Genomic DNA, 57671 nt, shown 5'->3' with positions numbered 1-57671 from the left:
TAAATAGACTAATAACGAGTGCCCCTAAAATTGCACCGATATATATTGTATTTCGCTGTCTAATCCATTTATGAAAATAAGACAGTACAATTAGTACAATTGCAACAGGATAAATCATCATCAATACTGGTAATGTTACATCAATAAGCTGTGTTAACCCTAAATTTGATACAACTAAACTAAATACACATACCATTGTTACAATCATTCTATGTGATAATTTTGGGAATAATTTTGTAAAAAATCCCGCACACGCTGATGTAAGTCCAACTGAAGTTGTTAAACAAGCCAGTGTAATAACAAGGCCTAATAGTATTTTGCCACTCGTTCCATATAACTCATTTACAACTTTCGTTAAAATAAGACCTCCATTATCAGAAACGCCAAGTGATGTACTTGTCGAACCAAGATAAGCAAGAGATAAATAAATTAACGTTAAACCGAATACAGCAATAATTCCAGAAGTAATCGTTGTTTTTGCAATTTGATTACTTTCTGTTACCCCTTTTGAACGTATAACTTGCACCACAACAATTCCAAATACAAGTGCACTAATAGCATCCATCGTTAAATAGCCTTGAATAAATCCACCAAAAAATGCATGATCTTTATATACATCTAATGGTGCAGTTGGTTCCCCAATCGGATCAATAATCGCTTTACCAACAATAACAGCAACAATAAGCACCAATAGTGGCGTAAGAAATCTTCCAAACCAATCAATCAATTTCGATGGATTCAAAGATAAATACCAAGTTGCACCAAAGAAAACGGCTGTATAAAGAAATAAAATATACCACTCTGATACAAGGCCTTCTGTTAGAAAGGGCTTCATTCCCATTTCAAAGGAAACGGCCCCTGTGCGAGGAATTGCAAAAAATGGCCCAATTGCCAAATAACTAACTAGCGGAAAAATAAAAGCAAATATAGGGTGCACTCTAGCGGATAACGCTTTCAAGTCCCCCCCTACAAAAGCTACAGCGGTTACTGCTAATAGAGGAAGACCGACTCCTGTCACTAGGAATCCAATTGTAGCAACCCAAACATTTTCTCCAGCTTGTTGACCTAACACGGGTGGAAAAATTAAATTTCCTGCCCCTAAAAATAGTGCGAATAACATTAAGCCAATCGCTACTGTATCTCCTGACCTTAATCTTCCCTTCATCTCTTTCATTTGCATAGCATCTTTTATTGTTTTTCTCTCACAAATATGCTACGCATCCTCCTCTCTGCTCGTGATGATACTAAACTTTCCCTCTTTATAGAACAATATCTTTCTGTAATTTCTCCACTTTTCCTTTTTATTACTCCCATTTATAAAGTGAGACTTTAATCAGTGAGTTTTTTTCATCCTCACTAATTATGAACTCTCACCAATCGGACTGTTACTGCTCTAAAACAGTAGGATAATTTTTGATTTTTTAGAATTTTTTAACCATTATGACGTTATAAAAAAGAAATAAGTCAGACCTCTTTATATTAACCACACATATAGTAACATATTTAGTCGAAAAATAGAAATATATTTTTATAAAGAATTTTAAAAATAATATATACAACTTTTTTATTCATTCTTCCACAAAAGGATTTAGCAAACGAGGTCCCTTTTCCACTTATTTCATAAAACAATTATGCAAAATAAATATATATTCTCCAAAACATTTTTCCATCAAAAAGAAAAGTTGAGAAAGCTCCACCTTCCCTTCGTTTAGAGGAGAGACCTTCTCAGTTAAGGTAATCAAACAACTATCTGTAGTACTATTCAATGATCTCGACTTCATGTGGATTATTCATTTTCTCTACATATACAACACGAAATCCGTAATCTTCTAGGTTTTTTAATAAAGGATTTAGTTCTTCTGCCTGAAATTCTTCACCAAGTGTAAACATAATTCTACGGACTAATAATGCATTATTATCAAATGTCATTAAACTTTGAATGCCACTATATTTTTTTAAGACGGTAGATAGTTTCTGAATTGCACCGTTATAGTCTTGTGTTCCTATCATGATAGAATATTTACTAGAATGAATTCCCCAAGCATCTTCTAACAGTTCAAATACTTTTTTATGCGTTAAAATTCCTAGGAATGTTCCTTTTTCATCAATCACTGATAAAAATGGCAACTTCTTAATTGAAAAAAATACTTGAAAGAAAGAAGAATCTTCTTTTACATATCCGTCTTTATCGTTTAATAATTCTGATAATTTGTTTTCTAACGATCCTTCGTATTCTAAAATATCGACTTTATATATATTTCCTAAAAATTTTTCCTTCTTTTCATCTAAAACCGGGACACAACGATAGCCTGTTTTATTTAAGTGATCTAACGCTTCACCTATTGTAAATGAAATCGTACAGTATAAAACCTCTTTTTTCGGTACATAATTTCCTTTTATTCTCATAAAAAGCCTCCTTATGCTAAAATACTTTCTGTGTCATAACTATATTATATTTTTAGAAAAAAAGGAATTATTTATTTTATTTTTCTGAAAATCACTCACATTTCTGTCATAATTTCTTCATAAAATCAATTATCAATCTTTTACATGTTGGTCCTACCTCCTTTACTTCTCTCTGAATCTTACTGCCTAAAAATAGCAGGATAAGCTTATAGATTATACCCATATGTAAAGAAAAAGATATTGTAACTTCTTCAAAAAAGCGCTAAAATAACAATAAGAATTTTCTGAATTTTCAAAGAGTAGGTGAATTTTATGACTTCTTTAGTCCGATCTTACATGTTTCGCTTTTTGATTGGATTTCTTATCGTTCTTATGATAAGTCCGCTCCCCACGTTATTATTAACTCATGAAAGTTCTTATTTTAAAAGCTTATTTATGATTTTTTATCATTTTGTCCATTTCCCTTCGATTTCTATCCCTATGATTGACTGGATGCATGAATCCATTCTTTTTTCACCTCAGCTAATTATGAATGCAGAAACTACATTGTATACTTCAGAGCACTCTACACATTTGTTTCCTTACATATGGAAAGTGTATTTTTTCTCACTGACGCACTTTATATTTACGTTAGCAATCGGTTTTTCAATTAGTTTCATAATAGGTTATACCTTTTTAAAAATTCCAAAATCGATTAAAAAATATGCCTCATTATTATACTGGATACCTTATTCGTTGAGCGTTGTTATATTACAATGTATAGTGATTTTATTTTCACTCTACATGGCAAAATATATAACAATCCCTTTCTTCTCTTCTATACTAATTGTTCTTAGTACAGCTATGATTATTGTTATGCAAGCAATAAAAAAATGGATTCCTTTTTTAAGTCATGCAGAAACACATGAAATTCACACCTCTTCCTTTCTTATAAATACATTATTTACCGCTCTTATTTCTAATCATAAATCAATTTTAAGCTCTATTATTGTTTCATTTTGTTTCATGGAGTGTATTTTTCATACAAATGGTTTATTACAATTTATGATTCAATTTGGAGGAGCTTCACCAACTATAGTCGCAATTTGTCTGCTCCTTCTTTATATTCCGTATATGATTCTTTCTTTTCTCCAATCTCTTTGGAGAACAAAGGATACAAAACATACAACATCCCCTGTAACTAGAACAATGTTAAAATAAAGTGAAACTTTAATCAGCGGGGATTTTCTTCATCACCTACTGATTATGTCCCCTCACTAATCGGACTGTTATAGCCCTAAAATAGCGGAATAAAATGAAACAATCAAGTTCCATCTACAAACAGCGAAAACAGCTCCTTTCTCCTTCCATTTTCAAACATGCAAATGGAAGGTTATTCTCTATAAATCAGGATAAAATAACAAGAAATGATTAACGGTTAGCAAAACATGTCAATTTTTACGTATTTTCTTTGACTATTATTTTCGTTTCGATTTATTATAAAAGTATAACATACTTGCAGGAGGTGACATCTTTATTCCATTTCGGAGTAAGGAACACACTTGGACATATTAAATATTTTTCTCATTATTTTACTTATTCTCATCTCAGGCTTTTTCGTTGCCTCTGAATTCGCAGTTGTAAAAGTACGAAAAAGCCGAATTGATCAACTTGCAAACGAAGGAAATAAACAAGCCTTAGCTGCTAGAAGCGTTGTTTCAAATTTAGATGTATATTTATCAGCCTGTCAGCTTGGCATCACGATCACTTCTTTAGGACTTGGTTGGCTTGGTGAACCAACTGTAGAGCATTTACTGCATCCTGTATTTGAAAAAATAAATATTACTGGTCCAATGGCTAATACACTATCTTTTATTATGGCCTTTAGTATTATCACCTTTTTTCATGTTGTATTGGGTGAACTTGTACCAAAATCTTTCGCTATTCAAAAAGCCGAAACAATTACTTTAATGTTTGCTAAACCACTTATTTGGTTTGACAAAATTATGTACCCTTTCATTTGGCTATTAAATCGTACAGCCTTATTTTTCACAAAACTATTTGGCTTACAACCGGCAAAAGAAAATGAACTTGCTCATTCTGAAGAAGAATTACGACTTATTTTAGGCGAAAGCTTTAAAAGTGGAGAAATTAATCAAACGGAATATAAATATGTAAATAATATTTTTGAATTTGATGATCGTGTTGCAAAAGAAATCATGGTTCCACGAACAGAAATGGTTTGTCTCTCTACTGAAAATACATTAGAAGAAAATATGGAGACCGTTGCCTCCGAGAAGTATACACGCTATCCAATTATTGAAAAAGATAAAGATGATATCATCGGAATGATTAATACAAAAGAAATTTTCCATGATCAAACAAAGGGGATTCATAAGCCTTTAGAATCCTATATCCATCCTGTGTTAACAGTCTTTGAAACGGTTCCAATCCGCAAAACATTAATTCATCTTCAAAAAAATCGTGTGCAAATGGCCATTGTAATGGATGAATATGGTGGAACAGCTGGATTGTTAACGATGGAAGATATTATTGAAGAGATTATTGGAGAAATACAAGATGAATTTGATGATGATGAATCACCAATGATTGAGAAAAGAACCCCTAAACTCACTGTTTTAGATGGAAAAGTTCTCATTTCTGAAGTGAATGACATGTTTGGCTTACATATTGATGATAGCGATTTGGATACAATCGGTGGTTGGTTGCTTTCTCAAGCAGTTGATTTAAATATTGAACCTGGATATTCAGTTGGATATGATGGATTTCAATTTAAAGCTTTAGATCTTGACGGCCATCAAATTAAAAAAATTGCTGTACATAAATTAGATACTATAAAGGAGCAGTAAAGTGACTGTTATATTAACTCTTTGTATCATTGCATGTTTCATCATTTCATTTATTGCGTTTATCTATCCGATTATTCCAGGCATACTTGCTTTATGGGCTGGATATTTTATTTATTATTTTGGGATAAATGGTGGTGAGTTAACCACTTCCTTTTGGGCCATTCAAATTGTATTTACGATTATCATTTTCATTGCTGACTTTATTGCTAATGGATATTTCTTAAAAAAATACGGAAGCACGAAGTGGGGCGAACGTGTTGGCATGGTGTCTATCATCGTAGGTTCTTTTTTCTTCCCGCCGTTTGGTCTTATTATCATCCCATTTCTATCGGTATTTATAACGGAACTAATCCATAAAAAGACGCCAAAGGAAGCTTTCATGGTTGGAATTGCAACCGTTATTGGTTTTTTAAGTAGTACAGTAGCAAAAGCTATTTTACAAATCATTATGATCATCATATTCATTTGTTATATTCTTTTCTAACCATCTCTTTTTAGAGATGGTTTTTTATACGCAACACCAACGTAGCTATTTTCATATCTTTTCTGTTATTTTTTAATTAAAAAAGCTTCCCCATAAATAGAGGAAGCTCTACTATATAAATCAGACAAACTTATTTCTTTTCTTTTGAATCTGAAGATTGTGTATCTCCACTCGTTTCCTTATCTTTCTTTTCATCTTGTTGTGTTGTTGTTTCCTCATCTTTCTTTTTTTCTTCCCCATTACTACAACCTACCATAAATAAAGAGCTCGCAAGTGCCATAGCAGTTAAAGATTTAACCCATTTATTCATTTGCTTATCCTCCTTTTGATAGAATATGTACAATCTCATATTACTTCCTATTTTTAAAGCTAATATTAGAAAACAGTAAATATATAGTAAATGTTTGTAAATTTTAAAATAAAAAAGCGAATATTTTTTCTTTTGAAATACTTTCCTCTATAATGAAGGTATTATAAGCAAAGAAAGGTGGATACAGATGGAACTTGGATTATCTGGTAAAACAGCATTGGTTGTAGCTTCTAGTCAAGGCTTAGGAAGAGCAATTAGTACAGCGCTTGTAAAAGAAGGAACAAATGTTATGTTGCTCAGCCGTAATAAAGAAAGTTTAATCTCATTGCAAAAAGAATTAACTGCTCTTAACAGAGGAAAAGTTATGTATACAGTTTGTGATATTACAAACAAAGAAAATATTAAAGAAGCGGTAAAGTATACAGGAGACACTTTTGGCACAATTGATATTTTAGTCAACAATGCTGGTGGTCCTAAACCTGGTACATTTGAGCAACTAACCGATGAGGACTGGTACCATTCATTTGAGCTAAACTTATTAAGCTATGTACGCATGATTCGTGAAGTTCTTCCATATATGAAAGAACGTGGTGGAAAAATTATTAATATCGCATCTTCTTCTATAAAAGAACCGATTCCTGGATTATTGTTGTCAAATACGTTCCGTACTGGTATTACAGGGCTGTCAAAAACTTTAGCCGCAGAACTTGCTCCCTATCATATTTTAATGAATACAATTGCCCCAGGTCGTATTGCTACCGATCGCGTTGCTTCTTTAGATGAAATCGCTGCTGAAAAGCGCGGCATGACAGTGGAAGAAGTTCAAAAACAGTATGAATCTATTATTCCTCTCGGAAGATATGGTCAACCTGTAGAATTTGCTACGTTTGCTACATTCCTTGTCTCTGAGGCAAATTCATATATGACAGGACAATCTTTTCTCGTTGATGGTGGCATGGTGAAAAGTTTATAAGATGGAAGGGGTTTTATTGCAAAAAGACGGTGTGAGCCGTCTTTTTATGCAAACTTCTCATTCATAAATACCTGCCCAATACTATACTCTTGCTTCACTACATATTGCCAAACACAATATGCGTAACGATTCATTTTCACAAAGCATTTTTCTAAAAAAGCACGAAACTCAGGATTAGCAACCTCTACAGCTACTTGCGCAAAACATAATGCTAATTTTTTCAAATGCAAAATATATGAAATCGCAATTCCTATATCTCCTGTACTAATCCTTTCTATCTCTATATGATTTTGGATACGCGGAGATATTAATTGCTCACAAATCATCTGCTGCACATTCTCTCCTTCTTGAAAATTCACCTGTTCATTATACGCTTGTAACATATACGGTAAATGTTGCTGAAGTATATCTTTTAATTCTTCATCTTGGATTTCATTCATGTACTCTCCCATATTATATATAAGGGAATAGCTATAACTCATTAGCTCCTCTATACAATTCATTGAATCGCTCCCTTCGCTTTTATATACTATAAATATGGCGCAAAAACATTCGCTATTCTTGCTATAAACCAATCCCAACTACTAATTTTCTCAAAATCCTTCTCATGAAGACGTTTTGAGCTATGAAAGTCTTCATCAAGTTTCCTCTTTACTTTATCAACAACAGCTTGATCATATATAAAACATTCCGACTCCGTATTGAGATAAAAACTTCGATTATCAAAGTTAGCTGTCCCGACATCAACACTCATATCATCAACAATTGTCACTTTTCCATGAAAAAAACCATTTTGATACTGATAAATTTCTGCTCCCTCATCAAATATCTTCTTTAAATATGGATAGGCAGCTTGTTTAAGAAACAGAGCATCGCTTTTTAAAGGAACGAGAATCTTCACTTTCACTCCTCGATTTAATGCTTCTTGTAACCCTTTCATCATTTCCTTACTCGGAATAAAATACGGGGTTGCAATTACTAATGATTTCTTAGCACGTCCAATAAATGTACCATATTCATTCCATAACCCTTTTCCATCTGAAAATACATATTGATATGGTGCGTTACTTTCTATTTTCGGTCCTTTATATAAAGAAAGCTCTTCACCAGTATCAGCTTGCCAGTCTTTTGCAAACTGTTTCTCCATATCAACTGCCCCATCTCCTTCAATACGCATCTGATAATCACGCCAATTTCCAAACTTAGGGTTTTGACCGAGATATTCCTTTCCTATATTAAATCCTCCAATATAAGCTACCTTTCCATCTATCGCAACAATACGCCGATGATTTCGTTGATGGAGAGTGAAAAAGAAATGTTTAAATGTAGGTCTTTTACTAAAAGTAAATTTGACCCCTTTTTTTCGCAAGTGTTCGATTACTTTTTTCTTCATTTTATAGCCACCAATACGATCTACCGACAGCTTCACATCTACACCATTTTCAGCTTTTCTCTCTAACAGATGTAAAAATTTTTGACTTATTTTATCTTTGCCCACAATATAAAAGTGAATATATACATACTTTTCTGCACGCTCTATATCATCAAATAATTTTTGATATAAATCATTTCCATTTGTATATACTTGGAAATTACCGTAATGTATGTTTGATATTTTATGTTCAGTAATCATTTTTTTCCCCATTTCTACATCGATATTCATCCATACACCTATGAGACATAATATAAAAAATATAAAGTGCTTCACGGATAAAGTCCTTTCTTCATAAAATGAAACTTGAATCATGAGTGATTATGAGCCCTCACCAATCGGACTGTTACAGACAGGAAGGCTTCTACCTATTTTCCTTGCTTCTCTCTGAATCTTGAGGCAGAGTCTTACTGCCCTAAAAGAGCGGGATAAACTTTTCTACTTATATCTTTCCTTTTTAAGCTCATTAACATACAACAAAAAAATCTTTTCCTATATGATATATGTCCCTGTCAAATAAATAAAAAATGACATATTGTATGTTGTACCTTAAAATAAAGGAGGAAGTAACAATGGGTTTTGCATGTGGTAATGGCTTTGCGTTACTAGTCGTATTATTTATCCTCTTAATTATCGTCGGCGCTGCTTGTTTCTGCTAATGAGCACCTCACGATACGCAGATGAAAAAACTATAAAAGCGGGCACCTAAAATAGGTGTCCGCTTTTCATTTCGTACATATATGTGTTATAAGTTTAATAATGTCGCAATTTTTTTACTCTCAGCTTTGCGAATATGACGCTGATTTGCACGTAAAACAGCAATTTCATACAGTTTTTTCTCCGCCTCTGTCTCTGGAATCACGCGAGGGACAGGAACCGGCTTATTCTCTTTTCCAAGTGCAACAAATGTAACAAATGATGTTGCCGCGATACGCTGATTACCCGAAATTAAATCTTCCGCTACAACTTTCACAAACACTTCCATCGAGGTGCGCCCTGTCCAAATAACAAATGATTCATAACTTACACAATCTGTAGAACGGACTGGATGTAAAAAATCTACCCAATCCATTGATGCGGTTACACATTCCATCCTTGAATGCCTTGTTGCTGAAATGGATGCAATCATATCCATTTCAGCTAATATTTTACCTCCAAACAACGTATTATGATCATTTAAATCCGTTGGAAATACCCGGCTCGTTTTAAAAACTCTTGATTCATTCACTGTTTTTCCCTTTACTTCTTCCATTTCCTTCACCTCTTTAATCATTGGTTTACATAAAAATAGTAATCTTTTTATTTTTTCTAATATGATAGATATTACACTAGGTGAACTACATATTATATATTAACAATTTTTAGAACTTTATGTCTATTAAAAAAGAACCGATTGTTATCAATCGGCTCCTCTAAATACATATTGTTCTTTTGGCTGTTCCACTTTATTCCACTTCGTTACCTCTAATACTGGAATATTCGCACGGAATGGTTGATAAAATTCAGTTGAAATTGTTCCCTCAACTTGAATCCAATCATCATTTTTCCATTCTACTCCTTCTGGCTTTTTAACTAACATACCATACACACCGGAATCAGCAACACAATGAATAATTCCAAATCGGAATAAGAAATATTGTTCTTTCTTTGAAGAATCATCACGGAACACAAATCCTTTAAATGAAAGGGTCTTATCTGTAAATTCACCTGGATAATTATAAATTGTTTCCATTCCTTTTAAGAAATCCTCATCCTTTAAAGTAATATGATTTTTTGTAACATATTCTTTTTTCCCTTTCTCCATGACACCACGATATCCTTCTTTTCCGTAGTAAATGCTCGTATCAGGCTTTAAAAATTGCCTTGTCATAAATGGATCTTTACTATCAGCTTGTACAACAGGAAAATGAAATCCTTTCGTTTTAACAATATCTGAATCTAATGTTGCAATTGGAAAAAAGAGCCCTGAAATAATAGGAAAACAAAATAATGTATATGAAAACATTCGTTTCCACCATGTATTTTCATCTTTCGAATGGTCATGTCCGCAGTGGCTATGATTACAACTACAATCATGCTGTTGTTTTTCTTTTTGATGTTCTTTTTGAAACGTAACCATAATTTGCACAAATGTTAAAAAACCAAAAATAATAGCTGCTGTTGTAGATAAATATGCGTACTTCATATTAATATACTTTGTTATATTACCTGAAATATGAAGCTGTGCAATTAAAATTGTAAATCCAAGTAAAATATACGCTCGAAACATAAACTACCACCCCATCGCATAAATGAGTAGTGAGCTTGCATAAACGACAAGTGTAACTGTAGCTATCACAACAATTACAAATTTTGTTTTAAATGTCGCAAGCATCATAAACATATTTTTAATATCTACCATCGGTCCATAAACGAGGAACGCGACAAGTGATGCTGTTGAAAATGTACTTTGGAACGAAGATGCAATAAAAGCATCGGCTTCTGAACAAAGCGATAAAATATACGCTAACCCCATCATAACAGCCGATGAAGAAAATGGCCCTTGTCCAATCGCTAGTAACGTTGATGTTTGTACAAACGTTTGAACTGCAGCAGCAATGAGCGCCCCAATGACTAAATATTTTCCCATTGAGAAAAATTCTTCAACAGCATGTGTACATACATCCCACATTTTCTTACGTAAAGGGCGCTTATGATTGATTTCCGGAAAATGATTATCGCGTAGCTGATGGTTTTTAAACATAAATGATAATATAAGCCCAACAATAATCGCTACTACAATTGCGACAATGGAACGATACCATACCATTTGCATATTACTTCCAAATGCAACATATGTTGCAAATAATACAACTGGGTTAATAATCGGCCCTGTTAACATAAATGCAATTCCAGCATATGGGGGAACACCTTTTCCAATTAAACGTCTTACAATGGGAACAATCCCGCATTCACATCCTGGAAACATCATGCCAAGAAAAGTCGCTAAAAGGACTGATAAAAATCGGTTTTTCGGCATCCATTTTGCTACCATGTCCTCTGTTACAAACATTTGAATAAGTCCTGAAATAAATACACCAATTAGCACAAATGGTAGTGCTTCAATTAAAATTGAGATAAAAATTGTATTCATTTGCAGGAATGCTTTTGGTAATTGAAACAATTCCATGATGTATTTCCTCCACTTTTTCATTAACAATATGTAATTTTAACCCTTATTCATAAACCAAACAACCTTTATACAATTTCGAAATTTATGAAAATATATTTTTTTATATAGACAGCTAGAGCGTGATAATAACGAAAAAAGCTGTTCTAGCTTCATTTTCATACTAAGCTAGAACAGCTTTCTTGACTATTAAAAATAACGTTTCTTCCAAAAAATAAAGGCTAAACTGCAAGATAATACCGTACAAATAATCATAACAATTAGAAAACCATTCGGATTATTTTCAAGCGGAATCGCTACATTCATTCCAAAAAAACTTGAAACCATTGTTGGCAAAGATAAAATAATTGTAATGGAAGTTAATAATTTCATCACACTGTTCAAGTTATTTGAAATCACGGAACTAAATGTATTCATCATCCCACTCAAAATATTGCTATATATTTCAGCCATTTCAATAGCCTGTTTATTCTCAATTAATACATCCTCTAACAAATCTTGATCATCTTCATACATTTTAATAAACGTATTATTGCGCATTAATTTTTGAATTACAATTTTATTTGCTTTTAAAGATGTTGTGAAATATACTAAACTTTTCTCAAGACCTAATAAGGTGAAAATTTCTTTATTTTTCATCGACTTATTTAATTGATGTTCTAAGTCGACTGTTTTCCGGTTAATTTGTTTTAAGTATCTTAAATAATACGTAGAAATCGTATATAAAAGTTGCAGTGCAAAGCGCGTCTTTTTAAACGTATAAAACTCCTTAATACGCTGATTAATAAAACGCTCAAAAATTGGATTTTCCTCTAAACAAATGGTAACAAAACATTCTGGCATAACAATCATACCAATTGGGATCGTATCATATATTGAATTCCCTTCTTCATCATGCCTTACGGTAGGTATATCGACAATAATCAGTGCATTATCATCTTCTTTTTCAATACGCGAACGTTCTTCGTCATCCAAAGGGTCTTTAATAAAGTCCAATTCTACATTCAATGTTTGTACGAGAAATTGAATTTCCTCTTCTGTCGGATGGAGCACATTAATCCAACAACCTTTTTGAATTTCGTCAATTTCTTGTAATTTTCCGTTTCGGTCTGTTAAATAAATATTTAACATACTATCACCCCGATTCTTTTTACATGTACATGTGGGAATCTACCTCACTTAAATAACAGTTTTTAAACCACCATTTTCAGCATATGAAACAAACGTTGAAATTTCAATAGAAAAATTATTTTGAAAACGCTTTTTCACAAATCTTTTCAAATAGAAAAAGACAGAGTTGACCCTGCCCCTTAGAAAGCTTATGTTGCCTTTATAACATATTTAGAAAGCATCCACAAGTTAAATAAAACTGAAATCGTGTATCCAGCATATGTTGCAATAATAAAACTGACATAATCTAAGTATGGCAACAACATAATGTTTAGACTAACTTTCACCGCAACTCCAATCAATAAACCTAGCACTGTTTTTTGCTGTTGATTGATTCCTTGAAGCATCGCGGCAGTCACTGTAAATAACGAAAATAAAATACATGCAGGTGCATAGTACTGTAAAACACTACTTCCCATATCGGGATCATTCCCCATTCCAAATAAAAACGTGTACACTGGTTTCGCTAACACCATCATTCCAATTGCTGCTGGAAAGGTTATGCCAACTACGAATACATTTGTTTTTGTAAAATGTTTATACAATCGTTGTGTATTACCTGCTGTATAAGCTTTTGTCATTTCTGGAACAAGAGACATGCTAAAGGCTGTCGCAACAGAAACTGGAATTAGTACAACCATTTGCACAAGACCGATGATTGCATTAATCTTCTCAGCCTCTCCCTGTCCATACCCAACTTGTATTAATAGCTTATTAATCGTGAATGTATCAATCGTCTGGTAGAGCGGAATTGCTAAACTGACTACAACAAATGGAATCGAGTAAGTAAAAAGTTCTTTATATAATGAGAAAAAAGATTTTGTTGTTTTTGGAACACTGGTTAATTCTTTTTTCTTCAAATACTTTCGCCTTCTCATATAATAAGCACTTAAAATGCTTAATCCAGCTACTGCTCCCATAAACGCTCCAAAAGTTGAAACACCAACCGCTAACGAAATAGAAGCTTTACATATATACAAAACAACAAAACTTCCTATTAAAATTGTTAAAACGCGAAATATTTGCTCAATCACAACACTTGCTGCTGAAGGCCCCATAGATTGAAATCCTTGAAAAAAACCGCGCAGCAAACTCATCACAGGTACAATTAATAAAGCAAAGCTTACGATTTGAATGTTATATGTAACAGCACTTATGCTATTTCCAGTTTGATCATTTCCATCAATTACAATTTTAGCAAGGTACGGTGCTAACATAAACAATAATAGAAACGAAATCATTCCCATAAGTATCATAAAGATGATGCCACTTTTCAGAACTCTTTTCACCGTATGGTAATCGTTTAACTGATCATATTTTGAAACCATTTTTGAAACAGCAAGAGGCAACCCCATTGTTGCGATACTTAACATAATCGTATACGGTCGATACGCATAGGTGTAAAGTACATATCCACTCGTTCCCACCATAGCTGTAAACGGAATTACATATATAAAACCTAACATTTTTGATATCATTGTTGCTGACGTTAAAAATACTGTTCCACGTACAAACGGCGATCCTTTCATTTCATTCCCCCGCTACGCTTTATTATTACACATTATGGACAGCTTCTTCTCTTTAGAACAACAATATAAAAAAGCCAATGAAACCATCGGCTTTAACGAACTGTTTTTCTCTTTTTTAAAACTTTCAACCCCAAATATACAGCAATAAACAATACTGCTCCAATAATGATATAATGCGTATAATCAGCGGCGTATTCTTTTATATGACGCCAATTTCCTCCAAGCTTTTCCCCTAAATAAATAAAGAGAATGGACCAAGGTATAATCGCTACAACTGTATAAAGAGTGAAAAGTTTTAGCGGCATTTTAGCTAACCCTGCTGGAATAGAAATTGCATGGCGTACTACAGGTATAAATCTAGCAGAGAAAATGACCCCAGCGCCGTAGCGTTTAAACCAATTTTCAGCTATATCTAAATGATGCTTATTAATCAGCAAATATTTCCCGTACTTTTCAACTACTGGACGACCTCCGTAATAACCTAACCAATATAAAAAGATTTGTGCTAATGTCCCACCAATTGTACCTGCAATTACTGCACCTACAAAGCTAATCTTCCCCTGTACAACTAAAAAACCAGCATACGAGAGAACAATCTCACTTGGGATAATCTCAATCATTAATCCTAGGGCAACACCAAAATATCCTAGACTTGCGAAAAATTGCAATAATTGCTCTATTAAATTCGCTAACATGTCCTTACCTATCTCCTTTTCTATTCACATACCTTTCTATTATCCCATAAAGATTTGTCCCTGCCAATATATTCATGTTTCTCTTTTGAACGTATGCATCATCATTCAGCAATAGTCCACATCGAACCATTCTTTCTCATCTCTTTATTCAATCTAGCATTGGTTCTTTACATTTATCTTTCATAAATGTAAACATTTCTTTAATTTGCCATTCTGTATTTCTAGCAACGGATAATTCCGGTATTTCATTCTCTCCAAAAAACTTCACATCTTCTGTTTCTATACTCGTTTGCTTTTTACCCCCAACAATTTCACAACCAATAAATATCTTATATATGTGTGTTGCTGATGGTGATGGCTGATGTTTCTCTTTATCCAATATTGCTAATAACCGAAAATGATCCACTTCATATCCAGTTTCTTCATGAACTTCCTTTGCAGCAACCTCTGTTGGTGTGTAGCCGATATCTGCCCAGCCACCTGGTAACGCCCATTTTCCATCACTTTTTTCCTTTACAAATAATAACTTCTCATCTTGAAATACGACAGCTCGAACATCTACTTTTGGCGTTTGATATCCCGTCTCACTTGCAAATAACTTTTTGACCACTTCCCAATCTGTCTCTGTATAATAAGACATAATTGAGATGGATAAATCACGTAATTGTTGAAATCGTTCCATATCATATACATCTTTTGAATACGTTAATCCAGCTTGGGCAATAGCCTGTATTTGTTTGACCCAATTCACCCATTTCCCTTCCATTTTCATATCACCTGCTTCTTATTTCATCTTTGATTATTTCAACACTTTTCTTATGTTATATTTCACGAAGTTCTATTTCCATTATATAACAAAAAAGAGATTGATAGTGAACTCAATCTCTTTTTTGTCATCCCAATTCATGAAGATGCTCATATATATACTGCCTTCGATTTATGATATACTGAAAAATCATCTCAGCTTCTTGATCAAATGTTTCTATCTTTTCTTTCATATATGGATCTTGCATCATAAAGGGACGAATCGATTTACACAATTCTTCTACTTTTGGTCTCATAAAAGAAACTGTAAATTTTTCTTCCAAAATCTCTTCTAAAATACTTCGATATTGTTTACGAAAAGCTGGTATATCCAGAAGTCTTGCACTTAATGTATTATATCCTTGAATGCGAATATATTCGTGATTAAGGGGTCTTCCTTCTACGTCTCGCCCCCAAGTTGCATCATAATCCCATGGTATAACTTCAAATAAATTTGTTTCATCATTATGATACAATGCGTAGTTATGCACAAATCCATCAAAATTTTGAGTAAGAATTACACCTGCCAGCCAGCGCAAATATTTTTCAACATGAAGATATTTTACAATTTCCTTTTCATATTTTTCACGAGGAATGACATTTGCTTGATAAACAAACTCGCTGAGTTGTTCTTCACTATTTTCATTCGCACACTTAAATTCGTATCCTGAAAAAAGTTCTGTTTTCACATCTTGATTTCGTTCACTTATTAAAGAAAAATTCGCATCATCATCAATCGCATAAAAAATAGATCCACTTGGTAATCCTCTGCTCTTCAAAAAGTTTTCATCAACTGATTCTAATTGTAAATATACTCCTTGCACTTGACCATTTATTTTCACAAACACATGTTGTGATTTTGGAGAAAGTACCCCTATCTCATTAAAAAAATCCAGCGACAACTTGTTTCGAATAAGAGATGGATCTTTGAACTCAGAATTCAAATGAAATTCTTTTACCCCATGAAAGTGCTTTGGTTTATAAAACATGACATGATACGATTTCTTCTCAAACTCACGAATATGTGCTCCACGGTAAACAATATCAATATCATATTTTCTCTTACCATACGTTAGTTTTGCTGGGACAGGACTATCTGACCAAATATCCTTCTTTAGCTCTACCAAATACATTGGATGAATAAAAAAATCGTAAGAAGGCAACATTCTTTTTCCCCCTCTTCTCATTTCTCTTCATTCAATGTATGCTAATTGTTTTGTCCCTACATCCGCTATCTATCTATTTCTCTAAAATTTACACTCTTGTCCCATTCACGAAGTACCTTCCTCTCATATTATGATTACTGGTAAGAAAATACAAATATATTTACACCATACTAAGGAGGGCTTTCTATGAAAAGGGATATAAGAAAAGCTGTCGAAGAAATCAAAAGTGCGGGTATGGAGGAATTTTTACACCAAGATCCATCTACTTTTGAATATGATGACTATTCGAGCCAAAAGTGTGACAAGCATTCTCACGGTCATCAACGTCGCACAAAATGTCGTTGTCCTCGTACAAAATGTACGCACGTTAAACATTGTACGTTTGTCTCAAAATGCACACGCGTCAAACACTGTACATTTGTTACGAAACGCACACATGTCCGCGTACAAAAATGGACATTTGTCTCAAAATGTACACGCGTTAAAGATTGTAAATTCGTTACAAAGCGTACACGCGTAAAGAAATGCACATTTGTTACAAAATGCGTTCGTTATGAGAAAAAACATTATTGGACAAAACGATGCTACTGTAAAAAATGTGTGTTCTACCCAAATAATCACGGACATCATCAAGAGCACTCATCACATCATCAAGATGACTATCATGACAAAAACTCTAATCGAAAAAAGAAAAAATATGATTATTGGTGGTATCGAAAACGTCATCAAGATCATTGTGATGAGCACGAAAAATAGGAAAAGGCCGCGGATAGCGGCCCTTTTTCATCCTAATAAAATGTCATATGTGGCTTCGCTTCCTTATAGTATTGTAACCGATCTTCTAATGTACCTGTATGGAATTCAAACTTATGTCCATCTGGATCAGTAAAATAAATAGATTCACAATCTCTTACATCTCGTTTCCTTCCTTGTAAAATATGAACATCATTTTCTTTTAATCGCTGTAATAATCGCTCAAAATCTTCTTTCTCGATAGAAAAAGCAATATGTGTATAAGATTGATGGATTTCATTTCTAGGAACATCAGTCTCTTCATTCAGTGCTATCCAAGTTCCACATATACGAAAATAGGCAAGCTTTCTCCCCTTAACTAACAATTCTCCTTCTAATACTTTTTCATAAAATGCAATGGATGTTTCCAAATTCGAAACGGAAAAACAAATGTGATTGATTCCTTTTAACAACATGATTCCTCCTAATGCAAAAAAGATGAGTGAAAATTCACCCATCTTTCATTTTACTACTTTTTCGTTATATATGCCCACTTATAACTAAAATCACCACCAAAAGTATGATTAGCGATTCCTTTTACATATGGCTTTTCTAAATATGCTGTACTTTGTTGATACGATGGTGAAATTGCAGCATCTTTGCCAATTAATATTTTCTCAGCCTCAGCAAGTGCCTTCCAGCGGGCTGCATCATCTTTCAAAAGTTCACCTTTTGATTTCGCTATAAGCTCATCATATTCCGGATTCGAATAAGCCATTTCGTTAAATGAACTTTCTGTTATAAACATATCTAAATACGTCATTGGATCTGGATAATCTGGGCTCCAAGCTGAAAGTGAAAATTCATATTGTAATTTCTTCTCTAAATCTAACTTTTGCTTATATGGCTGTTGTTTTAAGTTTACTTTTAAACCTGGTAAGTTTTTCTCTAGCTCTTCTTTAATAAAGTCTCCAACTTTCTTACGGCTACCGTTATCATCATTTAACAGTTCTACTGTTATTGTCTCTTGACCGAGTTCTTTCTTCGCTTCCGTCCATAATTTTTTTGCTTTTTCTACATTATCTTTTTTAGCGCGGAAATTTTTATTCACAGTACGGAAATCCTTTCCATCAGGTCCTGTTGTGAACTTTTCTGGCACTAGGAAATAAGCGGGTAAAGAACCATCATTTAAAATAACATTGGCAATCCCTTTTTTATCATACGCTAAGTCAATCGCTTCTCGAACCTTTTGATTTTTAAACGTTGGATTTTGTTGATTAAATCGTAAGAAATACATACGCGGGTCTAATTTTGTCTTAAACTCATCTGGTTTATTCTTTTTATATTTATCAACAAATTCAGAGCTTAAAATAACGCGATCTACTTCATTACTGTCATATAAGTTTACACCCGTGCTCGTTTCTTTTACAACACTTACGTTAATTTCCTCTAACTTCACGGTATCTTGATCCCAATAATTTGGATTTTTCTTTAATTGATAACTTTGTTCATGTTTCCATTCTGATAATGTAAATGGTCCATTATACAAAATGGTATCTGCTTCTAATGCATACTTATCTCCTTGTTCCTTGACGAACTTCTCATTTAAAGGGAAAAAGGTTGGGAACGAAGTCAGTTCAAGAAAATACGGTGCGGGTTGTTCTAATTCGACTACTAATGTTTTATCATCCTTTGCCTTGACCCCAAGTTGATCAAGCGGGAGTTCCCCTTGATTTACTTTTTCTGCATTTTTCACATCAAATAAAATAAAAGCATATTCAGCAGCCGTAGCTTTATCAAGTGCACGCTGCCAAGCATATACAAAATCTTGAGCACGAACTGGTTCCCCATTAGACCATTTTGCATCGCGTAGTTCGAATGTATATGTCTTCTTATCTTCACTAATCTTTACATCTTTAGCCATACCTGGAGTCGGTTTATTATCTTTATCTAATCGATATAATCCCTCCATTGCATTTACAAATACTCGAAACGACACAGAATCTGTTGATTTCGATGTATCCATCGAAGGAATTTCTGCTGTTTCTAATAAGTTGAGCACTTGTTTATCAGCTATTCCTTTATTTGATTCCTTCTTCGTTGTTGATACTTTCTCCCCATTTCCACACCCTACAACAAACATACTAGTTGTTAACATAAATGCAGCAAGTGTTGAAACTTTTTTCTTCATCGATCTTCCCCCCCACTCTGTATGTATACAATAAAGCATGTATGATTATATTATACAAAAGATTCTGATTTTTTAAAATAATTTGTTTGGATAATCAAAAAAACGCATGGAAAATAATACTCCCATACGCTTTTTACAGTATCTTTTTCGAATCATCCCATTGCAATTCATCATCTAACTCAAATGAATTTTGAATTTGAAATACATCTTCCATCATTTTCAAAAACTCTTTTTCTCCTTGCGGCTGTCCATTTATCGAAAGAGAATACGGTTCAATCTCATGCAATTGATAATCAACAACGAACTGAATCATAATTTTTCGCCTTGGCATATCTCGAGTATATCCATGAAACTCAACCAACTCTAAACCATCTGTTCCCCGATAATAATCCCATTGTGATTGCTGAAAATACAAGTCAAACGATTCACCAATCGTAAAGAATGGATACTCATAAAGTGAACTTGTTCGTACCTTTCGGATTACATCTTGATCAGTCGGAAAGAAAAAATGACTTAAAAATATACTAGCGGCTGTTAAAACAGTAACCATTACTGCTCCTATTTTGCTTGTTCCACCACTATCACGAATCAAATAACTTTCGATCGCTTTATCTTTAATTTCTTTCGCCTTTATTCGATATATTTTCCTCTCAGCAAATCGATAATATAGGCCATTTGCAAAGAGCCCGACTCCTATCATCATGAAAATGAGCAACAAAAATGTAAGCGGAACTATATTAATAATAGGAAGCGCTACATTAAAACCCATATAGTAAGAAAACGCATCGCATGCTACTAATGAAATTACAAATAAAAAGGCTGGCAAATAATACTTACGATACGCAAACCATCCAACATTAAAAATAGCTGCCCAGCCGTTCCAACTCCATCTTGCAATTCTTTTATTCTCTTTATTCCATTTCTTTCTGTAATACGGATAATGCACTCCAACAAATTGTTCGATAGCTGTTTCGAGTGGAGAAATTACCCCGTTTGATTCATTATGCAATATTCGCTGACAATCATTACAGTTCCACTGATGATCAGCACAAGGATTTCCACAATTTATACACTGCAAAACGATCCCTCTTTCCATGACTTTACCCTATTCATCAACTTACAAATATAATAAATAGAACATTTCTCCTCCGTTCACTCCACGACTTTTTCATAGAGGATCTTCTATTTTTATTTCAAAATCCCCTCATGCTTTAGCAACCATTCTTTCCTCCATAACCCGCCTGCATAACCAACAAGCTTTCCACTTTTCCCAATTATACGATGACAAGGAACAATGATTGAAATTGGATTTCGACTATTCGCCCCACCTATTGCTCGCACAGCTTTTTGATTCCCAATTTTTTTTGCAATATCTAAATATGAAGCGCTCGTTCCGTATGGAATGGTATAAAGAGCCTCCCATACCTTTTGTTGAAATGCTGTTCCCTCTGCTGATAATGGAACAGAAAACACGGTTCTCTTCTGATTAAAATATTCATCTAATTCTGCAATACACTGCTCGACAACAACATTTGGATTCTCTTCCCCTTGTTCTTCAACAAATAGAATAGATGTAATCCCTTTTTCATTTGCTGTAACTTCAAGTAATCCTACTTCACTTTTATAATAAGCTCGATACATACTCTATCCCCCAGTATATTTCATATTTGTAATTGTAACATAAACTACAACTTTAATCAGTGAAGAACCCCTTTCCGTTCTTTTTCAACAAGCGTTTTATTATGGAAATAAAGATGATAATGATACAATGGTAAAAACGACTGCAAGGGGGAATAAATGTGAATACGCAACTTTTCTCACCATTTACGATTCAAAATGTTACATTAAAAAATCGTATTGTCATGTCACCAATGTGTATGTACTCATCTGAAAATGAAGATGGCAAAGTAACGAATTTTCACCTCATCCATTACGGAACAAGAGCTATGGGCCAAGTCGGACTTGTCATGCTTGAAGCAACAGCTGTTGCCGCCGAAGGACGCATTTCGAATAAAGATTTAGGCATTTGGAATGATGAACATATTGAAGGATTACGGAAAACCGTATCACTTATCAAAGAAAATGGTTCAAAAGCTGCTATTCAATTGGCTCATGCTGGACGAAAAGCCGAACTACATACAGATCCAGTTGCTCCTTCAGCTATCTCTTTTAACGATAAAATGAAAGTTCCAGTCGCAATGAATAAGGAACAAATTCAAGATACAATTTCAGCCTTTCAAAAAGCAGCAATCCGCTCAAAGCAAGCTGGGTTTGATGTAATTGAATTACATGGCGCACATGGTTACCTCATTAACGAATTTCTTTCTCCACTATCCAATAAACGAACAGATGAATATGGAGGAACGGCAGAAAATCGCTATCGTTTTTTACGTGAAATCATTCGTGCTGTAAAAGAAGTTTGGGAGGGACCTTTATTCGTTCGTATTTCCGCGGATGATTATCATCCTGAAGGATTGACAGTAGATGACTATGTTCCATTTGCAAAATGGATGAAAGAGCAAGGCGTCGACCTGATTGATTGCAGTTCTGGTGCAGTCGTTCCTGCTCATATCGATGTTTATCCTGGCTACCAAGTCAAATATGCGAAACACTTAAAAGAACATGCTCAAATCGCAACCGGAGCAGTTGGGCTTATTACAAGCGGCGTACAAGCAGAACAAATTTTAGTAAACAATGAAGCCGATTTAATTTTTGTTGGTCGTGAGTTACTGCGCAATCCATATTTTCCAAGAACAGCTGCGAATGAACTTGGCTTTGAACTAAAAGATCCTCATCAATACAGCCGTGCTCCTGGTAAAATTGCAAATACAGCCAAATAAAAAAACGAGAAGGCTTTTTTCTTCTCGTTTTTTCTCCTCTATTTATGGACAACACGTTCTCACTAATAGAAATTTTCATTTATTCCATTACGGTAATTTCTTTTGAATTATAAATATGAATACCAGCCTCTTCACGAAGCGCTGCAATATACATGCCTCTAGCAACTTGTTCGGCAGAAATGGGTTTATACTTTTTTAACGTACCTTTAAATATGAATGGTAACAGGCCAGAAATTTTTTCTGCCATTCTTTCACCAAAACGAAATTCTTCTCGCTCTCCTAATAATAACGATGGTCTAAAAATATGAATACCTTCGATTACTAACTTTTGCAATTCTTCTTCCATTTTCCCTTTTACTTGTGAATAGAAAAAAATGGACTTTGAGTTTGCATTCATAGAAGAAATAACAAGAAAATTTTGTACGCCTTGTTTTTCAGACAAACAAGCTGCACGCAATGTATATTCATAGTCTACTTTTTTAAAATTAGCTTTCGTTCTTGCTTTCTTAATCGTTGTTCCTAAGCAGCTAAATACATCATCAACAGCAAAAAACTCTTTATACTCTTCCAATATCGAAAAATCCACTTGTTTTTGTTGTAATTTTTCATGCTTTAGTTGCAGCGGTTTTCTCACAAAAATAGTAACCGAATCATAGTAATCAGAATCAAGCAATAGCTGCGTTACTTCTTGTCCAACTAAACCACTTGCGCCGAGTACTAATGCTGTTCGTTTATTCATTTACATTTATACCTCTTTATCTACTTTTATCCCGCTTAAGCGGAAAACATGTCTCCTAATTTATCCAACTATTTATAAGCAGTAAGACTCCCACCTCACAATTTTAATAAAAGCTTCGGAGAGAGTCTGCTACCTATAAAAAACTTCGCTTTATAGGAGTTTCCTCTTTACCATTTTATCATAAGTACTAAACGATGAGTTATTTAAACGTCCTGCTCTTTCTCTTTTTCTACTTCTGTTGGCAATTTTGTTACCAATGTAGAATCACCTAAATGATGAATGACTGCCTTTAAAAAAATTAACACCCAAACTAACGGTACTACGACTGCTAATATGAATAAAATTGCTAATGCCGTGTAACTCAATCGCTCATCCCCTTTTTCTTTCTCTCTCCCTCAATATATGAAAACAATGTTGTCACATATGCACGTTCCCTAACATTTAATACTGTTCTTTTTGACAAATTTATAACAAAAAACAAATCGTAATCATTATTATTTATTGCAACTTTTCTAAAGATGTATTATACTAAGTTCGCAACTTAAAACGTAATTATTCCGTTTTATAACAAAAAAATGATTTTCTTCATTTATTGGGAAAGAATAATCTTGTAAAAAAGCGAAAAGAGGAGAATTCCATGAGTAAAAGATTAACCTTATTTTCATTCCTATTAGTTTTCACATTAATCTTTGCTGGCTGTTCCGCTAAAAAGAATAGTGTTGCAAAAAAAGATGGTAAACTTTCTGTGTATACAACTATTTTTCCACTTGCCGATTTTACTAAAAAAATTGGTGGCGATTATGTAAATGTCGAAATGATTTATCCACCAGGTGCTGATTCTCATACATATGAGCCTAGCCAAAAGCAAACTGTTCAAATTGCAAAAGCAGACTTATTTGTATATAACGGTGCTGATTTAGAACCATTTGCGGAAAAGATGGAAAAAACATTGAAACAAGAAAACGTACAAACTGTAAATGCATCCCAAGGTATTGATCTGCATGCTTCATCTGAAGATGAGCATCATGAACAAGAAAGCGACCATAAAGAACATGCTCATCATCATGATCAAGATCCACACGTTTGGTTAGACCCAACTCTTGCGATGAAACAGGCAGAAAAAATTAAAGATGCCCTTGTAAAGCTACAACCTGAACATAAAAAAGAATTTGAAAAAAACTTTGCAGCTCTACAAACAAAATTTACTGATTTAGACGATCATTTTAAATCTGTAGTTACCAATGCAAAAACAAAAGAAGTTTTAGTTTCTCATGCGGCATATGGATACTGGGAACATCGTTACGGCTTAAAACAAATTCCAATCGCTGGCATTTCATCTTCGGAAGAACCATCTCAAAAAGAATTAGCTACGATTACAAAAACAGCGAAAGAGCATGGTTTAAAATATATTTTATTTGAAACATTTTCTACTCCAAAAGTTGCTGAAGTGATTCAAAAAGAAACTGGTACAAAAATTTTGCGTTTAAATCATCTTGCTACAATATCTGAAGATGACGCAAAGAAAAATAAAGATTACTTTACGTTAATGGAAGAAAACGTGAACGCTTTAAAAGAAGCTACAAATTAAATTTTTCAAAGGCAGCTGATGATTCAGCTGTCTTTTTATGCTTAATACAACTTGACTTACATAAAATAACAAGTACAATTATCCATATTATGAAAGATCTCATTCAGAAAGTGAGTTGGAACTATGAATCTTCACATTTGTGAAGTAACGGCAAATAATTGGCGTTCCGTCGCTGCTTTACATGTAGCAAGCGAGCAACAACAATTCATTGAAAGTAATGCGTTTTCTTTAGCAGAATCATTATATGAAGGAAACGGAACATCAATAGGCTTATATGATGGAGAAACGCTTGTCGGGTACGCCATGTATGGCTGGTATTCTAAAGAAAATGATAGCATATGGCTAGATCGCTTCATGATTGATTACCATTTTCAAGGACAGGGATATGCCAAACGTTTTCTTCACTTACTCATACCTTATTTGCAAGAAAAATTTCAATGTAAAAAAGTGTATTTAAGTCTTCATCCAGACAATAACGTAGCAATGAAACTATATGAATCATTCGGTTTTCGCTTAACTGGTGATATCGATGACAGCGGTCCTGTTGTAGGTGTTGTGATGGAATTGCTTCTACATAAGAGATTCAGCCTATGAAAATAGGCTGTTTTTTTATTGATTCCTAATACATTTTCTATTTCTCATTACGAACATATCTACAATAAAAAACTGTACATAATTAATAAGTGTACCCAAATCCCTTTTCAAATCAAGTTGTTAACTCTTTAAATAAATGTACATAATAAAAAAACGTGCATAAATCCTATATATTTTGCACATTTTTTTATTAACCAAAAAGGAATTCACTCTTTGCTCTTAATAAATTCCTCATATTCTAAAATAAACATTACTTCAACATCCTCCTCACTAAGTTTATCCCATCTTCCTACAAAACCTTACCATGTTACTTTCCTTATCAACAATGTTATTCCAAAACTAAGTAACCTTTAATCTTCTATGTTCCGTTAGACCTAACGCTCTCTCTGTAAAAATTCCCAATTTCCAACCACTTCATTCGCCACTATCAGGTTTTAATCATTCAGCTTGATACAGTCATATCCATTCATGCAAGCTTTGGAACAATGGATATGATAAAAAAAGAACAGATTGATTTACAAAATCAATCTGTTCAAAAACAAAAAAATTACCCATCAATTGTTTGAACCAACAACATAAAATAAAATTCCACTAAAAATGAACTTGCTAGATACTCTTCTAGTTAATTTTTACACCCGAAGCATTAAAATAATACAATTCATAATAAGCTTTGGAGTTACAATATTCGCAATTAATCTCTATATTAATTTGACATATATTCGGAATTTCAAGATTCCTTATACCACTTAACACATGTTTTTGACATACAAACAAAGATACCCACTCCTTCACAACCCACTATACTTTAATTATTATTGAAACTATCATAGCTATTCCAGATACCAATTTATTACTCCGCGACTATCAATTCCTCCTCTCCAATCGAAATTTACCCCTCGAATATTAATATTAAATGCCTCAATTAAATTTTGAGAGTACAAAAATACGCAAGGCGCTTCCTCATATACAAGTTCTGTCCACCTTGCATATATTTCTCTCCTTACACTATTATCCATCGCTTGTTCACCTATTGACGCTTCTTCAATATACAAATCACTCTTATCATTAATCCACCTTGAATAATTAAATTTATCTGTACTTCTCCAGACACCACTTACAGCCGTGTCTGGGTCAGGTGACATATTCCATCCAGATAACCACATTTCAACTTGGTCGTTTTGAATTGCTTGGGAATGTTGATCAAATGTCCTTGGATTATTAATCTGAACTTTCAATCCTATATTCTCCAAATCATTCTTAATACACAAAACGACTCGTTCTCTAACACTATCACCTATTGGATAATCTAAATTTAGAACAATCTCTTCTCCACTAGGACTTTCTAAAAAATTATCATGATTAATATCTTTATAGCCAGATTTAAAAAGAATTTCTTTTGCTAATTCTGGATTATAATATTCTTTTTTCTCTAACTCCTTATTGTATGCCCAACAATTTTTAGGGATTGGTTGATTAATAACGACCGCATGATTTAATAGTAATTCTCTTACTATTAAATCACGATCTATGCATAGACTTATAGCTTTTCTCAAATGAATATCACATAACTTTTCATTATTAACTTTAAAACCCAGGTACTGATAACTTAATGCTGGGGTTTCTTTAATTTCTATATTTTCCAAAAGCATTAATTCGTCGTACATTTCTGGTGGGATGCTAGTAATACAATGTACCTTTTCCTGTTTTAATAGTGAAAGTACATCCCCTTTATTTATAGTTTGAATATTTATATTATTAATGAAGGGTTTGTTTTCTAAAAAATAATTTTCATTGCGTTCTAATTCTATACAAGATAAATCCTTTATTTCCTTAAATTTATATGGTCCATTGCCTATAGGCTTTTTACATGTTCTTAAGTATTTGCCAATCTCTTGAGGACTTATTTTTTCAAATACGTGTTTAGGTATTGGAGAAATTTGAGCCAATTTTGCTAAAGCAGTTGAATTAGGAGTAGTAAACTCAATAATAAATTCATAATCATTAATCTTCTCAATTCCTTTAATGCTACTTTCCAATCCTTTACTTTTCTCATATACTCCCTTAATGTTGCTAATAGTATAAAGCCGAGCACCTTTGTAGCTTTGAGAAGCAATCATCTCATAAGTAAATATCACATCTTCAGCAGTAAATTTTTCATTATCATGCCAAAGCACATCTTTTCTTAATTGAACATATAATTTTTTGTAACCTTCAATAAACTTCCAATCTGTTGCAAGTACAGGAATACTTAACTCCATGTATTTATCATATGTAAACAGGGGTTCAAAAGTATAATTTAAAATATATCTATCATACTGACTTTCAAAATAAATAGGGTTAAAAACCCCCTTTGGCGATTGGAGTATTCCGATTATAACTTTTTCATCTTCTTTAGCCTTAACATCCATATTTTTTTGCTTAGATATTAACACTTTCTATTCTCCTTTCAATCGAGCAGGAGGGGGGCAATTGATCCCACCCTCTCACACCACCATACATACAGATCCATATACGACGGTTTCATGGAATCAGACGGACCACGATTTTATATCTCGTGGTCCATTATGCTTATCTATCTCATTGTGCCACAACCCTAACCAAGCTTTCTGTAGATTCACCACGTGTTCCTTAGAGTAAGTCCTCTTATAAGGATTGTCTGCTTCAACGAATGTCATGAACGCTGAGTTTATTCCACACTCTTCCTCATCATCTACTCTGTATCATCCTTGACAGCAAGGACTTTGATTTGTTGTGCAATCTCATCCAATGACACCTAGCCTTCTATGAAGTTCGTGTTCATCAGGCCAGAGGGTTGCTGCCGACTTCCTTCAGATTCCACAGCACACCCTTGTCTTAAGTTAATCGCTACTACTGCCTTCACAATTCGGGACTTGAGCACTAGAGAATATGTTCATGCTGAGCACACATAATAAAAGGGGAGAGAGAATCTCTCTCTCTCCTTTTATTTTACAGTTAATTCTTCATAACTAACCTGTATCTTCTTTAGAACTTCTAATAGAGAACTGTGATACTTATCATCATTCAAAAATTGATTCTCTAGATCTTCCTCTAATTCATACTTTTTATAGTATCCACTTGTTTTAACTCTAATTACAGGGTGAATGTGTACACTAGCATTTATATCTCCTGGTGATCTTGGAATACTCAATGGATCTTGGAATTTATGAATGTCACCATATTCTAAAGATAGTGCCATTAAATACTTATCTCTTCCAACATTTAATGATGTTTTAAAATACTCTAATGTTACATGCCCTAAATCCCTCCATTCACCTTCCTTATATTCAAATACTTTCACCACATATCCCGGTTGCAAATATAAATCTGGTGAATCATTAAACTCTTCTAATATATAATTTATAATTTCATCATTATGAACAATTTGATATGTTAATTCATAATTCAATTTTTCAGCTAAAATATTGGCTAGTATTTTTGAATTATATCTAAATCCATGTATAAAACCACTAAAAGTCTTCTTATAATCTAATCCATGAGTTTGTGTTCCTGCAAAAAACAAATTACTATGATTAACTGATTCAAAATTTGATTTTATGGCAGGGTATTTACCATCATATAAAGTATCAATATTCAAATCAGATAACGCAGTAATATTTGAGGTAAAACCAGTAGCACTTATAACTTCATGGAAAAATAATGTCTCAATTTCACCTTCTGCATGAACATATTTAACAGTCACATTGTAGCCATCCTTATTTTTTTCAATCCTCTGAATATTACAATCCAACAAACCCGCTTGATGCTTAAGTTGATAATTATCAATTAACAATGCATTCACAGCTCTAACATGTCCAACATAATGTGTTTTATAAGCCATATTAACTGAACTAGGACTAGCTAACATAATAAAGTTTGCTTCATTCAATATTTCTTGAGCACATTCCATACCACTGTTACCTTTTCCAAGTATTAAGACTCTTTTATCCTTATAAAATTCTTTCTTTTTCATAGCTGGATAAGGCGTTGTGTGCTCTATCCCTTCAATATCAGCCTGCTTGAACCCCATTCCCGCGGCTACAACTAAATACTTTGTTTTATATACCCCTTGACTTGTATATACCTCAAAGTTTCCGAACTCATCCTTTTTTGTATTTTCCCATTTAGTTTTGTATTTAACTGGGATCCTATATTCCTCTACTAAATCATTTAACATTTCAACTAAAGCTTCTCGTTTTGGAAAAAACTCTCTGCTATAATTTCGCATCAGAATTTTTTTATCTTTAGTAATTAAGCTATTCCAATCAAACCTTTCTGAGTATCTATGCCTAGATGTTTTTCCAGTATACAATTTATTATTACTTATCAGTGTTCCATGGACTGGAAAATTCTCAAAGAATGTTCCTGCTTTTTCACCTTCTTCAATTACTAACAACTTTAAATCTTTTTGCGATTCACTAGCTATCTCTTGTAATGTTAGAGCTGTTTGTAACCCACCTGGACCAGCACCAATAATTACTACATCATAAAGATAATCCATATAATTTCCCCTCCCTAAAGTAATCATTTATTTAACTGACTCTGTCTGTACTAATTTCAATAACTTGGCAGCATTTCTATAAAATAAATTGTCTAGTGCTTCTTCAGACAACCCACATTCCTCATAATCTTTTATTAGAGTACTTAAAGACATTACTCCAGGCCAATCACTGCCAAATATAATTTTTTCACTAAATTCCTCAACATTCGGAAAATTCTTGACAAAATCTTTTGGTCTAACTAGAGCTGTTTCCAAATAGCAATTTTCATATTTTCTAGTTAACATTTCCGCTTCTCTATAATGATTTGGACGCCCGCTATGAGCAAATACAACATTTAGTTTAGGAAATTTTTTTAAAATAGGCTCAAAAATTAGTGGGGCACAATACTCACTATTGCCATCGACTTGTGCCGTAGATCCAGTATGGAACATAAGTGGCAGCTCATCTTCCTCCATTAATCTATACACCTCAAATAACTCTTTAGAATTGGGATTGAAATCATGATCTGCTGGATATAATTTAAATCCTTTTATCCCCATTTTGATAGCTTTTTTATATGCAGCTACTACATCCTCAGTTGTGTTAGGATTAATACAGCCAAATGGTATTAATACATCTGATTCCCCTCTTTTATAATAATCTGCAATAAACTCTGTAGTAATATGAAAATTAGTACCAGGTCCTTCTTCAGCAAGAATAACACCTTTATACACACCCTGCTCTTGAATGTACTTCACAAGTTCTTTAGGCTCATTAAACAATACCTCAATATCAAAGTCCTGTCTTTTCTTGTGAGTATAAAGTAAATTTTGAATATCATTCCTTAACATCATTAAATCCCCAACATGAATATGAAAATCAATTACTCTTCTCATTTTATTTTCCTCCTAGATTTTTATATTTTAAATTCATACGGTATTGCAACAGAAAAAAATCCACCTTGCGTACAATTAATAGGAGTTAGTCTTTTCGTATCTGGCATTATTCTTGTAAAAATACCAGAGAAACCAGTCCCATAACTTAATCCACCCAAACAAATTTGATAATCAGTTCCATCCAAATTATAAGTGTCTGTTTCAACATACCTTTGCAAAATAAACAATCCACTGTTAGAATGCAGAAGATTTCCTAGTAATTCATTCCAATCTTCTTTTTCAATTTGCAACCCGAAAAAAACTTTCATTCCACCATTACCAATGGCCGGTTTGAGTACAAGGGATTCCCTATTTCTAATTGCCCAATCTAAAGTCTCACTATTTAGTAATTTAGTTTCCGGTATATGCGATAATATTAGTCTTTCATCTTCACTACATAAATCCAAAAATTCTTTAGACTTCATGAGAGCTAACATTCCTTTATTACCAAAAATAGTGGCAGAAGGTGGGACAAGGTACAGCAATTTTTTTGACAAATGGCATTGAACTAGTTTATCTATAACTTCCTTTTTCTCCAAACTATCAATTTCATTGTAAGTAAAGCAACCATAAGCTATATCAATCTTTCTTTTTCCAAAATAAACTTCTTCATTTCTAAAAACAATTTCTTCAACAGACACTACTTCACAGTCATATCCCGCTTTCATCAAAAAGTATTTTGCCTCATGAGGATGAACTTCACCAACTTCATCTTCCCAACAAATAAAAACTATAAAAGGCTTAGTATCCCTTTTACTTAAGTATTGCTCTGTTAAATTCTCAAGCGTATGAACAAATGAATTAGGTTGTTCCTGTATCTCCTCTAAACTATCCTTAACAATTAATTCATAGAACCTTTCAATAATTCCTATTCCACCTATTGTGGCTCCAACATTAAATTCAACCAATCGAAGCTTACCCTTGGTTATAATGTAGTCATTTCTACTAAAGTATTTACTAAGATGTAATAACTCTTCATTAGCAAGGTAAGAATTTAAAAACTCCATATCCTCACGCTTATACCTTAGTATTCTCATCATTTCTTGGTAGTTATTATTAAAAAGACGTTTAGGAACTTCAAACAACAAATTTAATAACTCACAGGTTAAATAATTTATCTCATTATAACTATCCCCCCCTAATAAAATTGGTTTATTGAAGGGCCTAATCTTCTTATATCCAGCATGTATATTGTAAAATTTTTTTATATCCCCCCCCTCAAAATCTGACGGTATAGATAAAGGATATTTTAAAGAGTTTCCAATAAACTTTACATTCCCCAAAAATTACAACCTCCTTTCAACTGTTTTATGCGTACTTATATTCTTTTTGAAAAAATAATACATAACTCCTGTTCCCCCCAGCATACTTGTTAAAAATAAGACACCTAAAACATTCAAATCCCAACCTGATATTAAGAAAGTGTAAATAACTGATCCAATAAAGAATGTTACCTCACCACTTGTTAAAAATAACGAACTTACTCGGCCCGCCATGCTTCTATCAACAAATTTAATAATTGAAGATTCTAGTACAACTTCAGTACACATCATAGCAATATCATGTAGTAATACCACAATCAGGAATAACCAAATATTAGGAGCGAAAAACATCGAGCTTAGGGCAAATGCATTTAGAATATTACATAGTACAACAAACTTAATAGCAGCATTTTTATCCCTCAACTTATCACGAATTACCCTATTTACAATCATCCCTCCAAATATCGCTCCAATTCCACCAGCCATATATGACCATGAGAGCCATACATCACCAAGTTTGAATTTTTGATAAATTATCATTGTAAACGCAATGTTAGCTATCCCATATGTGAATTGTCTAATTGAGAAAATAGCGGTGAAAATTTGTATTGATTTGTCCACAGAAAGTATCTTAATACCCTCAATTAGTTGCTGGACACTTTCATTAATCTGATTTTTAACTTTATTCGATACCTTCTCTTTCTTTTCAAGATGAATAGTTTGCTGAATAAGGCCAGCTGCTAAGTAACTTAATGCGTCAATAAAGAAAACAGTATTTGCACCTACAAGTCCTATTAGTAATCCTCCTATCCCCGTACTAAATAACATTGTCATTTCTCTCGATACACGCATATATGTTGTTGCCTTACCATAATCTTCTTTGTCTTGAATTATTTCTGGAATAACCGCCATACGAGCTGGTTGATATAAAGCATCTGCTACACTAATAAGAAATATTAATATATAAAACACAGTAAGGTTGCTAATTCCGTTCACCAAACAAACAAACAATATCATTTCTAATAAAAAAGCTAAGTAATTTGAATACGTCAAAAGGGTTTTCTTTGAAATTTTATCTATTATTGCACCAGATAAAAAGGTCATAATAACACGTGGGCAAAATCGTACTAAAAAACTAATACCAACCGCCATAGCACTTCCTGTTTGTTGATATAAAAAGCCTATTACAGCAATGGTCCTTAACCAACTGCCTATATTACTTAACACCCAACCAGTTAATAACCTTTTAAAATTCCTATTAATTATTTTCTCCTCCCAACATTTCGATAACAATATTTTTGCGAATCCGCTTAATTAAATCATTACTGCTATTATTACTTTGACAGTGTGTGATAAAATATCCGATTCTTTCAAATGGAAATAGTCCCCCCTGAACTTGATCCCCTTCTTTTTTTAATATATTAACCTCTGTAATGTTCGCCATTACTTCACAACTTTTAGGGAAATCAAACTTTTTTATTATACCTTCAGTACAAAATATGTATTCTACACTAGATACTGTTTTGACTACATTTCTCATTGTTGGTGGCTTTCCCGTTAGCAATGCTTCATAATAGCTTCCAAACAACTTATAATTGTAAGTGTCAGATACTAGTTTAGTAATCATATCCCCACCATATCTAGTGTGAATCTCAATTAATTCAAAGCTACAATCATTCGTAATTTTCAATTCCGCATGTATTGGCGAACAATTAATTCCTAAAGCTCTTATAACCTGTGTTAGAAAATCACAAATCTGTGATTTCTGATTCCCTAACACACTTGGTACTGTATGGCCAATTTCAACAAAAAAAGGCTTACCGGTTGTCCTTTTATCAGTAATAGCAAACATATATAACTTACCTTGCACTACTAACCCCTCAACACTTATCTCCACTCCATCAATAAATTCCTCTAACAAAAACTCTCTCTTTTTAACCATCTCATTTGACCTATATAAATTAACAGCATTCTCTAGATCTTGAATATTTTCTATATATCTTACACCAATACTTCCCGTTAAATCATTTGGCTTTAATATAAATGGATATTGTTCCCGCGATAATGATAATAATTCTTTAATATCACTTACTTTTTTATATTTAATCTTTGACAATTCTTTCTTATAAAGTAAATCCCTAGTTGAAAATTTATCCTTAACTAATAACTCAACGGATACAGACTCCCCTAAAATATTTAACCTCTCTCTAATCTCGGCTGCAAAAGGTAACATAAATTCCGTTAAAGAGATTACAAGGTTTATTTCATTTCCTTTCAATAGTTCAGCAACATCATCTTCATTCTGTAAGGAGTTCTCAATTATATTAACCTCCTTATAAAGAAGTCTATTATCCAAATCACCTAGATCTTCCTTTGAAGCAACTAAATATACAATTAAATTCATTTCAATTGCTTCTAAGATAGCTTGGTTAAGAGTATATTCGCTTCTTGGAATCCCTATTATCGCTAATTTCTTCCTTTTCATCTCTTATCTCCATTTTTATTTTTTTTCTAATATTTCTATCTATATCTTTCAAATATTCAATATCTTTATCAACTAAAATATAATGAACGAGATGAATATCACTTCCATTTGGAAGTGGCCTTACATGTTCTCCTTCCTTATACCATACCTTGTAATCAACAACTTCTCCTAACTCCTCTAAATATTCAAGGTTTACAATTTTAGAAATAACTCCTTCTTCTTCAATTACTATTCCACCATACAAACACGCTTGATATATGATATCTTTATTTATACAGAAATCGCCACTGACTAATAATCGGGTTAATTCTTTTACAACATTCACTCCATATAACTTTTCAATGGCTAAGGCTGTATAGGCCCCACCTGGCCGTAATGCTATTTCAATAATACAGGGTCCTATTGCAGTATATTTAATCTCTACATGCGCGCAACCAATCCCACCACCAATCGCTCTCACAGCCTTCTTAGCACAATCAATACACTCATTAAGGTGCTTTTCCTCTAGCTCTGTGGGATAACAGCTTCTATATTCTGCAAAATAAGGTCCATACATAGGTGCCTTCTGAAATAGCCCTAGTACCTCGATTTTTTCACCTGAGAAAATCAAATCAATATTCAATTCAATACCAGTAACATATTCTTGGACTAGGATAGAATTACTAGTTTCAGTCCCCATTTTATAGACGTTATTTAAACGATTCCCATCCTCTTTGTATAGTTCTTGTATTCTATTAAAAATTTTTTCTAATTCACTTTCACAATTCACCTTAGTAACCGATTGACTATTAGTCGATGATGGTAACTTTAAAATAATGGGGTACTGTTTAGGCAAACTTATAATTTTTTTAATTTCGTGAACACTATCTACCTTATATGTTTTCGGAGTGTAAATCCCTTTATTTTCTAAAGCGTTGTGTGTCAAAAATTTATCACGCGAGATTATCGATGATTCTACCGAATTCCCCTTCAACGTTAAATGCTCAGCAACCAATGCTGTTTCATAGACCGTTCCTTCCCATAATGGAATGACAGCATGAACTGGAAACTCTTTATTAATATTATCTACTAATTTTAATAAACTCTTATGATCAAAGGGATTTAGTTTATAAAAGTTCGCAAAATCTACTATTTTCTCACCTTTACCTATGACAAATAAATTCGCCCCTGCTTCCTTTAACATTTTCAAATTATAAACACTTGGATCGTTATGAATAATTATAATATTTTTATTGTAAAGAGAATCCATTTCAATCCCCCGCTCTATAAAGTCACTTTATTAGCATAATGATTGTCTAATTGTTTCAGCCATTCATTTACTACAGCAGCTTGATCATCAGTTAACAAATCATTTGTTATATTAGGAATCCAATCTTTCCCTTCACTGGTTAAGTAATAGTAATCTTTCCCTTCTTCCATTAATCCATTTTTAATTAGTATCTGAAAGAAATCTTCATATCTAGATTTTGGCTGGACTCGCCATTTTTCAATTTTGAAAAACTTAGGAAAAAATACAAAACCTCTATTCTCCGGTTCACTTAACTTGCTTGATACTTTAAATAAAGGAATTTCACCATTTCTAACTTCTTGCATATACTTTTTTGGATCTGTCGTATTTGCATAGCTATATCCGTTAATATAGCCCCGCGCTGAACTACCAATAGCTAGTGTTTCTGAGCGATACTCACCATCACCACCGCCCCAAAGCAACCTATAATAATCTGACGATTTCGATAACTTAGAAAAAACATGATCTGTTACATGATCATAATCTAAGTCTTGCATTTTATTTTGAATATACTTGTTCATTTCATGCCTTAATGATTCAGGCGGTCTCTTGGGGAACAATCCCTTTTCCATGTCTAAGAAGACTTTCTTTGGAAATCCATAATATGATAAATAATAATAATCGACACTATCAAAACCATACTTGTCAATTGCACTTATGTCAGCCTCAAGATCCCTCATTGTATGTCCTGGCATATGATACATCATGTCAATATTAATATCTTTAAAACTAAATTTTTTTGCTTTCTCAGTACATCTAATTACATCTTCTAGTGTAGCGCCGATATTTAATTTTTCCCTCAGTTGTTGATCAAAGGTTTGTACTCCATAGCTAATTCTCTGTACACCAAATTCATCAAGAAAATGGAGTAGTTCTAAATCTGATAAGGAATTAGGCTCCCCTTCAAAAGTCCATTCGCACTCCTTCGATATATTAAAATATTTTTCTAAGGAATTTAACAGCAGCTTGACACTCTCTAAAGACAGTAAAGACGGAGATCCACCACCAATATATACTGCATCAATTGTCATATCTTGTATATACTGAAACCCTGACATTAATTCCATTTCTTCAACCATCACTTTAACATATTCATCATAGATTTTATCTTTACGATTTACTCGAACATGAAATGGACAAAATAAACAATGTTGTTCACAATATGGTATATGCACATACAACAAATTTTCTGTTCTTTCTTGTTTTTTTGATTTGAGTTCAGAAATAAACGCTTCAAAACCATTCCCTTCATCCTTTGTATATTGTTGTAAGGGATAAAAATGGTGAGTTAACGGAAATAACTTAGTATACAAATTATTCATTCTATCTCTCCTAACTAATCTCTTTTTTCCTTTTGTAATAATTACGAATTAATATCTTCTTTTGTTCTAAAGGGTAAGACAAATTAAAAATTGGATATGTGCTTGCTGTAGTCACTATGGCTGTTACTACAATTATTGAGAATATCTCAGTAGTCATTAATCCCGATGTAATTCCTATATTTCCAAACATGAGTATCATTAAACCCCTTGCATTCATCAATGCTCCAACCGCAGAAGCGTCCCGCCATGAAAAACCTAATATTCTTGTAGCAATCGTACATGCAACATATTTACCAATTGTAGCTACTATAAGATAAATTACTAATGGACCTAATATTGAAACGCTACTAAAAATATCTAGTCTTGTTTGCAACCCTGTGTACATGAAAAATATTGGGACCAAAAAGATAATCACAAAATCCTCTAGTTTCTCTTTTATTTCCAGTGAAACTGATTCCTTCTTCGGAATAATCAAACCCGCAATAAAACCACCAAACACTGCATGTATACCAATATATTCAGTAGAGAAAACACATAATAAAAATACAACTAATCCAATGGTAAATTTAGATTGTATATTTTCCTCATTCTTTAAGATCAATTTATAAACTACTGGTTTTAAAATACACAACGAAAATGCCATAAATATTGATAGCTTAAAAAGTATATACAAACAGCTTCTTAAATCTCCAGCTTGTATAATAATTGTTACAACTGCCAATAGTATCCATGCAACAATATCGTCAATACTGGCTGCCAACAAAGATATAACCCCAAAACGTTTGGTACTTAAATTTCTCTCTTGTAAAATCCTTGCTAACATTGGAAATGCGGTTAACGAAAATCCTGATGCCATAAATATTGAAAAATCAACCCTGTCAATCTTAATTAAATTAAAGTGATCGTATAAAATCATTGATGTTCCAAAGACCAACAGAAATGTGGGTAATATACCTGATATCGCTAAGAAACCTGAATTTATGATGTTTTTTTTAACAAAAACCTTATGATCCAACTCTAAACCAACAACAAACATGTATAGAGCTAATCCTAGTTGACTTAGCAAATATAGTACATCCGACATACTATTAAACGTTTCGTTAATTAATGGAACCAAGGAACCTAGAATAGATGGTCCTAATATAATGCCAGCAACCATTTCACCAACTACTCTAGGTTGGCCAATACATAGTGCTAAAAAACCAACCAATCGAGCCATAACAACAATGATTAGTAAAGCGAATATAAATTTAAGCATAATCAATGTTCATAAGGCAAATCATTATATTGTGGTTTATTGATGTCATTCTGGTTTACTCCAGAAAGCTCACCACTCAAAACAACAAAATTAGCCAACAAACAACAAAAAATTATAATTTTTTTCATCTTATTCCCCCCCTCGAAAAAATAACACGAAAATTCTAAATATTCCCCCTTTAAAAACACAAAAAAATAAACTTAATCCTTCAATTTCCTTTAAATTACTTAAAATTTCTCCAAATTTTATAAAGTAGTAGTAAAATAATTATAGGGAGGGATATTATGGAATTTTTATCAGAAAATCTTGGATTACTGATAAGGGATCTAAGACAGAAGGTTGGTGTTAGTCAAAAAGAACTCTGTAAAGGAATTTGTAGTCAAGCTGAAATTAGCAAAATCGAAAACGGGAGAATATTACCTAGTATTTATACACTTATTATGATTTCTTACAGATTAGGATTAGAACCTAACTATTTTTTCAACCAAATTACTAAAAAGCACTACGATTTTATATACAATGTAAAGTCAGAAATTAGAAAATGTATACATAAAAAAGACTATAAAGCTGTTTATAAAATAATCAAAAAGTACAAAAGTCACTCTGCCTTTCAATCACTAGAAGAAAAACAGTTTTTTCTTTGGCATACAGGAATTATCGAATACTACTTGTTTGATGATTTGGAAAAATCGATAACATCATTGGAAGGATCATTAAAAATAAAACAATCGTTTAAACATTCCATCCAAGACATAAATATTCTAAATAGTTTAGCAGTAATAAAATCTGAATCTGGAAACTACACAGAGGCAATCAATACATTAAAAATTGCCTTTAAACATTACTATGGATTAAATTGCAATTCAGATCCTAAAATTTACTCAAAACTTTGTTACAATATAAGTAAGCCTTTTATAATACAGAATAATGATGATGTTGCACTTAAATATTGTAATTTGGGAATTGAAAATTGCTTAGATAATCATACTAGCTTTTTGTTAGGGGAACTTTATTATCAAAAAGGGTTTATTTATTCTAAAAAGAAGGAGGTTAAACAGGCCCTAGATTTTTATTCTAAGGCATTGAATCTTTTTGAAATCGTCAACAAACAAGAGTTTGCAAATCTGACAAAAATAAAAATTACTGAAATAAATACTTCATCTCATTATTAATAATTATTTCTAGAAACGAATATATTCATTACTTTTTTAACAAGGGGGTATATCCATGCAAAGATGTGATTGGCAAAGCTTAAAAGATTCTCTTTATAGGAACTATCATGATAATGAGTGGGGCTATCCTACAATGGATTCAAATAGACTTTTTGAAATGCTAAACTTAGAAGGTCAGCAAGCAGGACTATCTTGGTCTACTATTTTAAAAAGAAGAATTACATATAATCAAGCATTTGATAACTTTGACCCTATTAAAATTATCAGATACGATGAAAAGAAAATCCTAAAATTATTAAAAGATGAAGGTATCATTCGTTATCGTTTAAAAATTGAATCTATAATTAAGAATTCTCATGCTTATATCAACATGCTTGAAAAAGGAGAAGATTTTTCTAATTTTATTTGGGGTTTTGTAGATGGAAGGCCTATCCATAATGAGTGGAAATCAATAAATGAAGTGCCAACCGAAACAAAAATATCAACAAAGATGAGTAAAGAACTTAAAGATAGAGGATTTACTTTTGTAGGCTCAACAACTTGTTATGCCTATATGCAAGCTGTTGGTTTAGTAAATGATCACTTACTAAAATGTTTTTGTTATGAAAAGATCAAAAACATTACCATTAGTTAATTTTAGGTGGGAATTCATTATAATACTTTACTTTCTAGAGATAATCTATAACTTCTAAAAGAATCTACTAAACTAATCACAGTATAACAGAATAAATTATGCTTTATAGTGCAAAAATAAAATAAAAGATAATATAGTACATATATTTCTAGCAGCATTTTATTCTGTTACTCCAAACAATTTATTAATGAACTTTTTCTGATTTTGAACAGATGGATTCCGTAAATCGGTCTGTTCCTTTTAATCATTTCATTTTAAATCTACAATTAACAATGGCTATTCCCAATAATCCCCTTTATAAGATTGTTAAATATAGATTATATATTTAACAATCTTATGAATTCTTTTTCTTCACCAATATCATCTCCTATATATTCAATATACTCATAATACAAGGTACCTTCTATATATTCTAGCTTTACGGCTTGTTTCCACTGATTCCAACTCGTTAATTTACATAATTGGTCGTCTATAAAATTGTATACATACACATCTCCTCCATCACTAATTGTCCCATAAACATCACCAATAATAAGAGCTATTTTCGTGTCACTAATCCAAACCGCATCCTTCGGTATATATTTTTCATCTACAGGACCTATGATTCGCTGTTTTTTTCCTGTACATAAATCCACTAAATACAAACTACACAATGTTTCCCATTCAAAAGGCGCCAAATAAATTGCCTTTAATCCCCCAGGAGATGTTTTAGGTTTTGAAGAAATACAATTAGTTAAATTTTTTCGCCTCCCCTGTTCTGTAACTAGCTCAATTTGATTATCTGAACGTTTATATCTTAATTTATACATCACTTCTCCCCCTTCATTTTTCTCCATTATACCCTCTACCTTTATAGAAGTTTTTATTTTCAATTGACAATTTACAACTCATTCCTGACCAAAAACGCAAATCATAGTCTACAAAAACAAGTTACCATGTTATAATCCTTAATTGTAGACTATGGTATGTCAACACGAAACTAGACAATTTTTTTAAGGTGTTCCTGTCTGTACTGAACAGGGCTCAAATAGCCTAGCGTTCCATGGATTCTAACATGATTAAACCAGTTTACGTAGTCGTTCAATTCTAAAGTCAATTCTTCTAAATTTGCGAAATGACGACCGCGAACGAACTCTGTTTTAAAGATTTTGTAGGTTGCTTCCGCTACGGCATTATCGTATGGACAACCTTTTGTACTTAATGAACGCTTGATTTTGAAGGTCTCTAACGTGTCATGAATCAGCTTATTTTTAAACTCATTTCCTCGATCTGTATGAAATAAGGTAATCCGATTTAAGTTTGTTTTCACCGCTGCGAAAGCTTGCGAAACAAGCTCGGCATCTTTCTTTTGATCTGCGCTATGTCCTATGATTTCTCGATTAAAGAGATCAACTAATAAACATACGTAATTCCACTTTTTGTTTACAAGGACGTATGTTAAATCACTTACGACTACAGCCAACTCTTCTTTCTGATTAAACTGACGATCGAGCACGTTTGAAATTTTTTCTTCGTTACAGTTCGCTTTCTTCGGCTTAAATTGTGCAATCGTATAGTTAGATACGAAACCTTGATTCTTCATAATCCGTCCAATACGGCGGCGCGAAACCACATACCCTAACTTTTTTAGTTCTACTTTTATCTTTCGTGTTCCATAGTTCTGACGGCTCTCTCGGAAGATTTCTTTCACGAGTGGCGACAATTCATCTCTTATATCTTGTGCCTGTTTGGCTTCATAATAATACGTTGCCCTTGATAATTGTAGGACATTGCACATTGCTGATATCGAGTATTTATGTAGGTTATTCTTCACTACTTTTACTTTCGTCCTAGTATCAGCGCCGCTTGCTTTAAAATATCATTTTCCATAAGAAGCTGTTTGTTTTCTCAACGCTTCTAATTCTAGTTGTTCAGCCGTCTTATTATCTTTCTCTTTAAATGAGCCAGACGTATGATTTTGATTGATCCACCGATCCAATGATGATGGTGTTAGTTCGTATTCCTTAATGATGTCTTTCCTTGGTTTACCATTTTGATACAGTTGAACCATTTGGTGTTTAAATTCCGCTGTAAAGGTTCTTCTTTCTCTTTTATTTTTCGTCATAGTAGATTCTCCTCAAATATATTAGTTGTAGTCTACTTGACCTTAATTTTTTTGTCTAGTTCAGTGTAGCCTATCCATTTTTTCGCTAAATAATAATAAAATTCCGTTAGTGTCCTTTCCGCGCTTTGAACAGTTCCTCTAGTTTTTTGTTGCCTTGTTAATTCATTTAGAAAAGCACTACCATGTAAAGTTGTTATATCCCTCAAAGAATAAATCTTATATACCCTTTTTTTGATAACAAGTATCCAATTTAAAAATTTAACAAGATTATCCGCATGTTTTTTTTGTGTGTTATACTTTCTAAATTTCCATTTTTCAAATATAAATTGGGTGATCGGATGAATTATCTCTCTATTATTTTTGTAATTTTTCAGCACAATTACTGCATGTTGTTTTATTTCACTTTGACTATCGCGATACTTTAACCACAAATCAATTTTTACACTTCGAACACAAAACCGCACACTATCATCTAAAATATAACTTACTTGCGCCTCTTCCTTTTCCATTCTTTTCCTCCTCCTTGACAAAATTATAATATATATGCACAATTTTCGGAATGATTAATATAATTTTATATTGATCTTTTAACATATTTTCAAATTCATTATTTATGCCCCTTCAAAAGAGCCAAAAAAAATAAGAAACCCTTTAATATATAAGGTTTCTTACTTTGTTTTATGCACAATTTATTTTTGCACTATTTTTAGCAGATAATCTTTCCCCTATATTTCTCGGTCTTACAATCTCGTATCATTTCTATAAAAAATAAACCTGCAAAAAATCTGCAGGCTTATTTCATACATTCTTTAAAATGTTCCTGAAACCACTCTTTATTAAGGTCTTTTCCTATGAAAACGACTTCGCTTATTCGTTTTTCTCCTTCTTGCCATTCTCGATCATAGGAAGCAGCAAATAGGGTATGTACACCTTGGAATACAATTCGTCGATTTACCCCATCAATAGACAAAATTCCTTTATAACGATATAAATACTCCCCTAGCTCCTGAACAACAGCTGACATCCATTCGTTTAACTTTTGTAAATCAAGAGGCTTTTCTTCACGTAATACAAATGATTTTATCCCTTCTAAATGATGGTGCTCTGTATGAGGATAAATTTCTAATGTATCACGCGTTTTAAACGTTTGAATTTCGAGTAAAGCTGGAATATCCACTTCACAATTTGTCGTTGGGATTAATTTTGCTGTTGGATTCATCCCTTGTAATTCAATAAGAAGTGCTTCTTTTTCTGCTTCTCCAATTAAATCTAATTTATTCACTAATACAACATCTGCAAAGGCAATTTGTTCTTTTGCTTCCAGTCCTTTTTCAAAATGTTTATGAATATGATAACTATCGATCACTGTCACAACACCATCAACTTTATATGATGATTGAATGACTGGGTCTAAAAAGAACGTTTGAATAATAGGACCTGGATTTGCAAGCCCAGTTGTTTCAATCACTAAACCATCAAAATCCATTTTTCCTTCTGCTTTTACATCCAATAGTTGTTTTAATGCGACAAGCAAATCTTCACGAACTGTACAACATAAACAACCATTTGTCATTTCCATAATTTCTTCTTCAACATTCATAACCAATTGATTATCGATGCCAATTTGTCCTATTTCATTTACAATAACCGCTAATTTTTTCCCATGGTCTTCCGATAGGATTCTATTTAGCAATGTCGTTTTCCCGGAACCAAGAAAACCAGTTAAAATTGTTACTGGAATCATTACTTACATCTCCTTATAGCTGTCTCTATATACATTATACTATACAGAAAAAATATATATTGTATATAAAATCCTTATATACAGAGTAGCGTACCATATCCCACTTTTATGCTACAATCTATATCATAAGGAGGTGAGATTTTGAACAAACAAAAGAATGATTATTTATGGAAATTATTCAAAATTTGGTTGTCCATTCCTCGTAGTGCTCGTCTTGCATTTTTATGGGCAATTATTTTAGGTTTTTCCTATTTAGGATGGGTGAAAATCATGAGGCAAATGTTTTAAAACAATATTCAACTGGTTTCATTTTCTTATAAATAAAAGAAGGTCTGTGACTCTATCACTTTTCTTTCTCATATCTATTTCTCGTCATCGCAAACACACATGTATCCCTTAATCCATTTCCATCTACTGCTACACTACTATTTTCTAAAATTCCTTCTAATTTAAAACCTAGCTTCTCAGGTATCGCTCTACTTTTCCTATTTGTGGGATCACAACGAATTTCTAACCTGTTTGCTTTCAGTTCAGAAAAAGCATAATCGGTAATTCCTTTTACCGCCTCGGCCATATAACCTTTCCCACTCAAACGTGTATCAATCCAATATCCAATTTCAAACTGTGGTATTTCCCACTTAATCCGGTGCAATCCAGTAGAAGCAACAAATTCACCAGTTTCTCTTAAAAAGACTAACAATCTTAAATCTTCTCGCTGTAAAAATTGAATATGTGATTTTCTTATACTAGCCTCTACTTCTTCTCTCGTTTGTTCCTTTTGTGCAAAAACCATCCAAGATTTTAACTCTTGTATTGATGCTTGAATTGCTTCATAGACCACTGCCCCGTCTCCAGGTTTAGGCATTCGAATATATAATCTATCTGTATAAAATTCCGAGGGAAAATCAAGTAACAATGGATTCATTTTCAACACTCCTTAGCATTTATTTTATATATAATATAATATTCATTCTAAATATAAGCAAATATTTTTCTCATTTTAAATATATTTCAAATAATTCTAAATTATTTTCATGCAATATATATACACATAAGAAGATTCACAAAAAATACAAACAGCATTGCTCTCAATCCTTTTATTTCCACATATAATAAAGGTGTAGGATAGGAATGTAAGGAAAGGATTGATAAAAAATGAAACATACTTACGACTATCATGCAACGAAAAAACAATTAGAACTAAAAAAACAGCAGTTATGTAGACAGCTTACAAGTGTAAGACTAACAGAAGAAGAACGAAATCAAATAAAAATGGAAATCGATAACTACGATTACATTTTAAACTTAGTAGAAATGAACCATTATGAACGTGGAATTTCTCATTAAAAGCAGAGAACATCATTTCAAGTGATGTTCTTTTTCCTTTTCTATCATAGGAAAGATTACAATACGCAGAAAAAATAGTTTTAAAACAAAAAAAGACAACAATGTATATATTGTTGTTTTCAACTTACACAATCTTCTTTTTATCCGGTTTACTGGAAACTAAATAATGTTTCTCTGATATATATAAATCCCTTTTTAATATACGATCTAAATATGGTGCTAATTTTATGCCACATATAAGACGATCTTCATTGTCTTCTACAATAGGGAATGTTTCTTTCTCTGTTACATATTGATCCACTGCTTTTTGTACAAGATCAATCTCTTTTACAAGTTCTAAATTTTCGTCTGTATGTTCAAATACCTCTAGCGTTTCCTTTGTAATAAGAAACTTATTTGTTGGAAAAGCTTGTAAATAGGGTTTTAATAAATCATAATTCACTGTATAGTCATCATTAACTAATACTGTATACACAATATTTGTATTAGTCTCTAAAAACTTTGCCATCGCTTGTTCTAGCTCGTCTTTTGTAATTGGCCTCTCCTCTTTTCCACTTTTGAAAAAGCGAAACATTGCATCGCCTCCTTTTTACTATATTATACCATAAAGAGAAATCAGAAAAATTAAAAAAACCTATTGAAAGATTTTTTCAATAGGTTTTTTGTGAGGGTAAATCATAATTTAATTACTATATCTTATTTTAAGAACGCACTCAACATCCAAACATGTTGTTCTAATGTTGTATGAATTGCTAATAACATGTCAGCAGATGTTTCATCTCCAGCTTGTTCTGCCACTTCCATACCTTCTTTTAACTCTTGAATAATAGCAGAGAAATCATTTACTAATACTTGTACCATTTCTTCCGCTGCTTCTTTACTTGTTCCTTCATGTACTGTTGATGTTTCTAAATATTCTTTCATTGTTGCTAACGGTTTTCCACCTAATGCTAAAATACGTTCTGCTAATTCATCAATATATGTAGCAGCTTCTGTATAAAGCTCTTCAAATTTCTCATGTAATGTAAAGAAGTGTGGTCCTGTCACATACCAGTGGTAATTATGAAGTTTCACATATAATACATTCCAGTTTGCTACTTGTTTGTTCAATACTTCGACAACATTTGCTTTCGTACTCATCCAATCCACTCCTCTTACAATTTTAGAATTATTCTCTCTTAATAATCCTCTTTTATTGTACCATACTTTTCCTTTCCTTCCAAATCATAAGCTGATATGTAACAAATTTTTAACAACTTTCATAGTGCACCAAACCGATAAAGTGAAACTTTAATCAGTGGGGGATCCTCTTCCCCCTCACCAATTAGGCTGTTACGGGCAATAAAGTTTCCCTCTCTAAATTTTGAGGTAGAGTGTTGTTGCCTAAAATTTATATGCTCTTTCTATCACTTCGCATGTCTAATTGTCCGAGCACTTACATATGCATAGTAATAAGATACGTTCATCATAGTAGAAAGAGGGATGACATGAATAATCAGCAATGGCAAGTAGCAAAAAAAGTGGCTGCTACTTATATTGGGACTGTCGTCGGAGCCGGTTTTGCAACTGGAAGAGAGATTGTCGAGTTTTTTACCATCAATGGAATATATGGAACAATTGGAATATGTATAAGTGGATTTTTCTTTATTTGGCTAGGGACAAAAATGATGTTACTTTCCTCGCAAATTGGTGCATTTTCTGCACAAGAATTTAATAAATACTTATTTGGGGATGTATTTGGGAATGTTGTAAATACATTATTGCTACTTGTACTATTTGGAGTTACAAGTGTTATGCTATCAGGCGCAGGGGCCGTATTTGAAGAACAACTCCGCCTTCCAAGACAACTTGGTATTTTTATTACAGTGATCGCTTGCCTCATTATCGGCAGCCGTGGGCTACAAGGGGTTTTCGAAGTAAATACTCTAGTCGTACCCATTATGATGATTTTTATTATTGGACTTGCTATCACCACTTTGCTCCATGGTGCAACACCTATCTATAACGCTGTTCCTGCGGAAAATTGGAATATAAAATGGGTTACAAGCCCTATTACATATGTTGCCCTCAACCTTTCACTCGCCCAAAGTGTTCTCGTACCATTAGCAAGTGAAGTAAAAGAGCGTAAAGCAATTATATGGGGGGGAATCCTAGGTGGAGCAGGACTTTGCTTTATCCTACTATGTAGTCATTTAGCCATTTTATCTGTTGAACAGTTTTATCAATACAATATTCCAATGGCAGAAGTTGTCCGACGCTTTAATGCAACCTTCCACTTTTTCTTCGTTCTCATTATTTTTGGTGAAGTATTTACGACTTTAGTTGGAAACATCTTTGGAATGACAAAACAAATGCAATCGATCACAGGATGGAAAAGCAATTATATTGTCTACTTTATTTTGCTAATTAGCTACTCTTTCAGCTATATTGGATACAGTGAACTTCTGCACATTTTATATCCAATTATCGGATGGGTTAGCATCATAATACTTCCAATTATTGCATGTAAACAACTTCAAAAAACATAGAAGGAAGTATCCTTATACGGATACTTCTTTTCATTCGCAATCTTCACACACTTCCCAATACGGTCCCATCTCTATCGCTAAATATGGGCATAACTGCAAACGAATCATACGGCTTGGCATACGCTCTAATACGAATTGAATCGCATCTTTATCTTCTTCTATTTCTATTTTTACAATTGCTATTCGTTGCATTGTTGCTATAGAATTTCCATCTTTATATAAAGTCAGCCTTATTTCATCATATTCATTAAAATATAATTCCACACTCATATGTGCTGCTGTAGTATCATTACCAATTAAATATTTTCCATTTTGTTCTTGGATTATATATTTCCAGCCACCTTTTTTCTCTTCTATTGGAGCAACTTGAAATAATCCAACTAAATCCTCGTATAGCATAAGATAACCCCTCTCTTACTAAACAACATGAGTATTATATTATACCCTTTCTATCTACTATATTCATTGTATCATATATCGACTCTATTCCTGCATTCATTTGCTTTGTACAACGTGGTTCTCATATACAAAAATATCCTCTGTATTCACTTAACTTTGAAGTAGAGATCTTACTAAAATAAACCAGCAATATAAAAAGCAGGAATGCTCACATTCCTGCTTTTTACTAAAATACTTTTCCTGTCGCCGCTAAAGCTAACACCGCGATCAAACTTGCAAACAATAAAGAAACAATAAAGCTAATAATCGGTAACGTTTTCTTTTCATTTTTCTTAAATAACAATCTTAAACTAAGAATCACATTTAGTGGTACGCCAATAAAATAAAAATACTTCACAATTTTCACTATGCTATTCGAACTATTAAAAAGTGTTTGAAATATAAACACTTCAACTAAAAAAATAAGAAAAAATGAAATACTTAACCAAAACGAAACATAGCTAAGCCAAGAATGCCTTTTCGTTCCCCAATACATTCCCATAATGTTCTCCTTTTTATGTAGTCTACTTTATAATATTTATACAAGCATATAACAAATCCCTTTATCTTTCGACAAATAAAACAAAACTTTCATAGATGTTTTTCTTATTTCACTGTCAACCTTAACATGGAGAGTTCGATAAAGTGAAATTTTAATCAGTGAGGGTTTTCTTCTTCCCTCACTGATTATGAGCCCTCACCAATCGGGATATTACTGTCCTAAAATAGCGGAATACATATAAAGGAGCTGCCTTCGTAACAATTCAGTTACCCTACAGACAGTCTCCTTGTGATTTATATCTTAAATTTTTCAATTAAAACTTGTAATTCTTCAGCCATTTGTGACAATGTCCCAGCAGCCGATCCGATTTCTTCCATAGAAGCTAATTGCTCTTCAGTGGATGCAGCAATATTTTGTGTACTTGTTGCATTATTTTGTGCTGTCCTTGCAATTTCACCAACTGAAATAGAAACTTCATTTGCACCTTTTGACATTTCATTTGCCGTTTCTACCATACTCTCAATTTGCTTAGCAATCTCATTTGTAGAATACAATATTTCTGCAAAATTTTGTTTTGTCTCATTCGCAACTACAAGACCTAACTGAACTTCTTCATTCACATGATTCATCGATTTGACTGTCTTGCTCATATCTTCTTGTATTTCACTTACTAGCTTTCCAATTTCGTTTGATGATATGCTAGATTGCTCTGCAAGTTTCCTTACTTCATCTGCAACAATGGCAAATCCCTTGCCATGCTCCCCTGCTCGCGCAGCTTCAATAGCAGCATTTAAAGCTAATAAATTTGTTTGATCCGCGATATTTTGTATCACTTCTAATATTTCACCAATTTGTTTTGATTTATCATTTAATAATTGAATAACAGCATCTGATTGAGAGACAGATTTTACTATCGAATTCATTTGATTTACTGTTTTTCCAACTAACTCCCCGCCATTTTCTGCTTTTTCACGAGTATAAGAAGACGAGTTGGCGATTGCCGATGAGCTATTTGCCACATGCTGAATCCCTTCTGTTACATTATGTAATAATACCGCACCACTTTCAACGCTAGACGTTTGCTCTCTTGCCCCACTTGAAACTTGCTCCATTGCCGTCGTGATCTGTTCTGTTGCCTCACTAGCCTGCTTTACACTTGCAGTCAATTCTTCAGATGCTGCAGCAACGTGCCCTGCTGAAGTATTAATTCGACTAATTAATGTACGCAATGATTGTGTCATGTTATTAAAACCTTTTGCAAGTTGACCAATTTCATCTTGCGAATAAATTTCAATCGTTTGCGTTAAGTCTCCCTCACTAATTTGATGTGCAGTAGTCACTAACCTTTTTAAAGGTTTTGTGATAGAAAGGGTTACAAAATAAATGATTGTACCTCCTAAAAGTAAGGAAATTACCATAATAAGTAACGTATTATAAAATACAGGTTGAGCTGCTTCAATTATTTCACTACTATACATTGTTCCACCAATTTTCCAACCTGTTTTTAAATTTGTAGCAAATACCATTCTCTTTTCACTATTTCCATAAGAGTAAGTAAACGTACCATGGTTTTCTTGATATAGTCGTTTCGCCCAAGAATCTGCAGCTTTTTCACCTGATTTCTCCTCTGGATGAGCGATGATTTTTTGATTGCGATCTAAAATAAAAGCATATCCTTTTTTTCCAATGTTAATTAATTTTGTTGTTTTTAATAAATTGTCAAGACTTAAATCTAAAGCAACGACGCCATTTTTATCATCCATTTGTTTTGCGATTGTTACTACAATATGACCATTTCCCTTTGCTTTATATGGCTCGGTTATAAGTACGCCACCATTTTTACTGATTGCATCCTTATACCAAGGCCGCGTTGTCGGATCATAATCTGCCGGCATTTGCATAACAGGTTCCTGCACAAATGTCTTGTCAGCCCCTGCAATATATATCTTTTCAACTTCCGGATTTAGCACTACATATTGAGATAACATTTTCTTTAATTCATCATGATTTTCCCCTGTGTAAAAGTCACTTTTCGTGATTCTTGCAAAACTATTTACATCATTAAACTTTTTTTCAATCACTTGATTAATGAGATTATCTAATATCCGAATATTTTCATTTGCACCATTCATAATTTGCGATTCAAAGTTTTTCTTCGCAGTTTGATATGATATCCCACCAATAATTGAAATAGCAGCAATTAATATAATAAAAAATGAAATCATTATTTTTTTTGCCACTTTCATATTTTGAAACCATCTTATAAACTGATTCATAATACCATCCCCTATTATATGAATATTTAAACATTAAGATTAAAAACTAAAAAAGGTAAATCATTTGAATCACTACCTTTATGACAGATGCAAACACGTTGTAAATTTTAAACAAATAGTTTCTCTTTGTCTATATATAAGGATACTTATTATTATAAAATTTACAATCAAAAAAACCAAAGAATTCCCTTTGGTTTTTTATATTTTTTTATGTTTTTTTGTAGCTTTTTTCCACTTCATACGTTCAGCTCGAGCAAGTACTACATTTTGTTTTCTCATCGTATAGGCAATTTCTTATAGTTTCGCAAGCGTTCTTCATGAATAAATCCTTCATCAATCGCCCTTTGCACCGTGCACCCTGGTTCAGTTTCATGTTTACAATTACGGAAACGACAACCTTGCGCAATCTCTTCTACATCTTTATATTTGCGTTTACATTTCCCTTTATAATCATCGCCATAATACATCACCCTGTTCTTATTTTCATTATCTTTATTATATGTATTTCTTTTAAAAAAAGCCACTTGAATTAACATAATTTTCTGATATCATTTTAAAATATTTGTCATGAAAAACGAATTCGTATAATAGATTTTTCATGACAACTGAACAAATGTATAATCAAAACAAATTTTCTCAATATGCTTATATAAAATTGAAAAAGGTATCCGCATATAAAAACCGAATCTTATTCACTAAAAGGAGTGGATTTGATGGAAATGTATCAATGGCTAACTGCTCTTCTCATTGGTGGCATAACTGGCTTCGTTTCCCATCTAATCAATAACCAAGGTAAGTTATTGCTTCCACGCCGTTTAAAAACCTTTTTTCATCTTGGATTTTTCACTGATATATTAGCCGGCAGTCTTGCTGCGCTTCTTGGACTTGTATTATTTGATGCAACTACAATAAAAGAAATTATTAAAGTAGCCATTGTCACTGCTATTTCAGGACAAACCTTTTTACTTCATCAAGCACTAGGTGGGGAACAAGCGAAGAATATGCAAATTAGTAAAGCTGATGAGAAAATTCAAGAAATTGACAAATTATTACGACGATAATCTATACTTCCGATAAAGATTACTGTTATAATATGTAATAAATATTTATAAACTGAACTGTCTGTCAGAAGAAAGGGTGTTTCTTATGCCAAAAAAGAAAGTAGAAGATTTCTTAACAGACTCCGAAAAAGAGGAACTAATAGAAAACTATAAATGTTTACGAGAAGCCCGCACAAAACGCGAAGCTGACCATTTTGGCGAAGTAGTAAATCACCTATTAAATAAAGCAAAAAAACGAATTATTGAAGACGCAGGAATTCCCGATGAAAATGCTGCAACTATTCAAACAAAGCGAAAAGCGCTGTTTTAACATTTTGTTAAAGCAGCGCTTTTTGTTTACATAATATAATTATTATTTATTATGTGATGTAGCTTTTTGTTTCTCATTCTCTTCTTTTATTAAATCTATCAATCCATTCCCTTCGGATGTTCGCTCATATCCTAATGGCACTGTGCGCTTAATAAGCTGTGCATAAATTTCTGGTTCTGAAAGCCTTCTTCCATATTCTCTTTCACATTGCTTAATTAGAAGTGCTAATGCTCCGGAAATGTGTGGAGTCGCCATAGATGTCCCGCTCAATACAGCATACTTTCCTCCTGGATACGTAGAAAGAATTTCTTCACCTGGTGCTACTAAGTCAATTTCTTGATTCGAATTACTGAAGCAAGCTAACTTTCTTTCTAAATTCACTGCTCCTACTTCGATCACTTCTGAATAAGCACCTGGAAAATCCAACTCTTCTGTTTCGTCATTGCAATCACCATTATTTCCAGCGGCACATACAACTAGCACGTCTTGTTTGACAGCCTTTTGAATCACTTCATGTAATTCTGGTACATCTTCTGGTCCACCAAGTGACATGGAAATAATTCTTACTCGTTCTTGATTCAACCCTCTCCAGCTTACAGCATAGTCAATCGCATCGATAATATGTTGATAGTTTCCTGATCCGTCCCCTGCCAATACTTTTAATACTAATAATTTAGCCCGTGGTGCAACGCCTAAAACTCCAATATCATTTTCTGTTGCTGCAATTGTTCCAGCAACATGGGTACCATGCCCATTATTATCAAGATAATTATTTGGATCATTTCCATAATCCTCTGTAAAGTTTCTTCCACCAATAATTCTATCCTTTAAATCTACATGGTTGACATCACAACCTGTATCTAATACTGCTACAACAATATCGTTTCCTTTTTCACTTTTTTCCCAAATCTCAGGAGCGTGAATCAGTTGTACACCTGGTGGAATTTCGTTTGCTTGTTCAACCACCTTGTTTACTGTAAATGGAATTAATCGAATTCCTTTTTGCTTATTCGCTGTACTACTGCTCATCTGAATCCCTCCTAAAAGTGTATGATGTCCCTAGCAAATATGCTTACACTTATAGATAAAAATTCTTGCTCCTATTTAAAAATTCCTGCTTCAAAATATTTCTCAAGTACAAAACAACTGCTACTTCATCTTTTGCGGCCATAAGCTCCATTTCTTTAAGACAAGCATAATTGCCGGAACAAGTAGTGTCCGCACAAGAAATGTATCAATAATAACTCCAAGTGCCACAACAAATCCAAACATAAATAGTTCTAATAATGGCTGGGTCGTTAATACGGCAAACGTTGCTGCTAATATGATACCAGCAGAAGAAATAACACCACCTGTTGCAGTTAATCCATTCTCAATTGCAACCGGCAGAGGATGTTTTGCAGCTTCTTCTTTAATGCGAGAAACGAGCATAATATTATAATCCACTCCAAGTGCCACAAGGAATACAAACGTATATAATGGAATGCGATAACTCATGTCCTTGTATCCAAATATATGTTCAAACAGGAACATACTCAGGCCTAATGCCGCACAATATGAGAGTAGAATTGTTCCAATCATATAGATTGGCGCAATCAATGATTTGGTTTGCATACCTAGCAAAATCAATATCAATATAGATATAAGCACAACAATGCATGTTGTATCGTGATTATTAATCTGGTACAAATCAGCTTGCTTCGCCGTCTCACCAGAAAAGTAAACATGACCATTCTTCACAAACTCATTTTCCTTCTGTTGCAGAAATTGAATGGTATCCATGGCCTGTAGTGAATATGGTTGATCTTTTAAAATCAGTTGCACTTTAGCTGCTTTTCCATCTTTAGATCGCAATTGATTTGTATTCTTTTGAATCGCCTCAAGAGAAGGATTTACCCCTTCTACTCCTTTTTGTACCGTTAATTTTCTCACAAACTGTACAATTTCCTCATCAGTTAACTTTTCTTCCTTTGACATTACAACCGTAATAGGAGCTAACTGACCAGGAGAATATTTCTGTTCAATTAACTCATATCCTTGTCTTGATTGTAAATTTTCCGGAAAGGACTTTAATAAGTTAAAAGAGTACTGCATTTGAAATAGATTCAATGAACATACGACTAAAAAAAGAGCAACTGCTCCTCCAACTATGTACGGCTTTCTTACTACAATATGGCTCACTTTTCTCCAAATGACATGTTTTTCTTTCTGCTGTCCAACCTTTGGTATAAAAGGCCAAAACGCTTTCCTTCCAAATAATGTAAACAAAGCAGGAAGTAATGTAATTCCGCCTAAAATAATGACAACAAGTGCAACAGAAAATAGTGGTGCAAAGTTACGGTAACCGTTATATACTGCAAAAAAGAGCATGAACATGGAAGCAAGCACAGTACTCCCACTAAAGAAGATTGGTTCCCCTACTTTTCGCATCGCTTGTTTCATACTTTCATATTTATCTTCTCGTTTTTGCAATTCTTCCTTATAACGTGCAAAAATGAATAGAGCATAATCTGTTAATGCGGCAAATAATAAGATTGACATAATAGACAATGATTGCGATTTGATTTCAAGTCCCCATTTACCAAATAAACCGAGACTTCGGTCAATCACTTGGTATACAATAATTGCTGCAATCAGCGGAATAATTGCTAAAAGAGGAGAACGGTAAATAACAATTAATAATACAAAAATTAATCCAATTGTCGAGAACAACAGAATCATATCGGCGTTTTTAAAAATTTCTAATGTATCCGCAGCAATCCCCGCAGGTCCTGTTATTTTTGCTTCCATATTAGTAGGAAGTTCCTGCTTTAATACATTTTTCATTTCTTTTACTGTATTATGAATCTCTTCTACTTCTAAATTACTTGTCAGCGTTACTGGAAGAATAAAACTTGTTTTATCCTCAGATACAAAACCGTTTAACATTTGAACTGGCATTTCACTAATCGGAATCATTTTTTCAACATGTTCGATTTTTTTAGCCTGTAATTGCTTTGTTATCTTTTGAATGCTATGTAACTGTTCTTCTTTCATTTCTTCTTTTTGATGAAAGATAATAATAGCTGGTAATCCTTCGTCATTTGGAAAATATTTTTCTACTTGTTTTTCAGCTTGTATAGATGCTGCACTTTCAGGAATCCCATCACCACTCACATTATTTGCATATTTCTTCGCTGGTTTTGAAATTCCTGTTAAGACAAGCATAGCCACAATCCACGATATAACAATTACTTTGGCACCTTTTTTACTACTTGCAAAGTCTGTTATACGCTGTAACCATTTCCACATACAATCCCTCCTTATATCATATTTAATAAAGCGAATTAATAACTTTGTTAAATATACACATTACTTTTTCGCAAACAAATAAAGTGTAGGACAAATATATAGGAAAAACAAGATTGTTCACAAAAACTACAAACACTATTTGTATATACAGATAAACACTTGTTTTTAAAACCAAAAAGAGTATCTGGATACTTTGAAGTATTCTGTATCTTTCACTTCATAGCCATGTTTATATGTTAGAAAAGCAATCACTCTATATAGGTTCAAACTTTATATATTTCACGAAAATAATGAAATTGTTATCAATCCTTACGTAAAAAACTCCTAACATCATCTGTTAAAAGCTTTTTACTGAGCAAATTTTGAACAGTGAAGTCTTCATCGCTTCCTTATCTAACTTCTAGATTGAATATTTATCAAAAGTGAACTCTATTACCTCATTCCTAATCTTTCTTTCAATTGCTTTATATAACGACAGCGTATCATCATAAAATATACAATTTGAATTCCTACAAATATACTTAAGACGATTATATTTTCTTTTAGCAAAGAATAGTCAAACATTTGCCCTAAAGCCGTTAATGCAACACCACCATGTAACGCTGCTACACCAATCGGAACAAAGAATAATAAAGCCAATCGAATTGTGACGACGTGAGATAACTCTCCACTCGTTAACCCTATTTTTCGAATGGATTCAAATAAACGATAATCATCATCTAGGTCAGAGAATAGTCGAAAATATAGAAAACTACCTGCACAAACAAAAAATACAATTCCAATAAAAAATCCTACAAATAAAATTGGACCTGCAAATTGTAACGCTTGCTTGTTGTTATATTCTGCTGCATGAAACTGTGAATGCTTTTGGTACTGTTTTATATGCTCCATTATTTCTTTGCCCGCTTCAAATTCATTTTTCGTTTCTTTTGTTTCATACATATAATCTTTCATTTCTTTAAATCCACTTTGTAATGCATTATATTGCACATCTGAAATGACATAGACATCACGAAGAAGTACTTTACTAAGAGTAGATGTCTTCACTTTTTTTACTGTCAATACTTGTGCTTCGTTCGATAATTGTATCGTTTTTCTTTCTTTTTTCGGTGGTCCTGGCATTTCATTTGATAAGAACAGTGCTGTATTTTGCTTGAAAGCAACTTCCTGTTCACCTGTAAGTTTCGCATACACCTTATAATCAGACTTTTTTATAAAGGACGCACTGCGCATCGATTGATCTTCACTTCCTTTCGATGCTATCACTATTTTGCTAGTAGATATATTATATTTCTTTAATATTTTCTCAATCAATTGTATATGCTCTGTTTCATTTTCGTTTCCTGTTCCAGAATGATATTGAAAGGCAATTGGTTTTTCCATCATTTCTCTAGTCATAGAAGTAAAACCAACTAAAGTACCAATCGCCGAGAAAGCTACAGTCGAAATAATTGTAACAATAAAAAACATGCGCGCATTATCTCTCATCCGATATGCTAAATCTGAAAGCGTTATGATGTTTGTTCGTGTCCAATATAAACGTT

General features: G+C 33.0%; 57 protein-coding genes and 3 pseudogenes (2 of these 60 cut by a window edge). 16 read left to right on the top strand and 44 right to left on the bottom strand.

The genetic code is table 11. The features are described 5' to 3' along the window. Window positions 1–1165, bottom strand: partial view of a branched-chain amino acid transport system II carrier protein BrnQ4 gene (gene brnQ4, locus MR058_RS14805; RefSeq protein WP_396021451.1) — the 5' portion only. Its footprint begins 173 nt before the window's first position; the window shows 1165 of its 1338 coding nt (coding positions 1–1165); its start codon is at window positions 1163–1165; its stop codon lies off the left edge, out of view. A gap of 593 nt (window positions 1166–1758) precedes the next feature. After that, the gene (cbpA, locus tag MR058_RS14800; RefSeq protein ID WP_242144718.1) at window positions 1759–2406 is read right to left on the bottom strand and encodes a cyclic di-AMP binding protein CbpA; all 648 of its coding nucleotides are present in this window, start codon (window positions 2404–2406) and stop codon (window positions 1759–1761) included. 312 nt (window positions 2407–2718) lie between these two features. Here cbpA and MR058_RS14795 point away from each other — a divergent pair, with 312 nt between their 5' ends. The 3 genes from MR058_RS14795 to MR058_RS14785 all read left to right on the top strand — a co-directional run bounded on the left by MR058_RS14795 (window position 2719) and on the right by MR058_RS14785 (window position 5739). Beyond that, window positions 2719–3606, top strand: coding sequence for a hypothetical protein (locus MR058_RS14795; protein ID WP_242144717.1), 888 nt, complete (start codon window positions 2719–2721; stop codon window positions 3604–3606). Between the two features lie 341 nt (window positions 3607–3947). After that, window positions 3948–5255 carry a hemolysin family protein gene (locus MR058_RS14790; protein WP_242144716.1) on the top strand — a complete coding sequence of 436 codons (1308 nt, stop codon included), beginning with the start codon at window positions 3948–3950 and terminating at the stop codon, window positions 5253–5255. Window position 5256: 1 nt separating this feature from the next. Beyond that, entirely contained in the window at window positions 5257–5739 is a 483-nt protein-coding gene (locus tag MR058_RS14785) for a DUF456 domain-containing protein (RefSeq protein WP_242144715.1), read from the top strand. Window positions 5740–5869: 130 nt separating this feature from the next. On the opposite strand, the gene MR058_RS14780 is transcribed toward MR058_RS14785, so the two are convergent. Beyond that, window positions 5870–6049 carry a hypothetical protein gene (locus MR058_RS14780; protein WP_242144714.1) on the bottom strand — a complete coding sequence of 60 codons (180 nt, stop codon included), beginning with the start codon at window positions 6047–6049 and terminating at the stop codon, window positions 5870–5872. A gap of 187 nt (window positions 6050–6236) precedes the next feature. Between MR058_RS14780 and MR058_RS14775 the strand changes: the two genes are divergently transcribed. Then, window positions 6237–7022, top strand: coding sequence for an SDR family oxidoreductase (locus MR058_RS14775; RefSeq protein WP_242144713.1), 786 nt, complete (start codon window positions 6237–6239; stop codon window positions 7020–7022). A 44-nt stretch (window positions 7023–7066) separates the two neighbouring features. Here MR058_RS14775 and MR058_RS14770 read toward each other — a convergent pair whose 3' ends face one another. Continuing rightward, on the bottom strand, window positions 7067–7525 hold the full coding sequence (locus MR058_RS14770; protein WP_242144712.1) for a spore coat protein: 459 nt from the start codon (window positions 7523–7525) through the stop codon (window positions 7067–7069). Window positions 7526–7551: 26 nt separating this feature from the next. Beyond that, window positions 7552–8730 (bottom strand): cardiolipin synthase, encoded by a 1179-nt coding sequence (cls, locus tag MR058_RS14765; protein ID WP_242144781.1) that lies wholly within the window; start codon window positions 8728–8730, stop codon window positions 7552–7554. A 296-nt stretch (window positions 8731–9026) separates the two neighbouring features. Between cls and MR058_RS14760 the strand changes: the two genes are divergently transcribed. After that, on the top strand, window positions 9027–9113 hold the full coding sequence (locus tag MR058_RS14760) for a YjcZ family sporulation protein (protein ID WP_081428364.1): 87 nt from the start codon (window positions 9027–9029) through the stop codon (window positions 9111–9113). Window positions 9114–9199: 86 nt separating this feature from the next. Here the strand turns inward: MR058_RS14760 and MR058_RS14755 are convergent, their stop codons facing one another. From MR058_RS14755 to cotH, 8 genes are all read right to left on the bottom strand, one after another. Beyond that, window positions 9200–9706, bottom strand: coding sequence for an acyl-CoA thioesterase (locus tag MR058_RS14755; protein WP_242144711.1), 507 nt, complete (start codon window positions 9704–9706; stop codon window positions 9200–9202). A 147-nt stretch (window positions 9707–9853) separates the two neighbouring features. Further along, window positions 9854–10723: a TIGR03943 family putative permease subunit gene (locus MR058_RS14750; RefSeq protein WP_242144710.1), complete on the bottom strand. Its 870-nt coding sequence runs from the start codon at window positions 10721–10723 to the stop codon at window positions 9854–9856. A 3-nt stretch (window positions 10724–10726) separates the two neighbouring features. Next, complete coding sequence (locus MR058_RS14745; protein ID WP_242144709.1) at window positions 10727–11623, bottom strand: permease; 897 nt, start codon at window positions 11621–11623, stop codon at window positions 10727–10729. 189 nt (window positions 11624–11812) lie between these two features. Beyond that, entirely contained in the window at window positions 11813–12754 is a 942-nt protein-coding gene (locus MR058_RS14740) for a magnesium transporter CorA family protein (protein WP_242144708.1), read from the bottom strand. Between the two features lie 188 nt (window positions 12755–12942). Continuing rightward, the gene (locus tag MR058_RS14735; protein ID WP_242144707.1) at window positions 12943–14322 is read right to left on the bottom strand and encodes a putative polysaccharide biosynthesis protein; all 1380 of its coding nucleotides are present in this window, start codon (window positions 14320–14322) and stop codon (window positions 12943–12945) included. A 92-nt stretch (window positions 14323–14414) separates the two neighbouring features. Beyond that, window positions 14415–15017: an undecaprenyl phosphate transporter UptA gene (gene uptA, locus MR058_RS14730; protein WP_242144706.1), complete on the bottom strand. Its 603-nt coding sequence runs from the start codon at window positions 15015–15017 to the stop codon at window positions 14415–14417. A gap of 148 nt (window positions 15018–15165) precedes the next feature. Then, entirely contained in the window at window positions 15166–15783 is a 618-nt protein-coding gene (locus MR058_RS14725) for an NUDIX hydrolase N-terminal domain-containing protein (protein ID WP_242144705.1), read from the bottom strand. Window positions 15784–15910: 127 nt separating this feature from the next. After that, window positions 15911–16987: a spore coat protein CotH gene (gene cotH, locus MR058_RS14720; RefSeq protein WP_242144704.1), complete on the bottom strand. Its 1077-nt coding sequence runs from the start codon at window positions 16985–16987 to the stop codon at window positions 15911–15913. 186 nt (window positions 16988–17173) lie between these two features. On the opposite strand from cotH, the gene exsB reads away from it, so the two are divergent. Next, entirely contained in the window at window positions 17174–17743 is a 570-nt protein-coding gene (gene exsB, locus MR058_RS14715) for an exosporium protein ExsB (protein WP_242144703.1), read from the top strand. A gap of 32 nt (window positions 17744–17775) precedes the next feature. Here the strand turns inward: exsB and fosB are convergent, their stop codons facing one another. From fosB to MR058_RS14695, 4 genes are all read right to left on the bottom strand, one after another. Continuing rightward, window positions 17776–18192, bottom strand: coding sequence for a FosB/FosD family fosfomycin resistance bacillithiol transferase (fosB, locus tag MR058_RS14710; protein ID WP_242144702.1), 417 nt, complete (start codon window positions 18190–18192; stop codon window positions 17776–17778). Between the two features lie 56 nt (window positions 18193–18248). After that, window positions 18249–19910: a peptide ABC transporter substrate-binding protein gene (locus MR058_RS14705; protein WP_242144701.1), complete on the bottom strand. Its 1662-nt coding sequence runs from the start codon at window positions 19908–19910 to the stop codon at window positions 18249–18251. A 133-nt stretch (window positions 19911–20043) separates the two neighbouring features. Further along, window positions 20044–21006: a DUF2628 domain-containing protein gene (locus MR058_RS14700; protein WP_242144700.1), complete on the bottom strand. Its 963-nt coding sequence runs from the start codon at window positions 21004–21006 to the stop codon at window positions 20044–20046. 92 nt (window positions 21007–21098) lie between these two features. Next, the gene (locus MR058_RS14695; protein WP_242144699.1) at window positions 21099–21551 is read right to left on the bottom strand and encodes a methylated-DNA--[protein]-cysteine S-methyltransferase; all 453 of its coding nucleotides are present in this window, start codon (window positions 21549–21551) and stop codon (window positions 21099–21101) included. A 158-nt stretch (window positions 21552–21709) separates the two neighbouring features. On the opposite strand from MR058_RS14695, the gene namA reads away from it, so the two are divergent. Further along, window positions 21710–22750: an NADPH dehydrogenase NamA gene (gene namA / locus MR058_RS14690; RefSeq protein WP_242144698.1), complete on the top strand. Its 1041-nt coding sequence runs from the start codon at window positions 21710–21712 to the stop codon at window positions 22748–22750. A gap of 79 nt (window positions 22751–22829) precedes the next feature. On the opposite strand, the gene MR058_RS14685 is transcribed toward namA, so the two are convergent. Both MR058_RS14685 and MR058_RS14680 read right to left on the bottom strand, forming a co-directional pair. Beyond that, window positions 22830–23489: an oxidoreductase gene (locus MR058_RS14685; protein WP_242144697.1), complete on the bottom strand. Its 660-nt coding sequence runs from the start codon at window positions 23487–23489 to the stop codon at window positions 22830–22832. A gap of 203 nt (window positions 23490–23692) precedes the next feature. Next, window positions 23693–23854 (bottom strand): hypothetical protein, encoded by a 162-nt coding sequence (locus MR058_RS14680; protein ID WP_242144696.1) that lies wholly within the window; start codon window positions 23852–23854, stop codon window positions 23693–23695. Between the two features lie 272 nt (window positions 23855–24126). On the opposite strand from MR058_RS14680, the gene MR058_RS14675 reads away from it, so the two are divergent. Both MR058_RS14675 and MR058_RS14670 read left to right on the top strand, forming a co-directional pair. Then, window positions 24127–25077 (top strand): metal ABC transporter substrate-binding protein, encoded by a 951-nt coding sequence (locus MR058_RS14675; RefSeq protein ID WP_242144695.1) that lies wholly within the window; start codon window positions 24127–24129, stop codon window positions 25075–25077. Window positions 25078–25200: 123 nt separating this feature from the next. Then, on the top strand, window positions 25201–25671 hold the full coding sequence (locus MR058_RS14670) for a GNAT family N-acetyltransferase (protein ID WP_242144694.1): 471 nt from the start codon (window positions 25201–25203) through the stop codon (window positions 25669–25671). An 830-nt stretch (window positions 25672–26501) separates the two neighbouring features. Here the strand turns inward: MR058_RS14670 and MR058_RS14665 are convergent. From MR058_RS14665 to MR058_RS23325, 10 genes are all read right to left on the bottom strand, one after another. Beyond that, a complete protein-coding gene (locus MR058_RS14665) occupies window positions 26502–28103 on the bottom strand; it encodes an ABC transporter substrate-binding protein (RefSeq protein WP_242144693.1) in 1602 nt (533 codons plus the stop codon). Between the two features lie 530 nt (window positions 28104–28633). After that, entirely contained in the window at window positions 28634–30190 is a 1557-nt protein-coding gene (locus MR058_RS14660; RefSeq protein WP_242144692.1) for an NAD(P)-binding domain-containing protein, read from the bottom strand. 27 nt (window positions 30191–30217) lie between these two features. Next, complete coding sequence (locus MR058_RS14655) at window positions 30218–31066, bottom strand: amidohydrolase family protein (protein ID WP_242144691.1); 849 nt, start codon at window positions 31064–31066, stop codon at window positions 30218–30220. A 20-nt stretch (window positions 31067–31086) separates the two neighbouring features. Beyond that, entirely contained in the window at window positions 31087–32388 is a 1302-nt protein-coding gene (locus MR058_RS14650) for an ATP-grasp domain-containing protein (protein ID WP_242144690.1), read from the bottom strand. Between the two features lie 3 nt (window positions 32389–32391). Continuing rightward, window positions 32392–33660 carry an MFS transporter gene (locus MR058_RS14645; RefSeq protein WP_277926574.1) on the bottom strand — a complete coding sequence of 423 codons (1269 nt, stop codon included), beginning with the start codon at window positions 33658–33660 and terminating at the stop codon, window positions 32392–32394. Beyond that, window positions 33626–34852, bottom strand: a complete 1227-nt coding sequence (locus tag MR058_RS14640) for an ATP-grasp domain-containing protein (protein WP_242144688.1) — start codon at window positions 34850–34852, stop codon at window positions 33626–33628. Before MR058_RS14640 ends, MR058_RS14645 begins: the two co-directional genes overlap by 35 nt. Continuing rightward, window positions 34797–36101, bottom strand: coding sequence for an ATP-grasp domain-containing protein (locus tag MR058_RS14635; RefSeq protein WP_242144687.1), 1305 nt, complete (start codon window positions 36099–36101; stop codon window positions 34797–34799). The genes MR058_RS14640 and MR058_RS14635 overlap by 56 nt, the downstream gene beginning before the upstream one ends. Window positions 36102–36115: 14 nt before the next feature. After that, window positions 36116–37462 carry a coproporphyrinogen-III oxidase family protein gene (locus MR058_RS14630; protein WP_242144686.1) on the bottom strand — a complete coding sequence of 449 codons (1347 nt, stop codon included), beginning with the start codon at window positions 37460–37462 and terminating at the stop codon, window positions 36116–36118. 10 nt (window positions 37463–37472) lie between these two features. Next, window positions 37473–38681: a cation:proton antiporter gene (locus tag MR058_RS14625; protein ID WP_242144685.1), complete on the bottom strand. Its 1209-nt coding sequence runs from the start codon at window positions 38679–38681 to the stop codon at window positions 37473–37475. Window positions 38682–38722: 41 nt separating this feature from the next. Continuing rightward, window positions 38723–38848: a hypothetical protein gene (locus MR058_RS23325; protein ID WP_277926575.1), complete on the bottom strand. Its 126-nt coding sequence runs from the start codon at window positions 38846–38848 to the stop codon at window positions 38723–38725. A 156-nt stretch (window positions 38849–39004) separates the two neighbouring features. On the opposite strand from MR058_RS23325, the gene MR058_RS14620 reads away from it, so the two are divergent. Together MR058_RS14620 and MR058_RS14615 are read left to right on the top strand one after the other, a co-directional pair. Continuing rightward, window positions 39005–39892 (top strand): helix-turn-helix domain-containing protein, encoded by an 888-nt coding sequence (locus MR058_RS14620; RefSeq protein WP_242144684.1) that lies wholly within the window; start codon window positions 39005–39007, stop codon window positions 39890–39892. A 55-nt stretch (window positions 39893–39947) separates the two neighbouring features. Beyond that, window positions 39948–40526, top strand: a complete 579-nt coding sequence (locus MR058_RS14615; RefSeq protein ID WP_242144683.1) for a DNA-3-methyladenine glycosylase I — start codon at window positions 39948–39950, stop codon at window positions 40524–40526. A 317-nt stretch (window positions 40527–40843) separates the two neighbouring features. Here MR058_RS14615 and MR058_RS14610 read toward each other — a convergent pair whose 3' ends face one another. The 4 genes and pseudogenes from MR058_RS14610 to MR058_RS14595 form a co-directional block, all read right to left on the bottom strand. Further along, window positions 40844–41362: a DUF4652 domain-containing protein gene (locus tag MR058_RS14610; RefSeq protein ID WP_242144682.1), complete on the bottom strand. Its 519-nt coding sequence runs from the start codon at window positions 41360–41362 to the stop codon at window positions 40844–40846. A gap of 143 nt (window positions 41363–41505) precedes the next feature. Then, window positions 41506–42630: pseudogene (locus MR058_RS14605) on the bottom strand (IS3 family transposase). A 32-nt stretch (window positions 42631–42662) separates the two neighbouring features. Continuing rightward, entirely contained in the window at window positions 42663–43139 is a 477-nt protein-coding gene (locus tag MR058_RS14600; protein ID WP_242144681.1) for a hypothetical protein, read from the bottom strand. A 284-nt stretch (window positions 43140–43423) separates the two neighbouring features. After that, window positions 43424–44374, bottom strand: a complete 951-nt coding sequence (locus MR058_RS14595; protein ID WP_242144680.1) for a CobW family GTP-binding protein — start codon at window positions 44372–44374, stop codon at window positions 43424–43426. A 141-nt stretch (window positions 44375–44515) separates the two neighbouring features. On the opposite strand from MR058_RS14595, the gene MR058_RS14590 reads away from it, so the two are divergent. Continuing rightward, entirely contained in the window at window positions 44516–44662 is a 147-nt protein-coding gene (locus tag MR058_RS14590; RefSeq protein WP_242144679.1) for a hypothetical protein, read from the top strand. 55 nt (window positions 44663–44717) lie between these two features. Here the strand turns inward: MR058_RS14590 and MR058_RS14585 are convergent, their stop codons facing one another. Then, on the bottom strand, window positions 44718–45299 hold the full coding sequence (locus tag MR058_RS14585) for a GNAT family N-acetyltransferase (protein ID WP_242144678.1): 582 nt from the start codon (window positions 45297–45299) through the stop codon (window positions 44718–44720). 230 nt (window positions 45300–45529) lie between these two features. Between MR058_RS14585 and MR058_RS14580 the strand changes: the two genes are divergently transcribed. Further along, a complete protein-coding gene (locus tag MR058_RS14580) occupies window positions 45530–45721 on the top strand; it encodes a DUF3896 family protein (protein ID WP_242144677.1) in 192 nt (63 codons plus the stop codon). A gap of 124 nt (window positions 45722–45845) precedes the next feature. Here MR058_RS14580 and MR058_RS14575 read toward each other — a convergent pair whose 3' ends face one another. Beyond that, window positions 45846–46295 carry a DUF3939 domain-containing protein gene (locus MR058_RS14575; protein ID WP_242144676.1) on the bottom strand — a complete coding sequence of 150 codons (450 nt, stop codon included), beginning with the start codon at window positions 46293–46295 and terminating at the stop codon, window positions 45846–45848. A 122-nt stretch (window positions 46296–46417) separates the two neighbouring features. Next, a complete protein-coding gene (locus tag MR058_RS14570; protein WP_242144675.1) occupies window positions 46418–46861 on the bottom strand; it encodes a Dps family protein in 444 nt (147 codons plus the stop codon). Window positions 46862–47208: 347 nt separating this feature from the next. Between MR058_RS14570 and MR058_RS14565 the strand changes: the two genes are divergently transcribed. Next, window positions 47209–48249 carry a YkvI family membrane protein gene (locus MR058_RS14565; RefSeq protein WP_242144674.1) on the top strand — a complete coding sequence of 347 codons (1041 nt, stop codon included), beginning with the start codon at window positions 47209–47211 and terminating at the stop codon, window positions 48247–48249. Window positions 48250–48279: 30 nt separating this feature from the next. Here the strand turns inward: MR058_RS14565 and MR058_RS14560 are convergent, their stop codons facing one another. The 5 genes and pseudogenes from MR058_RS14560 to MR058_RS14545 form a co-directional block, all read right to left on the bottom strand. Then, window positions 48280–48648, bottom strand: a complete 369-nt coding sequence (locus MR058_RS14560) for a DUF3979 family protein (RefSeq protein ID WP_242144673.1) — start codon at window positions 48646–48648, stop codon at window positions 48280–48282. A 226-nt stretch (window positions 48649–48874) separates the two neighbouring features. Continuing rightward, entirely contained in the window at window positions 48875–49189 is a 315-nt protein-coding gene (locus tag MR058_RS14555) for a hypothetical protein (RefSeq protein ID WP_242144672.1), read from the bottom strand. 293 nt (window positions 49190–49482) lie between these two features. After that, complete coding sequence (locus MR058_RS23695; protein WP_396021848.1) at window positions 49483–50301, bottom strand: methyl-accepting chemotaxis protein; 819 nt, start codon at window positions 50299–50301, stop codon at window positions 49483–49485. Window positions 50302–50424: 123 nt separating this feature from the next. Further along, window positions 50425–51321, bottom strand: a pseudogene (locus MR058_RS23690) (HAMP domain-containing protein); the annotation flags it as partial. Between the two features lie 342 nt (window positions 51322–51663). Then, window positions 51664–51890: pseudogene (locus MR058_RS14545) on the bottom strand (ribosome small subunit-dependent GTPase A); the annotation flags it as partial. A gap of 288 nt (window positions 51891–52178) precedes the next feature. Between MR058_RS14545 and MR058_RS14540 the strand changes: the two are divergent. Both MR058_RS14540 and MR058_RS14535 read left to right on the top strand, forming a co-directional pair. Continuing rightward, window positions 52179–52526, top strand: coding sequence for a DUF4257 domain-containing protein (locus MR058_RS14540; RefSeq protein WP_242144670.1), 348 nt, complete (start codon window positions 52179–52181; stop codon window positions 52524–52526). 85 nt (window positions 52527–52611) lie between these two features. Then, complete coding sequence (locus MR058_RS14535) at window positions 52612–52836, top strand: hypothetical protein (RefSeq protein WP_242144669.1); 225 nt, start codon at window positions 52612–52614, stop codon at window positions 52834–52836. Window positions 52837–52878: 42 nt separating this feature from the next. Here MR058_RS14535 and MR058_RS14530 read toward each other — a convergent pair whose 3' ends face one another. From MR058_RS14530 to MR058_RS14520, 3 genes are all read right to left on the bottom strand, one after another. Then, window positions 52879–53865 carry a S8 family peptidase gene (locus MR058_RS14530; protein WP_242144668.1) on the bottom strand — a complete coding sequence of 329 codons (987 nt, stop codon included), beginning with the start codon at window positions 53863–53865 and terminating at the stop codon, window positions 52879–52881. A 120-nt stretch (window positions 53866–53985) separates the two neighbouring features. Next, window positions 53986–56127, bottom strand: a complete 2142-nt coding sequence (locus tag MR058_RS14525; protein ID WP_242144667.1) for an MMPL family transporter — start codon at window positions 56125–56127, stop codon at window positions 53986–53988. A gap of 432 nt (window positions 56128–56559) precedes the next feature. Then, window positions 56560–57671 carry the 3' portion of an ABC transporter permease gene (locus MR058_RS14520; RefSeq protein ID WP_242144666.1) on the bottom strand. The gene runs 769 nt beyond the window's last position, so 1112 of the gene's 1881 nt are visible here — the last part of the coding sequence; the start codon falls outside the window, past its right edge — the gene reads right to left on this strand; it ends in the stop codon at window positions 56560–56562.

Origin of the sequence: Bacillus cereus group sp. BfR-BA-01430, from assembly GCF_022663115.1 — a bacterium.
Taxonomy (GTDB): Bacteria; Bacillota; Bacilli; order Bacillales; family Bacillaceae_G; genus Bacillus_A; species Bacillus_A cereus_BD.
The sequence above is the reverse complement of the archived record's forward strand: the minus strand, read 5'-3'. Positions and strand labels throughout refer to the sequence as shown.

What these genes read in the sequence shown, in the direction of transcription:
- cbpA (WP_242144718.1), bottom strand. Translation starts at nt 2,406, where the DNA reads ATGAGAATAAAAGGAAATTATGTACCGAAAAAAGAGGTTTTATACTGT.
- MR058_RS14795 (WP_242144717.1), top strand. Translation starts at nt 2,719, where the DNA reads ATGACTTCTTTAGTCCGATCTTACATGTTTCGCTTTTTGATTGGATTT.
- MR058_RS14780 (WP_242144714.1), bottom strand. Translation starts at nt 6,049, where the DNA reads ATGAATAAATGGGTTAAATCTTTAACTGCTATGGCACTTGCGAGCTCT.
- MR058_RS14775 (WP_242144713.1), top strand. Translation starts at nt 6,237, where the DNA reads ATGGAACTTGGATTATCTGGTAAAACAGCATTGGTTGTAGCTTCTAGT.
- MR058_RS14770 (WP_242144712.1), bottom strand. Translation starts at nt 7,525, where the DNA reads ATGAATTGTATAGAGGAGCTAATGAGTTATAGCTATTCCCTTATATAT.
- MR058_RS14760 (WP_081428364.1), top strand. Translation starts at nt 9,027, where the DNA reads ATGGGTTTTGCATGTGGTAATGGCTTTGCGTTACTAGTCGTATTATTT.
- MR058_RS14755 (WP_242144711.1), bottom strand. Translation starts at nt 9,706, where the DNA reads ATGGAAGAAGTAAAGGGAAAAACAGTGAATGAATCAAGAGTTTTTAAA.
- MR058_RS14750 (WP_242144710.1), bottom strand. Translation starts at nt 10,723, where the DNA reads ATGTTTCGAGCGTATATTTTACTTGGATTTACAATTTTAATTGCACAG.
- MR058_RS14745 (WP_242144709.1), bottom strand. Translation starts at nt 11,623, where the DNA reads ATGGAATTGTTTCAATTACCAAAAGCATTCCTGCAAATGAATACAATT.
- MR058_RS14740 (WP_242144708.1), bottom strand. Translation starts at nt 12,754, where the DNA reads ATGTTAAATATTTATTTAACAGACCGAAACGGAAAATTACAAGAAATT.
- MR058_RS14735 (WP_242144707.1), bottom strand. Translation starts at nt 14,322, where the DNA reads ATGAAAGGATCGCCGTTTGTACGTGGAACAGTATTTTTAACGTCAGCA.
- uptA (WP_242144706.1), bottom strand. Translation starts at nt 15,017, where the DNA reads ATGTTAGCGAATTTAATAGAGCAATTATTGCAATTTTTCGCAAGTCTA.
- MR058_RS14725 (WP_242144705.1), bottom strand. Translation starts at nt 15,783, where the DNA reads ATGGAAGGGAAATGGGTGAATTGGGTCAAACAAATACAGGCTATTGCC.
- cotH (WP_242144704.1), bottom strand. Translation starts at nt 16,987, where the DNA reads ATGTTGCCTTCTTACGATTTTTTTATTCATCCAATGTATTTGGTAGAG.
- exsB (WP_242144703.1), top strand. Translation starts at nt 17,174, where the DNA reads ATGAAAAGGGATATAAGAAAAGCTGTCGAAGAAATCAAAAGTGCGGGT.
- MR058_RS14705 (WP_242144701.1), bottom strand. Translation starts at nt 19,910, where the DNA reads ATGAAGAAAAAAGTTTCAACACTTGCTGCATTTATGTTAACAACTAGT.
- MR058_RS14700 (WP_242144700.1), bottom strand. Translation starts at nt 21,006, where the DNA reads ATGGAAAGAGGGATCGTTTTGCAGTGTATAAATTGTGGAAATCCTTGT.
- MR058_RS14695 (WP_242144699.1), bottom strand. Translation starts at nt 21,551, where the DNA reads ATGTATCGAGCTTATTATAAAAGTGAAGTAGGATTACTTGAAGTTACA.
- MR058_RS14685 (WP_242144697.1), bottom strand. Translation starts at nt 23,489, where the DNA reads ATGAATAAACGAACAGCATTAGTACTCGGCGCAAGTGGTTTAGTTGGA.
- MR058_RS14675 (WP_242144695.1), top strand. Translation starts at nt 24,127, where the DNA reads ATGAGTAAAAGATTAACCTTATTTTCATTCCTATTAGTTTTCACATTA.
- MR058_RS14670 (WP_242144694.1), top strand. Translation starts at nt 25,201, where the DNA reads ATGAATCTTCACATTTGTGAAGTAACGGCAAATAATTGGCGTTCCGTC.
- MR058_RS14660 (WP_242144692.1), bottom strand. Translation starts at nt 30,190, where the DNA reads ATGGATTATCTTTATGATGTAGTAATTATTGGTGCTGGTCCAGGTGGG.
- MR058_RS14655 (WP_242144691.1), bottom strand. Translation starts at nt 31,066, where the DNA reads ATGAGAAGAGTAATTGATTTTCATATTCATGTTGGGGATTTAATGATG.
- MR058_RS14640 (WP_242144688.1), bottom strand. Translation starts at nt 34,852, where the DNA reads ATGAAAAGGAAGAAATTAGCGATAATAGGGATTCCAAGAAGCGAATAT.
- MR058_RS14635 (WP_242144687.1), bottom strand. Translation starts at nt 36,101, where the DNA reads ATGGATTCTCTTTACAATAAAAATATTATAATTATTCATAACGATCCA.
- MR058_RS14630 (WP_242144686.1), bottom strand. Translation starts at nt 37,462, where the DNA reads ATGAATAATTTGTATACTAAGTTATTTCCGTTAACTCACCATTTTTAT.
- MR058_RS14625 (WP_242144685.1), bottom strand. Translation starts at nt 38,681, where the DNA reads ATGGCTCGATTGGTTGGTTTTTTAGCACTATGTATTGGCCAACCTAGA.
- MR058_RS23325 (WP_277926575.1), bottom strand. Translation starts at nt 38,848, where the DNA reads ATGAAAAAAATTATAATTTTTTGTTGTTTGTTGGCTAATTTTGTTGTT.
- MR058_RS14620 (WP_242144684.1), top strand. Translation starts at nt 39,005, where the DNA reads ATGGAATTTTTATCAGAAAATCTTGGATTACTGATAAGGGATCTAAGA.
- MR058_RS14615 (WP_242144683.1), top strand. Translation starts at nt 39,948, where the DNA reads ATGCAAAGATGTGATTGGCAAAGCTTAAAAGATTCTCTTTATAGGAAC.
- MR058_RS14610 (WP_242144682.1), bottom strand. Translation starts at nt 41,362, where the DNA reads ATGGAGAAAAATGAAGGGGGAGAAGTGATGTATAAATTAAGATATAAA.
- MR058_RS14600 (WP_242144681.1), bottom strand. Translation starts at nt 43,139, where the DNA reads ATGGAAAAGGAAGAGGCGCAAGTAAGTTATATTTTAGATGATAGTGTG.
- MR058_RS14595 (WP_242144680.1), bottom strand. Translation starts at nt 44,374, where the DNA reads ATGATTCCAGTAACAATTTTAACTGGTTTTCTTGGTTCCGGGAAAACG.
- MR058_RS14585 (WP_242144678.1), bottom strand. Translation starts at nt 45,299, where the DNA reads ATGAATCCATTGTTACTTGATTTTCCCTCGGAATTTTATACAGATAGA.
- MR058_RS14580 (WP_242144677.1), top strand. Translation starts at nt 45,530, where the DNA reads ATGAAACATACTTACGACTATCATGCAACGAAAAAACAATTAGAACTA.
- MR058_RS14575 (WP_242144676.1), bottom strand. Translation starts at nt 46,295, where the DNA reads ATGTTTCGCTTTTTCAAAAGTGGAAAAGAGGAGAGGCCAATTACAAAA.
- MR058_RS14570 (WP_242144675.1), bottom strand. Translation starts at nt 46,861, where the DNA reads ATGAGTACGAAAGCAAATGTTGTCGAAGTATTGAACAAACAAGTAGCA.
- MR058_RS14565 (WP_242144674.1), top strand. Translation starts at nt 47,209, where the DNA reads ATGAATAATCAGCAATGGCAAGTAGCAAAAAAAGTGGCTGCTACTTAT.
- MR058_RS14560 (WP_242144673.1), bottom strand. Translation starts at nt 48,648, where the DNA reads ATGCTATACGAGGATTTAGTTGGATTATTTCAAGTTGCTCCAATAGAA.
- MR058_RS14555 (WP_242144672.1), bottom strand. Translation starts at nt 49,189, where the DNA reads ATGGGAATGTATTGGGGAACGAAAAGGCATTCTTGGCTTAGCTATGTT.
- MR058_RS23695 (WP_396021848.1), bottom strand. Translation starts at nt 50,301, where the DNA reads ATGGAGCAAGTTTCAAGTGGGGCAAGAGAGCAAACGTCTAGCGTTGAA.
- MR058_RS14540 (WP_242144670.1), top strand. Translation starts at nt 52,179, where the DNA reads ATGGAAATGTATCAATGGCTAACTGCTCTTCTCATTGGTGGCATAACT.
- MR058_RS14535 (WP_242144669.1), top strand. Translation starts at nt 52,612, where the DNA reads ATGCCAAAAAAGAAAGTAGAAGATTTCTTAACAGACTCCGAAAAAGAG.
- MR058_RS14530 (WP_242144668.1), bottom strand. Translation starts at nt 53,865, where the DNA reads ATGAGCAGTAGTACAGCGAATAAGCAAAAAGGAATTCGATTAATTCCA.
- MR058_RS14525 (WP_242144667.1), bottom strand. Translation starts at nt 56,127, where the DNA reads ATGTGGAAATGGTTACAGCGTATAACAGACTTTGCAAGTAGTAAAAAA.